Source organism: Streptomyces sp. NPDC006193 (assembly GCF_040613915.1).
Classification (GTDB): domain Bacteria; phylum Actinomycetota; class Actinomycetes; order Streptomycetales; family Streptomycetaceae; genus Streptomyces.
In genome coordinates this window covers 1-56,702 of the sequence record NZ_JBEXTB010000012.1, presented here as the reverse complement: position 1 = coordinate 56,702, position 56,702 = coordinate 1, and the positions used below count along the sequence as shown (strand labels likewise).

Here is a 56,702-nt window from a genome sequence, read left to right as displayed (position 1 = left end):
CGGCGGGCCCACCCCACGGTGAACGGGCGCATCCGGGCAGTATCAGGCCCGCAACAGACCTGGTCAGAGCCGCACACCCGCTGTAGAACTTCCCCCAGGGCCCGAACGGGCAGCTCCACAAGGAAGTGGGTGACACATGAGCACGAGAACGGCGGAAGAACGCCAGCGGGAGATCGTGAGGGCCGCACGCGCCGCCGGCTCGGTCGACGTCACCGCGCTCGCTTCCGCCCTGGGCGTGGCCAAGGAGACCATCCGGCGCGACCTGCGCGCGCTGGAGGACCACGGCCTGGTGCGCCGCACCCACGGCGGCGCCTACCCCGTGGAGAGCGCCGGCTTCGAGACGACGCTCGCCTTCCGCGCCACCAGCCATGTGCCCGAGAAGCGCCGGATCGCCGCCGCGGCGGCCGAACTGCTCGGGGACGCCGAGACGGTCTTCGTCGACGAGGGCTTCACCCCGCAGCTCATCGCCGGCGCCCTGCCCCGGGACCGGCCGCTGACCGTGGTCACCGCGTCCCTGCCGGTCGCGGGCGCGCTCGCGGAGGCCGACCAGGTCTCCGTGCTGCTGCTCGGCGGCCGGGTCCGCCCCGGCACGCTGGCCACCGTCGACCACTGGACGACGAAGATGCTGGCCGGATTCGTCATCGACCTCGCGTACATCGGGGCGAACGGCATCTCCCGCGAGCACGGCCTGACCACGCCCGACCCGTCGGTCAGCGAGGTGAAGGCGCAGGCGGTCCGCGCCGCCCGCCGCACGGTCTTCGCCGGCGTGCACACCAAGTTCGGGGCGGTCAGCTTCTGCCGGTTCGCCGACGTCGGCGCGCTGGAGGCGATCGTGACCAGCACCCTGCTCCCGGCCGCCGAGGCCCACCGCTACTCCCTGCTGGGCCCGCAGGTCATCCGGGTCTGATTCCACCTCCCACCTCCCCTCGGGGGCGCCCCTTCCCCACGAGCGCCCCTTATGTCCCGACATCCCCAGGAGTGATCCATGCGTACCCCGAGCCGACGGAGGCCGCGAGCCACGCTCGTCATGGCCGCCGCAGGGACGCTGCTCGCCCCGCTGCTCTCCGGCTGCTGGACCGGGGCGGGCGGAGCCGGCTCCGGCGGCGACTCGATCAACGTGCTGATGGTCAACAACCCGCAGATGGTGGAGCTGCAGAAGCTCACGGCCGCGCACTTCACCGAGGAGACCGGCATCAAGGTGAACTTCACCGTGCTGCCGGAGAACGACGTCCGCGACAAGATCAGCCAGGACTTCGCCAACCAGGCCGGTCAGTACGACGTGGCCACCCTCTCCAACTACGAGATACCGATCTACGCCCGCAACGGCTGGCTGCACGAGATGGACGGGTACGTCGCCGCGGACCGGTCCTACGACGAGCAGGACGTGCTCAAGCCCATGCGCCAGTCCCTCACCGGCGACGACGGCAAGCTCTACGGCCAGCCCTTCTACGGCGAGTCGTCCTTCCTCATGTACCGCAAGGACGTGTTCGCGCAGAAGGGCCTGAAGATGCCGGCCCGCCCGACCTGGCAGCAGGTCGCCGACCTCGCCGCGAAGGCCGACGGCGCCCGGCCCGGCATGAAGGGCATCTGCCTGCGCGGGCTGCCCGGCTGGGGCGAGGTGATGGCGCCGCTGACGACGGTCGTGAACACCTTCGGCGGCACCTGGTTCGACAAGGACTGGAAGGCCCGACTGGACTCCCCCGCCTTCGAGAAGGCGACCAAGTTCTACGTCGGCCTCGTCCGCGAGCACGGCGAGTCCGGCGCCGCCCAGTCCGGCTTCGCCGAGTGCCTGAACAACATGACCCAGGGCAAGGTCGCCATGTGGTACGACGCCACCTCCGCGGCCGGCCTGCTGGAGGCGGCCAAGTCCCCGGTCAAGGGCAAGCTCGGGTACGCCCCCGCGCCGGTGGAGCGGACCACGTCCTCCGGCTGGCTCTACACCTGGGCCTGGGGCATCCAGAAGGCCTCCCGCAACCCCGACAAGGCCTGGAAGTTCGTCTCCTGGGCGTCGGGCAAGGACTACGAGCAGCTGGTCGGCGACACCAGCGGCTGGTCGAACGTCCCGGCCGGCAAGCGCGCCTCGACCTACACCAACGCCGCCTACCGCAAGGAGGCCGCCGCCTTCCAGGAGATGACCAAGCAGGCCATCGAGAGCGCCCGGCCGAACGACCCCGGCGTCCAGCCGCGGCCCGCCCCCGGCATCCAGTTCGTCGGCATCCCCGAGTTCACCGACCTCGGCACGAAGGTCTCCCGGGAGATCAGCGCGGCCATCGCCGGACGCCAGTCCGTCGACGCGGCGCTGAGGAAGTCCCAGCAGCTCGCCGCGAAGATCTCCAAGGAGTACGAGGGACGATGACAGCGACCACGACCGCCCCGCTCACGGCCGGCGCCGCACGGACGGCGCGCCGGCCCTCGGCCCGGCTGCGCGCCTGGGCCACCCGCGCCCCGCTGCTGCCGGCCCTGATCTTCATGATCGCGGTGACCCAGCTGCCGTTCGTGGCCACGCTGGTGATCTCCTTCTTCGACTGGAACGCCCTCTATCCCAAGGCCCGCCGCTTCACCGGCCTGGACAACTACCGCCAGGTGCTGACCGACGCGGACCTGCGCCACTCGGTGTGGACGACCGTGCTGCTCACGGTGGCGGTGGTGCTGGCCAGCCTGGTCCTCGGGCTCGCGCTGGCCCTGCTGCTGGACCGGCGGTTCCGCGGCCGGGGCATCGTCCGCACCCTGCTCATCGCACCCTTCCTGGTGGTGCCGGTGGCCGCGGCGCTGCTCTGGAAGCATGTGCTCTACAACCCTGAATACGGCCTGTTCAACGGACTGCTGCACTATGTGGGCGGCCCCCAGCCGGACTGGATCTCCGACACTCCGCTGCTCGCGGTCGAGGCCTCCCTCGTCTGGCAGTGGACGCCGTTCATGATGCTGATCCTGCTGGCCGGACTGCAGAGCCGGGACCAGCAGCAGATCGAGGCCGCCCGGGTCGACGGCGCGAGCGACTGGCAGATCTTCCGCCACCTGACCCTCCCGCACCTGCGCCGCTACCTGGAGCTGGGCGCCCTGCTGGGCTCGATCTACATCGTCCAGAACTTCGACGCGGTCTTCACGATCACCTCCGGCGGCCTCGGCACCGCCAACCTGCCCTACACCGTGTACCAGAGCTTCTACCAGGCCCACGAGAACGGGCTCGCCTCCGCCGCGGGCGTCCTGGTGGTCATCGGCTCCATCGTCATCGCGACCTTCGCCCTGCGCGTGGTGTCGTCCCTGTTCCGCGAGGAGGTGTCCCGCGCATGAGCACCGTACGACGAGGCGGGCTGGGTCTGCTGGCCTGGCTGACCGGGATCCTGTTCTTCCTGCCGATCGCGTGGATGGCGCTGACGTCCTTCCACTCGGAGTCCGACGCGGCGACCAACCCGCCCTCCTTCGCGGCGTCGCTGACCCTCGACGGCTACCGCGAGTTCTTCGGCAGCGGCGGCGGAGCCAGCCCCTGGCCCGCGCTGGTCAACTCCACGGTGGCGTCGGTGGCCTCGACGCTGTTCGTCCTGCTGCTGGCCCTCCCGGCGGCCTACGCGCTGTCGATCCGGCCGGTCAGGAAGTGGACGGACGTGCTGTTCTTCTTCCTGTCCACCAAGATGCTGCCGGCCGTGGCGGGCCTGCTGCCGATCTACCTGTTCGCCAAGAACGCCGGGATGCTCGACAACATCTGGCTCCTGGTCGTCCTCTACACCTCCATGAACCTGCCGATCGCGGTGTGGATGATGCAGTCCTTCCTGGCCGAGGTGCCGGTCGCGGTCATCGAGGCGGCGCGGGTGGACGGCGCCCGTCTTCCGGTGATCCTCACCCGCGTGGTCGCCCCGATCGCCCTGCCCGGCATCGCGGCGACGGCACTGATCTGCTTCATCTTCAGCTGGAACGAGCTGTTGTTCGCCCGGGTCCTGACGGGCGTGGTCGCCGAGACCGCCCCCGTCTTCCTGACCGGCTTCATCACCAGCCAGGGCCTGTTCCTGGCCAAGGTGTGCGCCGCGTCGCTCGTCATCTCCCTGCCGGTGCTCGCCGCAGGGTTCGCCGCCCAGGACAAACTGGTCCAGGGCCTGTCGTTGGGAGCCGTCAAATGAAGGCCGCCGTCATCGAGTCCGTGGGACGCGCCGTCGTCACCGAGGTCCCGGACCCGACGCCAGGGCCGCGTGATGTCGTCGTCGAGGTCGCCGCGTGCGGCCTGTGCGGCACCGACCTGCACATCCTCCAGGGCGAGTTCGCGCCCAAGCTGCCCATCGTCCCCGGCCACGAGTTCGCGGGCGAGGTGGTCGGCGTCGGCTCCCAGGTCACCGAGGTCGCGATCGGCGACCGGGTGGCCGTGGACCCGTCCCTGTACTGCCACGAGTGCCGGTACTGCCGCACCGGGCACAGCAACCTGTGCGAGCGGTGGGCGGCGATCGGCGTGACCGTGGCCGGCGGCGCCGCCCGGTACGCGCTCGCCCCCGTCGCCAACTGCGTGAAGCTGCCCGAGCACGTGCGCACCGAGGACGCGGCCCTGGTCGAGCCCCTGTCGTGCGCGGTGCGCGGCTACGACGTGCTGCGCTCCCGGCTCGGCGCGCACGTCCTGATCTACGGCTCCGGGACCATGGGCCTGATGATGCTGGAGCTGGCCAAGCGGACCGGCGCGGCCAGCGTGGACGTGGTCGACGTCAACCCGGCCCGGCTGGAGACGGCCCGGCTGCTCGGCGTCTCGGGTGCCGCGGGCAGCGCGGACGAGCTGGACCGCCCGCAGGGCTGGGACGTGGTCGTGGACGCGACCGGCAACGCGGCGGCCATCCAGGACGGCCTGGACCGGGTGGCCAAGGCCGGCACGTTCCTGCAGTTCGGGGTGGCCGACTACGCGACCCGGGTGACCATCGACCCGTACCGCATCTACAACCAGGAGATCACCATCACCGGCTCCATGGCGGTGCTGCACAGCTTCGAACGGGCGGCCGAGCTGTTCGCGAACGGGGTCCTCGACCCGGGTGTGTTCATCAGCCACCGGCTGCCGCTGGAGGAGTACCCGCAGGCGCTGGAGCAGTTCGCGGCGGGCGTGGGACGGAAGATCGTGGTGGTGCCGTAGCCCGTCCGGCCGGTAAGGGAACGGTAAAGCGGTGTCGGTCGTTCACCTGGCATGACAGCTATGACCCCAGGTTCGAACATCCCGCTGGCGGCCGCGCGCGTGACGGTGGACGTCACCGCTCCGGTGCGGCTCGACGTGTCGGGCCTGCTGCTCACCGCCGACGGCAAGGTGCGTTCCGACGACGATTTCATCTTCTACAACCAGCCGACGGGCCCGGGGGTGACGTACCGCTCCGGCGGCGGTACGGCCCCGGACGCGGTCACGGTCGACACCGCGGCCGTCCCGCCGGACATCGAGAAGATCGTCGTCACGGCCAGCCCGGACGCGGCTGGCCAGACCTTCCAGGGCATCGAGCCGACGGCCACCATCCGGGACGCGGACGGCGGCGCCGTGCTGGCCACCTTCACGCCGCCGCAGCTCGGCGCCGAGACGGCGCTGGTGGTCGTGGAGGTCTACCGCCGGGGCGGCGGGTGGAAGGCCCGCGCGGTCGGCCAGGGGTACGCGAACGGGCTGGCCGGCATCGCGACGGACTTCGGGGTGACGGTGGAGGAGCCCGCCGCGGCTCCCGCCGCCCCCGCGGCCCCGCCGCAGCCGGCCGTCCCGCCGCAGCCCGTTCCTCCGCAGCCGGTGGCCGCCGCACCCGCCGCACCGCCGATGCCGGCCGCCCCGCCGCCCGCTCCCGCGCCGGGCGCCGGGAAGATCAACCTGGACAAGGGCCGGGTCAGCCTGCAGAAGAACCAGACCGTGTCCCTGGTCAAGGGCGGCCGGCCGCTGCTGTCGCAGGTGCGGATGGGGCTCGGCTGGGAGCCCGCGTACCGCGGCCGGGACATCGACCTGGACGCCTCGGTGATCGCCTACGGCCCGCAGCGCAACCCCATCGACAGCTGCTACTTCGGCAAGCTGACGATCCTGGGCGGCGCGATCCGGCACTCCGGGGACAACCTGACCGGCGAGGGCGGGGGCGACGACGAGGTCATCACGGTCGACCTGGGCCGCCTGCCCCAGGAGGTCACGGGCCTGGTGTTCACCGTGAACTCCTTCTCGGGCCAGAAGTTCACCCAGGTCGCCAAGGCGTACTGCCGCCTGGTGGACGCGGCCACGGGCGAGGAACTGGTCCGCTTCGACCTCACCCGGGCCGAGCCCCAGACGGGCGTCCTGATGGCCAAGCTCGTCCGGCAGTTCTCCGGCGAGTGGGACATGACGGCGCTGGGTGACTTCGTGAAGGCCCGGACGGTGCGGAACATGGTGGAGCCGGGCGCCAGGGCCCTGTAGCACCGGCAGCGCGGCTCCTTGCCGGCTCGACGCGGGCGCGGACGCGACCGTCAGCGGGGGCGCAGCCCCTCGGTCAGCAGCGTCAGACAGCGGCGGATCTCCCGCTCCTGCGCGCCCGCGAGCTCCGCCGCGGTGCCCAGGCCGTGCGCCAGCCGCAGCACCTCGACCGGCGTCACGTCCCCGCGCAGCGCGCCCGCGGCCTGCGCCGCCTCCACCAGCCGGGCCGCCGCCTCGCCGACCGCGGCCGAGCACACCGTCGGCGCCGCGCCGCCGTCCGTCACCGCCGAGCCGAGCAGGGCCTTCAGGCCCCGCACCTGCAGCGTGGCGACGCACAGCTCGTACAGCCACTGCGTGAGGGCCTCGCCCGGCGGCCGGGTGCCGGCCAGCTCGCCGGCCCGCGCCCCCAGCGCCTCCATCCGGCCGGTGCACGCCGCCTCCAGCAGCGCCCGCCGGGTCGGGAAGTGCCGGTAGAGCGTGCCGGAGCCGACGCCCGCGCCGGGCGATGTCGTCGAGCGACGCGTTCCCCCCGTGCTCGGCGAAGGCCGCCGCGGCCGCCTCCAGCAACCGCTCGTGATTGCGCCGGGCGTCCGCGCGCATCGGCCTGAGCTGCGTCATCGAGCGACTCCTCGGGAACCGGGGACCCCGTCCGCGTCGTAGCCGACACGGATGCGAGGGCCCCGTCCCCCGTCAGGCCGGCGGCCGGGCCCGGCGCCGCCTCACCCCGCCGCGGTCACCGCCGCTGCCGCTTCCACGGCCCGGTGACCGCGAGCATGATCCCGGGCGTCTGGATGTTGGCGAACAGGGTCCGGCCGTCGGGCGAGAAGGTGACGCCGGTGAACTCGCTGTACTCCGGCTCCTCCTCCGTGCCGATGTTCAGCTCGTTGCGCGCGATGGGGTACGTACGGCCGCTCTCCGTGGCGCCGAACAGATGCTGGACGCCCTCGCCGTCCTCGGCGACGACCAGGCCGCCGTACGGGGAGACGGTGATGTTGTCGGGGCCGTCGAAGGCGCCGTCCCGGGACGGGTCCGGGTTGACGCCCAGCAGCACCTTCAGGGTCAGGGTGCGGCGCTTGGGGTCGTAGAACCACACCTGGCCGTCGTGCCGGACCGGGCTCTCCTCACGGGCGTAGGAGGAGACCACGTAGACCCCGCCGTCGGCCCACCACATGCCCTCCAGCTTGCGGGCGCGGGTGACCTGGCCCTCGGTGAACTGCTTGCGCACCGAGACGGTCCTGGCGTCGCGGTCGGGGACGTCCACCCAGTCGACGCCGTACACGGTCCCGGTCCTGGTGGCGCGGGACAGGTCGTCCACGAACCTGCCGCCGGAGTCGAAGCACTTGAACGCCTGGAGCACGCCCGCGTCGTCGGCGAGGGTGCGCAGCCGGCCGCGGCCGTGGCGGAAGCCCTCCGGCGGGGTCCAGCGGTAGAACAGGCCGTTGGGGCCCGAGGCGTCCTCGGTGAGGTAGAGGTGGCCGCGCCGGGGATCGACGACGACGGCCTCGTGGGCGTAGCGGCCCAGGGCCTTGACGGGCTTCGGGTCGCGGTTGGCGCGGCGGTCCTCGGGGTCGACCTCGAAGACGTAGCCGTGGTCCTTGGTGAAGCCGTTCTTGCCGGCCTTGTCCTCGGTCTCCTCGCAGGTCAGCCAGGTGCCCCACGGGGTGCTGCCGCCCGCGCAGTTGGTGGCGGTGCCGGCGATGCCCACCCACTCGGCGACCTCGCCGCCGCGCCGGACCTCGACGACGGTGCAGCCGCCGGCCGCCGCCGGGTCGTAGACGAGGCCCTCGGCGAGCGGGACCGGGTGCGGCCACTGGGCGCGGGCGCCGGCCAGTTCGTGGTTGTTGACGAGGAGGGTGGTGCCGCGCGGGCCGTCGAAGGCGGCGGTGCCGTCGTGGTTGGACGGCGTGAACTCGCCGGACTCCAGCCTGGTCCGGCCGCTGTAGGTGATGATCCGGTACGAGAAGCCCTCGGGCAGGGCGAGGATGCCGTCCGGGTCGGGGAGCAGCGGGCCGTAGCCGACGCCGTGGCGGCCCCCGTGCGCGGACGCGTCCCCGGCGGTCTCGACGTCGGTGTCGGCGGCGGCCAGGGCGTTGGGCGCGGTGGCCAGGGCGCCGACGCTGCCCGCCAGGGCGATCCCGGCACCGGTGATCGCGGATTGTCTGGCGAAGTCCCTGCGGGTGAGCGGCATGGTGTCTCCTGTGACGACGGGTGCGGCGCGGTGGAGGGCGGCGTCCTCGGTTCGGCGCACACGCTCCCGCCCACGTGTGAACGCGGGTTGAACGCCGGACCACCTGTGCGGTCCCTGTACGGGAATCCGCACGCGCCGCCCCGGGGCGGCGCCCGCGCGGGCCCCGCCCGCCGTCACCGGCCGCGCCCGCCGCCACCGGTCCCGCCCGCCGTCATCGGTCCCGCTCGCCGTAGCCGGTCCCGCTCGCCGTCACCGGCCCGCCCGCCGTCACCGGTCCCGCCCGCCGTCACCGGCCCCGCCCGCCGTCACCGGCCCCGCCCGTCACGGCCGCGCTCGCTCAACCGCCCTGCTGGGAGCGGGCCTTGAACGCGGCCTTCCGGGCCTCCTTCGCCACCTTCTTGTCCGGGTGCAGCCGCCCCATCGCCTCCAGCACCTCCGGGGTGGCGGGATGGTCCACCCGCCAGGCGGCCGCGAAGAAGCCGCTGTGCTGGGCCGCCAGTCCCTCCACCAGGGCCCGCAGCTCCTCGGAGTTGCCCTCGGCCGCGAGCTGCGCGGCCAGCGTGTCGACGGTCAGCCAGAACACCATCTCCTGCGACGGCGCCGGCACCCCGTCGGCGCCCCGCTCGCTCAGCCACACGCGGGCCAGTCCGCCCAGCTCGGGGTCGTCCAGCACCTCCCGCAGCGCGGGCTCGGCCTCGGCGCCCACCAGCGACAGGGCCTGCTGGCAGCGCAGCCTGCGCAGCGGCGCCGCGCCGTCCGTGCCGCGCGCGGCCGCCAGCAACTCCCGTGCCGCGGCGAGCGGTTCGCGGCGGGCGAGCCACTGCTCGGTCTCCGCCCGGGCGGCGAACTGCCCGAACCGGGCGGTGCGGTCGAGCAGCACGTCCGCGCCCTTGTCCACCAGGTCGCCGACGGCCGGGGCCTCGAACCCGGCCTCCAGCAGCCGCGCCCGCAGCCCGTAGACGCCGAGCGGGGTGAGCCGGACCATCCCGTAGCGGGCGACGTCGGTGTCGTCCACGAGCGCCGACGGCTCCTCCTCGGCGTCCGCCAGCAGCGCCTCGTCCACCGGCCGGTACTCCACCAGCCCGACCGGCTCCAGCATCCGGAACTGGTCGTCCAGCCGCACCATCGCGTCGGAGACCCGCTCCAGGACGTCGTCGGTGGGTTCGCCCATGCCGCTGGGGACCAGCACGGAGGCGGCGAGGGCGGGCAGCGGGACGGGGCCGTGGCCGGGACCGTCCTCACCGACGGTGAGCAGGTAGAGGTTGCCGAGGACGCCGTCGAGGAACTCCGCCTCTGCCTGCGGGTTCCAGTCGAGTGACGAGAAATCGACTTCGCCGCCCTGGTCCAGCGCGTCCACCAGGCCGTCCAGGTCGGGCACGCTCGCGTCGGCGAGCACGGTCTCCAGCGCGGCGAGCCACACGGTGAGCACGTCGGCCGGGGAGCCGGCGGTGAGCAGTTTCAGCTCCTCGCCCGCCCGGACGGTGCCGGCCTCCTCGTCCACGATCTCGACCAGCCCCGCGTCCACGGCCACCCGCCAGGCCTCGCTCGCGCAGGCGGCGGCGTCGTCGCCGCTCAGGCCGAGCAGTTCGGCGGCAGCCGGGAGCTGCTCCTCGACCAGCCCGCCCCCGGCGTCCACGCGGGTGCCCGGACCGGCCCAGCGGGCCAGCCGGGCGGCCCGGGAGAGCAACGGCGTGGACAGCGCGGCACGCGCCAGCTCCGCTTCGGGATGCAGCCGTACGGGCGGCAGGGGGGAGCTGTCTGACATCGGCTGGTTCTCCTCGGACCGTGAACGGACTCAGCCGCTCAGCCTAGACGGATATCCACCCATGCCGCCCGGTTCATCTCCCCGCAGGCAACCGTACGTGGCCGAAACCTTGACAACTCGCGGGAGCAGGCAGGAGATTGACGCGCGTAGAAGTTGGGGGGACGACTGTTCACTCGGCTCTGCGCGTGTCACAGAGGGCCACGAGTCCCGCACGCTCCCGCACCACCCTCGTCCCGGCGCCCACGCACGTCCCCGGAGGGATTCCCTTGCCGAGCAGGTCTTCCGCGCGCCTCGCCGCGCTCACCGTCGCCGCCGTCTGTTCCGCCGCGGCGGCCGCCCAGACGATCGTCCTCCCCACGCCCGCGCACGCCGACTCGGTGCGCGTGCACGACATCCAGGGCACCACCCGGATCTCCCCGTTCGCCGGGCAGAAGGTGACGGACGTGCCGGGCGTCGTCACGGCCACGCGCGCCTACGGCTCCTCCAAGGGCTTCTGGATGCAGGACCCGGCCCCGGACGACGACCCCGCCACCAGCGAGGGCGTGTTCGTCTTCACCAACTCCGCCCCGAAGGTCGCGCCCGGCGACTCGGTGACGGTGACCGGCACGGTCTCCGAGTACGTGCCGGGCGGCACCGCGTCCGGCAACCAGTCCCTGACGGAGATCACCAAGCCGGTGGTCACCACGGTCTCCACCGGCAACCCGGTCCCGGCGCCGGCCGTCGTCGACGAGGACTCGGTGCCGGACGCGTACACCCCGGCCGGCGACGCCGCGGCGAACGGGTCCGTCAACGGGCTGCCCCTCGCGCCGTCGACGTACGCCCTGGACCGCTACGAGTCCCTCGAAGGCATGACCGTCCGGGTCGAGGACGCCCGCGTGGTCACCGCGACCGACCCGTACAGCGAGCTGTGGGTCACCGTGAAGCCCTCCGAGCACCCCAGCCGCCGCGGCGGCACGGTCTACGGCTCCTACGACTCCCAGAACACCGGCCGGCTGCAGATCCAGTCGCTGGGCGGCACCGCCGGCTTCCCGAAGGCCGACGTCGGCGACACCCTGGAGGGCGCCACCACCGGCCCGCTGGACTACACCCAGTTCGGCGGCTACACCCTCGTCGCGAGCGAGCTCGGCACGCTGCGCGGCGGCGGTCTGCAGCGCGAGACGACGCGGAAGCAGTCCGGCCGCGAACTGGCGGTGGCGACGTACAACGTCGAGAACCTCGACCCGTCGGACACGACCTTCGACCGGCACGCCTCCGCGATCGTGCACCACCTCCAGTCCCCGGACATCGTGTCCCTGGAGGAGATCCAGGACAACGACGGCGCCGAGGACGACGGCACGGTCGACGCGGACGCGACCGTGCGGAAGCTGATCGACGCGATCGCCGCCGCGGGCGGCCCGGCGTACGACTGGCGCTCGATCAACCCGGTCGACGGCCAGGACGGCGGCGAGCCCGGCGGCAACATCCGCCAGGTGTTCCTGTTCAACCCCGCGCGGGTCTCCTTCGTGGACCGCCCCGGCGGCGACGCGATCACCGCGGTCGGCGTCGTCAAGGAGCGCGGCAAGGCGCGGCTGACGCTCTCCCCGGGCCGCGTCGACCCGGCGAACGCGGCCTGGACCAACAGCCGCAAGCCGCTCGCGGGCGAGTTCTCCTTCCGCGGCGAGACCGTCCTCGTGATCGCCAACCACTTCAACTCCAAGGGCGGCGACCAGGGACTGACCTCGCAGTACCAGCCGCCGGTGCGCAGTTCGGAGATCCAGCGGCACGCCCAGGCGACCGCGGTGCACGCGTTCGTGAAGGACGTCCTGGCCGTCCAGAAGAACGCGAACGTCATCGCGCTCGGCGACATCAACGACTTCGAGTTCTCCGGGACCGCGAAGATCCTCGAGGGCGACGGCGAGCTGTGGTCGGCGATCAAGTCGCTGCCCAGGAGCGAGCGTTACACCTACGACTACCAGGGCAACCAGCAGGTCCTGGACCAGATCCTGGTCAGCCCGGCGATCCGGCGCGGCTGCCACGCCGAGTACGACAGCGTGCACATCAACGCGGAGTTCCACGACCAGATCAGCGACCACGACCCGCAGGTGCTGCGGTTCCGTCCGTGACCCGGCGGCGGGGCCTGCCGGACGACGGCCCGTCCGGCAGGCCCCGCCGTGCCGCCCTCACCGGTGGCGGCGTCCCCCGCGCCGGACCATGACCGCGGCCGTCAGGCGCTCACCGCCGGCATCGCCCCTGCGCCACATCACGGCCGCGGTCAGGACGGCGGCGACCGCCACGCCCACCGTCAGCGCGGGCCCCGGGTGCCGCCGCGCGGCGCCCGCGGCGGCCCGCACCGGTCGCGGCACCCGCGTGTCGTGCTCCAGGCCGCGGCCCGCCCGCACCGCCCGCTCCTGCGCCAGGTGACCGGCCCTGGCCATCCGCTCCTGTGCGCTGTGACCGGCCTGCACGGCCCGGTCCTGCACACCGTGTCCCGCCTGCGCGGCGCTCACGCGCAGCTGCACGGTCATGGCGCCGGCCTTGTCCTTGAGGTCCGCGGCCCGGGCCCGGGCCCGGCCCTTGACGTCGGCCCGCTCCACCAGCTGGGCCACGGTGTCGCCGAGTTCGCCGCGTGTCCGCTCGATCTGCCGGCGCAGCTCGTCCGGGCCCTTGGCCCCGGCGCCGTGCGCGTCCTTGTGCGTCATCGGTGTGTCCCTTCCCTGCTCGCGTCGGTGTCCGCCGTGCCGCCGCCGGGATCCTCCACGGGTGCGGCCGGGGCCGCGCCGCACCGCCGGGCACGTCCGGTCGCGGCCGGCGGCCCGGCCGCGCGGCGGGGACGGCCGGAGAGCCGGCCCGTCGGGGGCCGCCGGGTCGCGGGCCGTGCGTGGGGGATCACGGTGCCGCCTCCTTCCTGTGCGGACCCTCCGGGTACCCGGGCCCGCCCTCCTCAGCCGCGCTCGCCGCCGCCCGCGCCGCGTTCACCCAGGCGGGCGAGCTGGGACTGGAACCAGTCGAGGCGCGCCTGCAACAGGGCCGCCTCCGCGACCAGTTCGGGCACTCCCGGTTCGGTGCCGGACGCCGGCGCGGGCGGGGCGGGGCCCGTGCCGCCGCGGGTCACGACCCGCAGCCCCTGCCCGGCCAGGCGGGCGAAGACCGCCGGGGAGACGGACATGCGGGCGTGCACGCAGCCCGCGCAGGCGGGGGCCAGCGCCCGCCATCCGGGACGACCCCAGCCGGCGTCGGCCAGGGCGACCGCGGCGGCCCCGCAGGCGCACGGGCCGGCGACGGCCGTGCGCACCCGCTGCCGGGCGTAGCGGAAGCCGCGCTCGAAGCGGATGTAGGCGCCGAGCACACTGACCTCCAGCAGGACCGCCGCCCGATGCTCGGCGGTGCACAGCAGGGCCTCGGCCGCCGCCCGGTCGTGCACGCAGTGGAAGCCGCAGTCGCACAGGCGGGCGGGCGGGCGGTGCCGTCGGCCGTAGACGCAGGAGGCGTCGTCGAGCACCCCGTACGGCAGCGCGCCGCCCAGCGACACGCCGGTGAACCCGGCCCGGGCGCCGTCCTGGGACAGCACCGGGTACGCGATCTTGTAACCGGTCGGCGGCTCCGTCGGGCGTTCCGCCGGGAGCCGCAGCCTCATCGGGCGGCCGGGGCCTCGTCACGCACCGGACCGGCCGGTTCGGCCTCCTCGGGGCGGCCGGCCTCCTCGGGGAGCCGCGCTTCCTCGTCGTGGACGAGTGGCCGCTCCTCGGCGACCCCGGTGGCCACTGCCTTGCCGAGCTTCATGGCGCCTCCCATGAGATGACGTCGGTGCCCCTCCGGCCATAGTGACCCATGAGGGGCCGACTCGGACACCGGACGCCCGGCCACTCAGCGACCACTTAGCAACACTTACCTGGACCACGTAGAACCATTAAGTGGACCTTCACCGACGGGGAGCCGAGACTACTCCCATGACGACCTCACGCAAGCCCGCTCCGCCCTTCGGCCGCACCCTCTGCGCGATGATCACGCCGTTCACCGAGGCGGGCGCCCTCGACCTGGACGGCGCCCGGCGGCTGGCCGCGCGGCTGGTGGCGGAGGGCTGCGACGGGCTGGTCCTCAACGGCACCACCGGCGAGTCGCCCACCACCACGGACGAGGAGAAGACGCGGCTGGTCGCGGCCGTACGGGAGGCGGTCGGCGACCGCGCCGCGCTGATCGCGGGCGTGGGCACGTCTGACACCCGGCACACGGTGGAACTCGCCCTGGCGGCCGGGAAGGCGGGCGCCGACGGCGTCCTGGTCGTGACCCCGTACTACAGCCGGCCCCCGCAGGAGGCCGTGGCCGCCCACTTCCTGCAGGTCGCCGACGCGAGCGGACTGCCCCTGATGCTGTACGACATCCCGGGCCGCACCGGCACCCGCATCGAGCCCGACACCCTGATCCGCCTCGCGCGCCACCCGCGGATCGTGGCCGTCAAGGACTGCTCCTACGACTTCCTCGGCACTCAGAAGGTGCTGGCGCAGACGGAGTTGGCCTACTACGCGGGCTGCGACGAACACGTGCTGGCGCTGTACGCGGTCGGCGCGGCGGGCTGCGTCAGCACGGTCGCGAACGCCGTACCGGGCCACGTCGCCGCCGTCCTGGCCGCGTTCGACGCGGGCGACACCGCCCGCGCGGCCCGACTGCAGCTGGCGGCGACGCCGCTGATCGAGGCGATGACGGGCGCGGGCCTGCCCGGCACGGTCACCGCGAAGGCCCTGCTGTCCCGCCTCGGGCTCCCCGCGGGCCCGGTACGCGCCCCCCTGCTGCCCGCCGACCCCGAGACGGCGGACACCCTGCTGGCCCACTACGAAACACTGGCCCACCCCTGACCGACGGCGCCACGAGCCCGGCCGCTCACCCCCGCCGCCACGCGCAGCGCCCCTGCACCGGCACACGGCGAGGGGCGCTGCAAGGAGCAGCACTCCAGCCGCCCGTCGTCGGTCGACCGGAGCCGAGCGGCGCTCATCGCAGCGGGTCAGATCTCACGAAGGTACGCATCTCGATGGCAAGGCGGCGCATGTCCTCTCCAGGAGCATGGCTGGTCGTCATCTCGAAACGCCATTCACCATCAGGGAGCCGGTCGCGCAGCCCCCACCTCAACCGGACGTGTGATCCTGCGTGCTCGGCGGCCAGCGTCAGGTCGCCCTCAAGCGAGCGCCAGGTCCTGATGCCGTTCCATCCGCGGAAGTCTTCTGCCAGCTCGGCAAGGAAGACGTCGAGGCCGTCACCGTCCCAGGTCCTCACCTTGACCTGGATCCGCACCGACTCACCTCGAGCCGTCACGAGGAAGTCACGCATCACGTCATCACGCTCTTCCGGGAAGGAGCGTGTCAGCTGGTGGAAGCGCAGACCGATCGCTCGGTAGCGGTCACCTCCGACCCGCACAGCTGGGCCGTCCTCGTCTTCCTCCCTCACGAGTGCAGGTTACGGGCACGAGGATCACGGTGACCACGCCAGGAGCGCCCTCCCGGGCCGTCCGCGGGCCGTGGAAGGACGCTCAATGGTGACCGACGTAGACGGGTGCCGACAGCTCGGCAGCAGGTCAGCGCCCGCCCGAGGTCCCGGTAGGCGAGGAACTGAGCGTGCCTGTGGGGTGTCTCGCCCGGCTGCCGCTCCCATGGGTCGACGTCGGGGGCGAGGGGGAGAGGTGTCAGGTTCACCGGTGGCCGGCCTTTCTGGTGGAGGGGTGGCGGCCGCGCTCGGGTGGTCGCGGCCGCCGTGGTGTCGGGGCTGTGAGCGGTGTGCGGCCGGCGGGATACGGGACCGCTCGAACTCCTCGTCGCGGGCGTGGAGGTCGGCAGCCGCGGCCATCAGGACGCCCAGGGCGATCCTGCCGAACGGCTCGGAGGGCGGCGGCCCTTCCTGTACAGGGTCGTGAAGGAGCAGCCTGGAGCCCGGCCGCTCCTTCTCAGGCGCCGGCGCCGCCGTCGACCGGGACGATCGCACCGGTCACGTACGAGGCGCGGTCGCTGAGCAGCCAGGCGGCTGCCTCGGCGATCTCCCTGGGCTCACCCATCCGGCCCATCGGGATCCTTGCCCTCATCGCTTCGATAAGTCCGGGAGTCGCCGCTTCCCATTCGTCGATCATTTCGGTGGCGGTGCCGCCGGGCGTGATGCCGTTCACCCGGATGTTGGCGGGGGCCAGGTCGACCGCGGCGGTCTCGGTGAGGCTGTTGAGCGCGCGCTTCATGGCTCCATAGGCGGGCAGGCCGGGATTGGCGCGGCGGCTGCCGATGCTGGAGGTGTTGACGATGGACCCGCCGCCGCCCTGCCGCATGAGGGCGACCTCGGCGTTCATGGCGGTCCAGTGCGAGCGGAAGTTCACGGTGAACTGCTCGTCGATGTCCTCATCGGTGGTGACGTCGACCGGGCCGGGCTGCTGGATCACCGCGCCATTGTTGAATGCACCATCCAGCTGTCCGTGCAGCTCCTCGACACGGTCGACGGCGGCGCGGATGCTCGCACGGTCGGCCAGGTCCAGGGTGACGGCGTCGGCGACACCGCCGTCGGCGCGGATCTCCTTCACGATGCGGTCCAGGGCGTCGGTGCTGCGGGCGGCGAGCACGACAGCGGCGCCCTCGGAGGCGAAGAGCCGAGCCGAGGCCGCCCCGATGCCGCGGCTGGCGCCGGTGATGAAGATGACCTTGCCAGTGAGCAGGCCGATGGGTGCGCTGTCGGTGGCGTTCGTGTCGTTCGTCATGGCCATAGCGTCCGGCCGGCCGCCGGCCGGATACAGGCACAGGCTGTACCAGGATCCGCCACCGCGCCGCGCGCACACTGGGCGTATGGACAAACGGGAATTCGGGGCGTTCCTCCGCAGCCGCCGCGAGCGGCTCCGCCCGCAGGACGTCGGCCTCCCCTCCGGCCCGCGACGCCGCACACCAGGTCTTCGCCGCGAGGAAGCAGCGGTCCTCGCGCATGTCTCCACGGAGTACTACATCCGGCTCGAGCAGGGCCGGGCGCCACGCCCCTCGGGCGACGTCCTGGCCGCCATCGCGGGAGCGCTGCGGCTCACCGACGCAGAGTCCGACCACCTCCACGTCCTCGCGGGCACCGCGCCGAACCGCACCCGACAGCACCGGCGCGATGTTCGCCCCAGCATCCTCGCGCTCCTGGAGCGGCTGCCCCAGACGGCCGGCTTCGTGATGTCCGCCGCATGCGAGGTCCTCGCCTGGAACGACCTCGCGGCCGCGCTCATGGAGGACTTCACCCCGCTCGCCCGTAAGGACCGCAACCTCGCCCGCAGGGCCTTCCCCGGGCCGCAGCGCGCCGATGCGCCGCTGTACGGGATCTCCGACGCCGCCGACTTCCGCCTCAGCGTCGTGATGCAGCTCCACACCACCCTCGCCCGCTACCCCACCGATCCCGCGGTGAGCGGCCTCGTCGACGAACTCCGCGATGCCAGCCCCGACTTCGCCCGGCTCTGGGAACGGCGCGACGTACAGGCCGCGCCGATGCTCACGAAGACCTTCCACCACCCGACCGTCGGCGAGGTCACCGTCGACTGCGACACCCTCACCCTCACCGACCGCGACCAGTACCTCGTGCTCTACAGCGCGCCGCCGGGATCCCCCGGCGCCGAAGCCTTGGCCCTGCTGAACGTCCTTGGAGCGCAAGCAAGTCACCACCCGCGGTAGCGCCACACCCAGCCGCCGCGAGCATCATCGCGGCAGGAGGCGTACCGGGCCCGCCGGCGGTCGGCCGAGCGGGTGCGCGAAGCCGTAACGGCCCCGGCCGGTGTGACGGCTCCCGGATCCCTCTCCGGGCTGGCTCTGGCCGGCGTGGACGCCCATGTTGCTCGTCGGCGCACATGGGCCTCTCGGCCCATGTGCTAGCGAATGGCCCAACGAGTCGAACACCCGAGGCGCAGGCAATCCCCTGAACGCCGCCCGCGTCGCCGCCCGCTACATGCATTCCACAGGCTGGCCGCAGCCTCATCCCACAGGGCATGCATATAGTGCGGAGGGCACATATAACTGGACGTCAGCGCATTTGCTGGACAGAGCGGTGCGCCTGACCACTAGAATTCGATGCCCTTGCAAAAGGGCGCCGGGGGCCAACATTCCATCGACGTCGGTGAGGATACGCCCCCCGGCGACCCCACACGGTGAAGCGCGACGACGCTCCCTCACTCAGGGAACGAAAAGTACAGCTCACGCAGGCAGGGCAAACGCGCTGCGAGGCATTGCTCCACCGACGCGGCATCGGTTCGCACAAGGACGTCCTCACGCAGCGGGGCCCCGCTGGCTACGAAGGTCCACGGCTTACGTCTCTCTGCCATCCGCTCGGCGTCAGCCCTGATCAGCACCGTTATGCCCTGTTCGGCCAACACTTCCATGTCGCGGCAACGTTCACCGGCGCCCCCCCTTTAGAGGGCGGTTCGTAAGTTGATGTCCGTTTCTGTGTGCGGCAGGGACGGGGCCGCTCATGTGGTGGGAGAGAGCTGTGCACGCACCCATCCGGGATCGGGGTTGACGTGCGGCTGGCCCGCCACCATGACGGTCGGTACGGTCTCGTCGCCGTCGTTGACTGCCCTCACCGCCGCCGCCCCAGCCGGGTCGCGCCAGATGTCGACCCAGTGCAGCTGGTTGGCGCTGCGGCCCAACCGGATCCGCAGGCGCAGGCAGTACTTGCAGCCGGCCCTCCAGTAGACGATCGGTCGGCCGTCGACCGCGCTGCGGCGCTGAGCCTCCATCGCGCTGATCGACCGGGGGAACGCCAGCGGTGAGTTCAGTCCCGCGAGCAGGACAAACATGAGCAGTAGCAGGGGAACGGCGGCGCCGGGAAACGCCCTGACCGCCCATACGGTCGCAACGAGCGAGCCGCAGACCAGGAAGAGTATCGGCAAGATCCATGCGCGCGTCATGATGACGCAGGCTATCGGTGGCGCGTATAAGGGAAGCGTGCGCTGGTGTCCATTTCCAGCTGGTCAAGAGCAGGGCCGCTGGCCGCGGTGCTCGGCCGCTCCTGCTTCCTGGTGAAGCTGCCGACGTCTACCTGGGTGTTCGCGGCGAGGACGACGACCGCGATGACAGGCCGAGAACGTCCACGGCAAGGCCGCGCTTGCGGCCGGACACCCGTTTGGCCGGATCGTGGCCGCTCGTGGAGGCGGGGACCCCGGCGGCCACATGGACACTCTGGGTGTCCAGGACTCTCTTGAATCCCAACTGGGAGCTCCGTGAGATCATCGCGGTCAGTCGGCCAGACAACAAGAGAACGCCTCCCCTGCTCGGACCTGACGAATTTCATGCGGATTCGATTTCAGGTCCGGAAACGTCACCCAGCGCCTCACGCCCCTCGAACACGACAATGGTGTTGTCTGCATCCACGGATTCACGAAGATCCTGCGCGACATTTGCATCACGGGGATTCGGCGAGTTGAGACGTGCTGGCGAAAGAAGCCGACCGTGTCAAGGAAAGTGGGCTTCCCTGCCCCGGGCGTGCCTCGGAGGATCATAAGCGATCCACGATCGACGGCGCGCATGTCCATGAAACGCTCGTCCAGTTCTTCAAGCATCGGTTCCTCAGGAACGATGATCGATGTCAGCGTCTCATCACCAAGATCACAAAGTCGCTCAAATACGGGCCGTGTGTCTCCAGTTCACGGCTGCGCCTCTCGGTCGCAGCGACCTGAGTGGAAGCCCGACAAGTGCCCGGTGCCTAGAGCTAGATCACACGTTGGCATCCAACGCACGAACGCCCTTCCGGGCCGTGGAAGGGCGCTCAGTGATGACCAACGTCGACAACTGCCGACAGCTCGGCAGCAGGTCAGGGCGTTGATCGGTTCGGCGGCCGCAGGTCACGGCCGCCCGTGGTCAGTTATGGCTGTTCTGATCGCGATGCAGGCCAGGGGGTCAGCCTGCCCCAGGGGCCGTCTCGGGGCCGTCCTCGGCGCTCCCCGGGGCCTGGAAGACGCGGTCCACGGCGGCCCGGGTGCGCGCCTCGCTGTTCGGCATCAGGTGCGTGTACGTGCGCAGGGTGAAGCTCGGGTCGTGGTGGCCCAGGTACTCGCTCAGGGCCTTGATGCTCTCCCCTGCGTCCAGGAGCACCGAGGCGTAGAAGTGGCGGAGGGCGTGCATGCCGTTTTCGCGTCCCAGGGGGATGCCGGCGGATGCGAGAGCCGGTCGCCACACGTACTGGTTGAAGCGGTTCCGGTGCAGAGCCAGAGCCTTATTCCGAGCGTTGGCGAACAGCAGGGAGGCCGAGACGGGCGGGCCGTCCAGAGTCTTCCAGGGCAGCGTGACCTCTACCGGCTCGTGCCTCGTGATGTGATCGGCCAACGCGCGGGCAGGTCCACAGACTGCCCGACGCGCCGGAAGCTTACGGGGCCATGATCACTCGCGCTAAAGCAGCTCCCGGCCAAAGTCGCTACGCCGACCTCGTGACCACGCAGCAGGACTCGTCAACCACGATCCTTGTCGAATCGGAGCGCTTCAAGCACAGCGGGAACGTCGTCCCTCTTGCACTTCGCCAAAGCCCTCCTGCCAAGGTCCCAACGGCTTACTTCACGCATCAGCGGGGTGAAGCGAAGCTTGAGGGCCATGATCAGATAAGCCCAGAATGTCATCAGGTGGCCTCCGCGCAGGCCAAGAGGGCCCGCAGTTCAGTCACCACCTGAGATCAAGAGAAGCTCATGCACGCCTACAGCGGCGTGCTCCCGAAGCTGGGCGCACCAAGTGGTTAAGCGATTGGGGCACCAACGATACACGAGACACACGGCCGCCCGTGCCCCTCGTGTGCCAGTTCGCAAGGCACGTCAGGGGGAGCCACGGGGAACAAGCGGCAAGCGCGCCAGGAACACGCAGATCAACACAGCCCTAGGTGAGCGGCGCCCCACGTACGCGATCTTCCAAACTGGTGCTCCAAAGGCCCGGGCAAGGGTGACCGGGTTATTGAGACTCCACCGCCCGGCGTACGCAGCCAGGCGATCACCATCGGCTTGGAAACTTACCGTTAAACAGAAGGTTAAGCGCGGTGAATGCGTCCGCGTGTTTCTCGTTCTTGTAAGCCTCAAGGGCACGCCGAGCACGGTTCGCTGCACTACTTACTTTGCTCAGCGATATTCCTTTAGAGTAATCCGAGCTGCACGGATTGATTCGCCCAGAGACTCTTTTTGGGTCATTCATGGCGGCGAGACCATGCGACCGCAATTCCTCGAACAGATAACACATGTCGTACACCCAGACGACGGCAGATTGCCGCGAAATGTATTCGGCAGCCCTCATCTCAAGGTAAAACGACGACACGGGAACGTCATTGAAATACTTCCACCCCTTCAATAGACGGGCCATGTGCTTGGCGGAGCCCGAGATGCCCGGCCTGGTATTAACCTCCGTCACATACTTATTGTGAGCATCAGGGGAAGAAATGATCCAGTCGCCACCTGGCGCCGGGATCCAGTAGGAAAAATCTCCGTCCGCCGATCTGATATAGGCAGGGGTGACCTCAATATCTCCGTTCCAGAACTTGCAAACAACGGCAGGCCTAGAGACTCTTATCGAGGTCAGAGGATACCGAGCAGACAGGGCCGATTTAACTCGTGCTAGCGCGGTGTCCGACGATGGGCGATCTCCCTTCAGGCTAACCATGAAGTCCGAATCGCTATGGTTCCGAACCCCAGTGCCATGTCTCAATGATCCGGTCTCGAAGAGGCGGAAAATACCCAGCCTGTTGTCCAAGCAAGACTCGATTTCCTGACGGTGCTTACTAGCGGCCTCGAACTGCATGGGTGTAGGAGTGAGTTTGGAGATCAGCTCGGAGAATGCCTGATCCACGGTCTTTGCCATGCAGAATCACCTCTCAGATTGTCCAGAGTTAGCCCTAGGCCAGGCCAGCCTCGGTGACTTCGTGCACAAAGTCATCGACGGACATGTCCATGGTCTTCTGACTCCTCTTCTTGCGCCTCCTGTAAAACCAGTCAGGAATCGGCGCGTTACTTTGCCTGCTTATCAAAATGCAGTCTTGAAGCTGTCGACAGTCATTTTCGCTTGGCTGCTCGCCTTGCTCTATGGCACGACGCCACATGGCAAGGGCCTTGCCCTCAGCCTTTTGTTTTGTCTGCAGACTATCCACATTGGCTCGCCAAATCTCCACCGCTTCCTTCACCGAGGGCAGAAGAGGAAGATAGAAGCCAACAATCGCACCCGCAAGCGATGCATTTAGCAGCAGAGAAAGTGCCGTCGTGCAGCAGATGAGGAGGAGCGTGAAACCAGCGATTGTCGCCGCCCAAGCACGATGGGCAGAAATTGACCAGCCCAGGTTACTGCGCTGACATATCAGCACATCGAGCGGGCGCGGGACGGATTGAGTATCCGTATACCAGTCATGAAGATCATTCTTGGGATATCTTAGTGCGGCCTCATTGATGAGGGAGTTAGATGGACGCTCCGCAAGAATATCGTTCCACGGCAGCCCGAAAACTGTAACGTCGAACAACTCCTGCACCGATGAGGCTTCACGCGCCTTTCTCTTCTCCCTGGCCGACCCGAGGAGACTGACCCCAAATCCGACAAAAGCTGACCCGGCACCTATATACAGTCGAGCACCAGGGAATGTCGATGCGGCCAAAACACTGAGAATACTTGAGGTGAAAACGAGGGTTACCCTAAGATTGTATATATTCTTCGCATCGGAATAGAGTCGCCTTTGGGCGCCCAAAAGCTTTATGCAGGTTGCAGAGTTCTGTGTCTCAAATATGCGTGTCACAACACCTTGCCTCGAACGCCCCGGTCTGACCCCTTGTCAAGGCCTGATGGTAGCCCAGCAGTTCGACCACCGACGACCAAATCCGACAACCATCGGTGCGTCTCGTGCATCAAAGCCGCCGCAAGTAGGTGCGCTACCGACCTGCGTCCCGCGAGCGCAGTGACATGCGCTGCTCCGCCCTCCCGCACTCATCAGCGTGTCCTTAACGCACCAGCGCCCTCCCGGGCCGTCCTCGGGCCGTGGAAGGGCGCTCAGTGATGACCAACGTCGACAACTGCCGACAGCTCGGCAGCAGGTCAGGGCGTTGATCGGTTCGGCGGCCGCAGGTCACGGCCGCCCGTGGTCAGTTGTGGCTGTGCAGGATGTCGTTCAGGCCGCCCCAGACCGCGTTGTTGGGGCGGGCCTCCACCGTGCCGGTGACCGAGTTGCGGCGGAAGAGGATGTTGGAGGCGCCGCTGAGCTCGCGGGCCTTGACGATCTGGCCGTCGGGCATGGTGACGCGGGTGCCCGCGGTGATGTACAGGCCCGCCTCGACCACGCACTCGTCGCCGAGCGCGATGCCGACGCCCGCCTCGGCGCCGATCAGGCAGCGCTCGCCGATGGAGATGACGACGTTGCCGCCGCCGGACAGGGTGCCCATCGTGGAGGCGCCGCCGCCGATGTCCGAGCCGTCGCCGACCACGACGCCCGCGGAGATCCGGCCCTCGACCATGGACGTGCCGAGCGTGCCGGCGTTGAAGTTGACGAAGCCCTCGTGCATGACCGTCGTGCCCGACGCGAGGTGCGCGCCGAGACGGACCCGGTCGGCGTCGGCGATGCGGACGCCCTTCGGGACGACGTAGTCGGTCATGCGCGGGAACTTGTCGATCGAGGTCACCTGCAGGTGCAGGCCCTCGGCGCGGGCGTTCAGCCGGACCTTCTCGACGTCGTCCACGGCGACCGGGCCGAGCGAGGTCCAGGCGACGTTGGCCAGGTGGCCGAAGACGCCGTCCAGGTTCTGCCCGTGCGGCTTGACCAGGCGGTGCGAGAGCAGGTGCAGGCGCAGGTAGACGTCGTGCGCGTCGATCGGCTTCTCGTCCAGGGAGGCGATGACCGTGCGGACCGCGACCACCTCGACGCCCCGGCGGGTGTCCGGGCCGGTCGCCGCGGTCGCTCCGCCGCCCAGCAGCTCCGCCGCCTGCTCGGCGGTCAGCCGCTCGGTGCCGGCGGGGCCCGGCTCCTCGACCAGCTCGGGGGCCGGGAACCAGGTGTCGAGGACGGTGCCGTCGGAGGCGATCGTGGCGAGGCCGGCGGCGACGGCGCCGGTGGTACGGGTAGCAGAGTCGGTCATGGGAGAAAACCTAACGCGGGCGGGGCGGTGAGGGCTAACCGCGTCCCCTGTGCCGGGCGCGTGGTCCGGGGATCACCCGGGCGAGCCGGCCGGCCGCACCGGCCGCCCGCCGCGCCGCCGGTTCTCCGGGCGCGGTGACGGCCGTCCGCCCTGCGCCGCCGGGCGGGCGGCCCGGGCATGCGACAGGGGCCGTGGCACGCGGCCACGGCCCCTGTCGCGGGCTTCGTCCCGGGCGCCGTCAGACGTTGAACCCGAGCGCGCGCAGCTGCTCGCGGCCGTCGTCCGTGATCTTGTCCGGGCCCCACGGCGGCATCCAGACCCAGTTGATGCGCAGCTCGTTGACCAGGCCGTCCGTGGCGGACCTGGCCTGGTCCTCGATGACGTCCGTCAGCGGGCAGGCCGCCGAGGTCAGGGTCATGTCGACCGTGGCCACGTTGGAGTCGTCGATGTGGATGCCGTAGATCAGGCCGAGGTTGACCACGTCGATGCCCAGTTCGGGGTCGACGACGTCCATCAGGGCCTCGCGGAGTTCCTCCTCGGAGGCCGGCTTCATCTCGACGGTGTCGCTCATGCGGTCTTCCTTTCGGCGTCGGCGCCGTCCAGCGCCTGGGCCGTCGCGTCCTTCCACGCCATCCAGCTCAGGAGGGCGCACTTGACCCGCGCCGGGTACTTGGAGACACCGGCGAACGCGACCGCGTCCTCCAGCACCTCCTCCATCGCGTCGTCCGGCTCGATCCGGCCCTTGGACTGCATCAGCTCCAGGAAGGTCTCCTGGATCCGCCGCGCCTCGGACAGGTCCTTGCCGACCAGCAGTTCGTTGAGGACGGAGGCGCTGGCCTGGCTGATCGAGCAGCCCTGGCCCTCGTAGGAGACGTCCTCGACCCTGGTGCCGTCGTACTTCACGCGGAGGGTGATCTCGTCGCCGCACGTCGGGTTCACATGGTGCACCTCGGCGTCGCCGTCCCGCAGACCACGCCCGTGCGGGTTCTTGTAGTGGTCCAGGATGACGTCCTGGTACATCGAGTCCAGCTTCACGGTGTCAGCTCACGCCCCTCAGCCGAAGAAGTTCCGTACGTGCTCCAGCCCCTCGACCAGTGCGTCGATCTCGGCCGGCGTGGAGTACAGATAGAACGACGCTCGCGTGGTCGCGGGAATTCCGTAGCGGAGGCAGACCGGGCGTGCGCAGTGGTGGCCGACGCGGACCGCGATGCCCTGCTCGTCGAGGACCTGGCCGACGTCGTGCGGGTGGATGTCGCCCAGGGTGAAGGAGATCGCCGCACCCCGGTCCTCGGCCGTGGTCGGGCCGATGATCCGCAGGTCCGGAACCTCCGCCAGGCGCTCCACCGCGTACTTGGTGAGCGCGTGCTCATGGGCGAGGATCCGGTCCATGCCGATCGACCGGAGGTAGTCGATCGCCGCGCCGAGGCCGACCGCCTGGGCGATCGGGGGCGTGCCCGCCTCGAACTTGTGCGGGGCGGGGGCGTAGGTGGACGAGTGCATCGAGACGGTCTCGATCATCTCGCCGCCGCCGAGGAACGGAGGGAGGTCCTCCAGCAGTTCCTGGCGGCCCCACAGGACGCCGATGCCGGTCGGGCCGCACATCTTGTGGCCGGTGAAGGCGACGAAGTCGGCCTGCAGTGCCTGCACGTCCAGCGGCATGTGCGGGGCGGCCTGGGAGGCGTCGATGCAGACGAGCGCACCGACCTCCTGGGCGCGGCGGATTATCGTCTCGACCGGGTTGACCGTGCCCAGGATGTTCGACACCAGCACGAAGGAGACGATCTTCGTCTTCTCGGTGATGATCTCGTCGATGTCGGACAGGTCGAGGCGGCCGTCGTCGGTGAGGCCGAACCACTTCAGCTTCGCGCCCGTGCGCTGCGCGAGCAGCTGCCACGGCACGATGTTGGAGTGGTGCTCCATCTCCGTGATGACGATCTCGGTCTCGTGGTCCACCCGGTAGGGCTCGTCGGCCCAGCCCAGCATGTTCGCCACGAGGTTCAGCGACTCGGAGGCGTTCTTGGTGAAGATCACCTCGTCGCGGCTCGGCGCGTTGATGAACTCGGCGACCTTGTCGCGCGCGCCCTCGTACAGCGCCGTGGCCTCCTCGGCGAGCACGTGCACGCCCCGGTGGACGTTGGCGTTGTGCTGCTCGTAGTACTCGGCGAGCACGTCGAGCACCTGGCGCGGCGTCTGCGAGGTCGCCGCGTTGTCCAGGTACACGAGCTTCCTGCCGTCGTGGAGCACGCGGTCCAGGATCGGGAAGTCCTTGCGGAGCGCCTCGGTGTCGAGGAGGCCCGGCAGCTGTGTCACGCGGATGCGCCACCCTTCACGTAAGCCTCGTAGCCCTCGTTCTCCAGCTTGTCCGCGAGCTCGGGGCCGCCGGACTCGACGATGCGGCCGCCGGCGAACACGTGGACGTGGTCGGGCTTGATGTAGCGCAGGATGCGCGTGTAGTGCGTGATCAGCAGGGTGCCGACCTCGCCGGTCTCGCGGACGCGGTTGACGCCCTCGGAGACGATGCGCAGCGCGTCGACGTCCAGGCCGGAGTCGGTCTCGTCGAGGACCGCGACCTTCGGCTTGAGCAGTTCGAGCTGGAGGATCTCGTGGCGCTTCTTCTCACCGCCGGAGAAGCCCTCGTTGACGTTGCGCTCGGCGAAGGAGGGGTCGATGTGGAGGCGCTCCATGGCCTCCTTGACCTCCTTCACCCAGGTGCGCAGCTTGGGGGCCTCGCCGCGGATGGCGGTGGCGGAGGTGCGCAGGAAGTTGGAGACCGAGACGCCGGGGACCTCGACCGGGTACTGCATCGCCAGGAACAGGCCCGCGCGGGCGCGCTCGTCGACGGACATCTCCAGGACGTCCTCGCCGTCGAGGGTGACGGTGCCGCCGGTGACGGTGTACTTGGGGTGCCCCGCGAGCGAGTAGGCGAGGGTCGACTTGCCGGAGCCGTTGGGGCCCATGATGGCGTGCGTCTCGCCCTGCTTCACGGTGAGGTCGACGCCCTTGAGGATCTCCTTCGTGGCGTTGTCGGCCTCGACGGTGACGTGCAGGTCTCGGATTTCAAGCGTTGCCATGGGTGCCTCAGGACTCCTGGGTGAGGGAGACGAGAACGTCGTCCCCTTCGATCTTTACGGGGTATACGGGGACGGGGCGCGTGGCCGGGAGGCCGGACGGCTTGCCGGTGCGCAGGTCGAACGCGGAGCCGTGCAGCCAGCACTCGATCTGGCAGTCCTCCACCTCGCCCTCGGAGAGGGAGACGTTCGCGTGGGAGCAGATGTCGTGGATGGCGAACACCTCGCCCTCGGTCTTCACGACCGAGACGGGGGTGCCGTCGAGCTCCACCCGCTTCGGGGTGTCGTCCTCCAGCTCGCTCAGCCCGCAGGCGCGTACGAAGGTCATGCGACCGACGCCTCCAGCTCCTGCGCGATCTTGGCGAGCAGACGCTCCTCGATGTCGGCGACGCCGATCTGCTGGACCAGCTCGGCGAAGAAGCCGCGGACCACCAGGCGGCGCGCCTCGTGCTCCGGGATGCCGCGGGCCATCAGGTAGAACAGCTGCTCGTCGTCGAAGCGGCCGGTGGCGGAGGCGTGGCCGGCGCCGACGATCTCGCCGGTCTCGATCTCCAGGTTCGGCACCGAGTCGACGCGCGCCCCGTCGGTGAGGACCAGGTTGCGGTTCATCTCGTAGGTGTCCGTGCCCTCGGCCTCGGCCTCGATGAGCACGTCGCCGATCCACACCGCGTGCGCGTCCTCGCCCTGCAGCGCGCCCTTGTAGACGACGTTCGACTTGCAGTGCGGGGTGTTGTGGGTGACCAGCAGGCGGTGCTCCTGGTGCTGGCCGGCGTCGGTGAAGTACAGGCCGAACAGCTCGGCCTCGCCGCCGGTGCCGGCGTACGACACGCGCGGGTGCAGGCGTACCACGTCGCCGCCGAAGGTGACGACCACGGACTTGAAGGAGGCGTCCCGGCCGACCAGCGCGTTGTGCTGGGCGACGTGGACGGCCTTGTCGTCCCAGTCCTGGACGGAGACGACGGTCAGCTTGGCGCCGTCGCCCAGGAGGTAGTCGACGTTGGCGGCGAGCACCGCGTCGCCGGTGTGGTCGATGACCACGACGGCCTCGGCGAAGGCGCCCAGCTCGATCACCTGGTGGCCGAAGGCGGTGCCGCCCTGGCCGTGCACCGCGATGCGGATCGGCTCGGTGAGGACGGTGTCCTTCGGGACGGTCACGACCGAGGCCTTCTCGAAGGCGGAGTAGGCCTGGGCGGCGACGCGGTCCACCGGGGTGCCGGCCCTGCCGAGCCGTGCGTCGTCCCGGCCGACGGTCTCCACGACGACGCCTTCGGGGGCCTGGACGTCGACCTTCACGCCGTCGCCGTTCGCCACGGCGGTGCCGTCGTGCAGGCCGCGCAGCCGCTCCAGCGGGGTGAAGCGCCATTCCTCCTCGCGGCCGTGCGGGACGGGGAAGTCCGCCACGTCGAAGGAGGGGGGCGCGCTCATGCGCGAGACGACGGTCGACTCCGCGGCGACCGCGATCGAGCCCGCGGTGGTGGATCCCACGGGTGGCGGGCTCCCCGCTCGAGCGGAGCCGAGAGTGGGGGAGTTCTGGGCCTCAGCCATGGCTGTCGGTCTGCTCTCTTTCCTGCGTTGCGTTCCTCGGCCCGCCCCGAAGGCGGGCCGCTGGCTACGGTGACGGGTGGCGGGTCAGCCGACCGCGCCCTCCATCTGCAGCTCGATCAGCCTGTTGAGCTCCAGCGCGTACTCCATGGGCAGCTCCTTGGCGATCGGCTCGACGAAGCCGCGCACGATCATCGCCATGGCCTCGTCCTCGGAGAGGCCGCGGCTCATCAGGTAGAAGAGCTGGTCCTCGGAGACCTTGGAGACGGTGGCCTCGTGGCCCATGGACACGTCGTCCTCGCGGACGTCGACGTACGGGTAGGTGTCCGACCGGGAGATCGTGTCGACGAGCAGCGCGTCGCACAGCACGTTGGACTTCGATCCGGCGGCGCCCTCGCCGATCTCGATCAGACCGCGGTACGAGGTGCGGCCGCCGCCGCGCGCCACGGACTTCGAGACGATGTTGGACGACGTGTTCGGCGCCATGTGCACCATCTTGGCGCCCGCGTCCTGGTGCTGGCCCTCGCCCGCGAAGGCGATGGACAGGGTCTCGCCCTTGGCGTGCTCGCCCATCAGGTAGACGGCCGGGTACTTCATCGTCACCTTGGAGCCGATGTTGCCGTCGATCCACTCCATGGTCGCGCCCTCGTAGGCCACGGCGCGCTTGGTGACCAGGTTGTAGACGTTGTTCGACCAGTTCTGGATGGTCGTGTAGCGGCAGCGGGCGTTCTTCTTGACGATGATCTCGACGACCGCGGAGTGCAGGGAGTCCGACTTGTAGATCGGGGCCGTGCAGCCCTCGACGTAGTGCACGTAGGCGCCCTCGTCGACGATGATCAGGGTCCGCTCGAACTGGCCCATGTTCTCGGTGTTGATCCGGAAGTAGGCCTGGAGCGGGATCTCGACGTGCACGCCCTTCGGCACGTAGATGAAGGAGCCGCCGGACCACACGGCGGTGTTCAGCGCCGCGAACTTGTTGTCACCGGCCGGGATGACCGTGCCGAAGTACTCCTTGAAGAGCTCCGGGTGCTCCTTCAGGGCGGTGTCGGTGTCGAGGAAGATGACGCCCTGCTCCTCCAGGTCCTCGCGGATCTGGTGGTAGACGACCTCCGACTCGTACTGGGCGGCGACACCGGCGACGAGACGCTGCTTCTCGGCCTCCGGGATGCCCAGCTTGTCGTAGGTGTTCTTGATGTCCTCGGGCAGGTCCTCCCAGGACTCCGCCTGCTTCTCCGTGGAGCGCACGAAGTACTTGATGTTGTCGAAGTCGATGCCCGACAGGTCCGATCCCCAGTTCGGCATCGGCTTCTTCTCGAAGAGCTTCAGGCCCTTCAGGCGCAGCTTGGTCATCCACTCCGGCTCGGACTTCTTCGCCGAGATGTCGCGGACGACCTCCTCGTCGAGGCCGCGCCTGGCGGAGGCACCGGCCACGTCGGAGTCGGCCCAGCCGTATTCGTACTTGCCCAGGCCCTCGAGTTCGGGGTGGGCAGTCTCCGTGGGGAGAGTCATGCGGGGTTCCTCCCGGCCGTGCTTGCAGGTGCGTCAGTGGAAATCTTGGGAATGAACGTCGTGCAGACGCCGTCGCCGTGCGCGATGGTCGCCAGTCGCTGGACGTGGGTACCCAGCAGCTCCGCGAAGACTTCCGTCTCCGCCTCGCACAGCTGCGGGAACTGTTCGGCGACGTGGGCGACCGGGCAGTGGTGCTGGCAGAGCTGCTCGCCGACCGGGGCGCTGCGTGCCGTAGCAGCGTACCCGTCGGCGCTCAGGGCCTTGGCCAGCGCTTCGGCGCGTTTGTCGGGGCTCGCGGCCTCGACGGCCTCGCGGTACGCGCTCGCCTGCGCGGTGATCCGGGCGCGGGCGAAGGCGGCGACCGCCTGGGGGCCGCCCCCCTGCTCGGCGATCCAGCGGAGCGCGTCCGCGGCGAGCTTGTCGTACGACTGGTCGAAGGCGTCCCGGCCGCAGTCGGTGAGCGCGAAGACCTTGGCGGGCCGGCCGCGTGTGCGCGTGCCGTACACCCGCTGTTCGCGTGCCTCCACGACGTCGTCGGCGACCAGCGCGTCCAGGTGACGCCGGACGGCCGCCTGGGTCAGTCCCAGCCGGCCGGCGAGTTCGGCGACGGTCGACGGCCCATGGTCCAGGATGGACCGCGCGACCCGGTTGCGCGTGGAGCGCTCACCGGTCGCGAGTTCCTCCTGCGGGGTTCCCACCGGGGTCTCCCGAGCCTCGCCGACGTTTTTCACAACGCCATTGTTGCGTAATTCCGCGAAGCCTGACAAGCGACGTCCGGATCACCCGGCGGTGCCCTGCGTCACTTAGGCACACCTAATCCGACCTGCGGCAACGATCTTCCGGCCGGCCGGTCCGGCGCCCCGCGCGGGCGGGCGGTGGGGCCGCGCGCACCCGTCGGAGCGACTCCCGAAGGGCGTCCACACCCCCTCCGACCGGCCCTCTTGTCGCTCAGGACACCACGGCCCAGCGGCTGCGCCGGCTCGGTGCCGAAAGGGGCGGGATCCTCCGCGTGCACTCCTCGCTCCGCTCCCCGGCCGGGTCGGCGCAGGGCCCGTCGCCGCGGTCGGGGAAATCGTCGCCCCACTGGGCCCTTCGGGGACGCCGGCATCCGGGCCACCCGGCCCCCGCACGGCCCGCTGATCACCCCGTCGCGCGGGGCCGCCTGATCCCCGGGGCGATGCGGTCCCGGCCGGGCGCCCTGCGCAACGCCCCTCCGCAGCTGCCCCTCCCGCCTCGGCCCGCACGCCGCGAAGAGCACCGGCGGCCACCGGCTCCGCGAGGAGTGCTTTCCCCACCCGCCCGCCTGAGGACCACGCGCTCTCCCTAGACTCTGGGCCATGCGAAGTGAGCCCGTGGTCCAGGTCCAGGCCCTGGTGAAGCGGTACGGCACGAAGACCGCGGTGGACGGCCTCGACCTGGTGGCCGGGCCGGGCGTGACCGCCGTGCTCGGCCCCAACGGGGCGGGGAAGACGACCACGGTCGAGACCTGCGAGGGGTACCGCACGCCGGACTCCGGCACGGTGCGCGTCCTGGGTCTCGACCCGGTGCGGCAGTCCGCCGAGCTGCGGCCCCGCATCGGCGTGATGCTCCAGTCCGGCGGCGTCTACTCGGGCGCCCGCGCGGAGGAGATGCTGCGGCACGTGGCGAGACTGCACGCGCATCCGCTGGACGTGGACGCCCTGATCGAGCGCCTGGGCCTGGGCTCGTGCGGCCGGACCGCCTACCGCCGGCTGTCCGGCGGCCAGCAGCAGCGGCTCGCGCTCGCCATGGCCGTCGTGGGCCGCCCGGAGCTGGTGTTCCTCGACGAGCCGACCGCCGGCCTGGACCCGCAGGCCCGCCGGGCCGCCTGGGACCTGGTGCGGGACCTGCGCGCCGACGGCGTCTCGGTGATCCTCACCACGCACCACATGGAGGAGGCCGAGCAGCTCGCCGACGACGTGGCGATCATCGACGGCGGCCGGGTCGTCGCCCAGGGCTCCCCGGAGGAGCTGTGCCGGGGCGGCGCCGAGAACACGCTGCGCTTCACCGGCCGCCCCGGCCTCGACGTCGGCTCCCTGCTCAAGGCGCTCCCGGCCGACTGCACGGCCGCCGAGCTGACCCCGGGCTCCTACCGGGTCGTCGGCAAGGTCGACCCGCAGCTGCTGGCCACCGTGACGTCCTGGTGCGCCCAGCACGGGGTGATGCCGGACCGGATCTCGGTGGAGCGGCACACGCTGGAGGACGTCTTCCTGGAACTGACCGGCAAGGAGCTGCGTTCATGACCACCGCGCCGGGCGCCTACACCCCGAAGCCGGGTGCGGCGCCCCTTCCCCGCATGATCGCGGCGCAGGCGGCGCTGGAGACGAAGATGCTGCTGCGCAACGGCGAGCAGCTGCTGCTGACCGTCGTCATCCCGACCCTGCTGCTGGTCCTCTTCAGCTCGGTCGACATCGTGGACACCGGCAAGGGCAGGGCGGTCGACTTCCTCGCCCCCGGCGTCCTGGCGCTCGCCGTGATGTCGACGGCCTTCACCGGCCAGGCCATCGCCACGGGCTTCGAGCGCCGCTACGGCGTCCTGAAGCGGCTCGCCGCCTCTCCGCTGCCGCGCTGGGCCCTGATGGCCGCGAAGACGGCGTCGGTGCTGGTCACCGAGGTCCTCCAGGTCGTCCTGCTGACCGTCATCGCCTTCGCGCTGGGCTGGTCCCCGCACGGCAGCCCGGCGGCCGTCCTGCTGCTGCTGGTCCTCGGCACGGCCGCCTTCTCCGGGCTCGGTCTGCTGATGGCGGGCACCCTAAAGGCGGAGGCGACGCTGGCCGCCGCCAACCTGGTCTTCCTGCTGCTGCTCGTCGGCGGTGGGGTCGTCGTCCCGCTGGAGAAGTTCGGCCCGGCGGGACAGCAGGTGCTGGGGCTGCTGCCCATCTCCGCGCTCTCCGACGGCCTTCGGGACGTCCTCCAGCACGGCTCCGGCATGCCCTGGGGCGACCTGGGGATCCTCGCCGTCTGGGCGGCGGCGGGACTGGCCGCGGCCGGGGCGTTCTTCCGCTGGGAATGACCCCGGGCCGGGTGCGGGCGGCGACGGAGCGTGGGTGAGGGCGGCCCGGACGCGGCTGCGCGCCCCGGCGGGAGCCACCCTCGTGAACGTGTGCACAAGCCGCGCCCTACGATGGTGGGCGTGCCAAAGCTGAACCGCGCCGACGCCGAGGCGGCCCTGCGCAACCCGCTCGCCTTCATCGCCGACCGCTGGACCCCGGACCCCCGGACCGTCCGGCGGGCGGCGCTCGCCGCGCTCGTGATGTCGGTGGTCATCGTCGTGACCGGCGGCGCCGTCCGGCTGACCGGCTCGGGTCTGGGCTGCCCCACCTGGCCCACCTGCACCGACGACTCGCTGACCACCACCCGGGCGATGGGCGTCCACGGGGTCATCGAGTTCGGCAACCGCATGCTGACCTACGTGCTGTGCGCGGCCGTCGGCTGGGCCATCGTCGCCGCCCGTGCCGAGAAGCCCTGGCGGCGCAGCCTCACCCGGCTGGGCTGGGCGCAGTTCTGGGTGGTCATGGGCAACGCGGTGCTGGGCGGCATCGTGGTCCTGGTCGGCCTCAACCCGTACACGGTCGCCGCCCACTTCCTGCTCTCCTCGGCGCTGATCGCGGTCGCCACGGTGATGTGGCAGCGGGCCCGGGAGGGCGACGGGGCGCCGCGTCCGCTGGTCGGCGCGGCCGTGCAGCAGCTGGTGTGGGTGCTGGTGCTGGCGTCCGTGCTGCTCATCGCGGTCGGCACGGTGGTGACCGGCGCCGGGCCGCACGCCGGGGACTCCAGCGAGGTCGACCGCATCCCGATCGACTGGGAGACGGTCGCCAAGCTGCACGCGGTGCTCGCCTGGATCGTGGTCACGCTGACGTTCGCCCTGTGGTTCGTGCTGAAGGCGGTGGACGCGCCGCAGGCACCGCGGGCGCGGACGCGTGAGCTGTTCGTCGTGCTGCTGTGCCAGGGGACGCTGGGGTACGTCCAGTACTTCACCCACCTGCCGGAGGCCCTCGTCGCCGCCCACATGCTGGGCTCCGCGGTGATGTGGATCTGGGTGCTGCGCGTCCAGCTGTCCCTGCGGGAGCGCCCGGCGCTCACCGCGGACCTGCCGGGCGCCTCGGCCGAAGCACCGGCCGGCGCCCGCGTGTGACGCACCCGCACGCCTGACCGGGGCGTCGATCGCCGGGCCGAGGCAGGCTCGGCGTGCCGTCCCGTCCTCGCCGGGCGGAGCGGGGCGCGGCTCGGCGGGCCGGGGGACGCCGGTGCGCTCCCGAGGGCCGCGCGGACCCGTCCGGGCGCCCTGCGCGAGGCGCACCCGCGGCCCTCGCCCCACGGCCCTCGCCCCGCGGCGGAGGGAGAGCAGCGGGGGCGAGGCGGGCACACCCGACCGGCCCCGGTGGACGAGCCGGGCTGCCCGGATCCTGTTTCTCGGCGGGGGCCACGACTCCTCCCCGACCATCCGCCTCACCGGGCACCGGACACCGGCGCCCCCCCACCGAGGTCGGCGGCCCGCTCCCCGGGCGGTCCCGCACGTCCAGCCGCCGCCTGCGCGATCCGCCGCGGCCGAACGGTCCGAAGGGCGGGCCGCCGCGGGCGCAGCAGCCGGGCCGACGCCCGGCCGCACCGGTCCGCGGCCCGGTCGCAGTCCCCCGGCTCCCGGTGGCACCGCCCGCGCACAGCGTCGCGCGGCCGGTCGCGTGGCGCGGGCTCGAACGGGGCCCCCGCCACCCTCGTCACGGCCGGTACGACGGCGACCGAGCCGGGTTTCCGGACTGCCGGACCGCCGTCACCGGTTCTCGCGCCAGTCCTTGCACCCGCCTGCACCCGCCGCGCGCCCTCGACGGCTCAGCCCCCCTCAGGACGCGGGACGGCGGCTCACGGACGAGCGCTGTGCCCGCCGGGCCACGTGGACGCCGTGGGACCCGTGGGACCGGCCCGCGGGGCACGGCGTTCCGGTCATCCCGACGGCGCCTTCCCGCACGCGGGCCCGCGCCCCCGCGGTCCGGCTGTTCAGCCGCCCACCTGGATACCGGCCATCCGCTTCCACTCGTACGGTCCCGTCGTCACCTTCGCCGCGAACTCGCCGTCGAAGGACTCGTGGACCGTGATGCCGGCCTTCCGGACAGCCTGCTCGGCGATGGCGTGGCTGGGGGCCACGAGGTCGCCCCAGCCGCCGTCCTGGCCGACGAGGACGATGCGGGCGCCGCGCTCGCCGAGGTAGGACACCTGGCCCTCGGCGCCGCCGTGCGACTTGGCGAAGGCGCTGATCTGGTGGGCGAGCCGGGCCGCCTTGCGCTCGGCCTTCGGGTCAACCTGCTGCGTGTCTGCCATGCCAGGATGCTACTCATGGGTAGATCGACTGGCGAGGGCAGAGCCCTGTGAGATACGCCCGGCGCGCTCCTGCGGGCGCCCGGCGCGCGTCAGCGCAGGAACGGGTCGACCGCGACCGCCACGAAGAGCAGCGACACATAGGTGATCGACCAGTGAAACAGCCGCATCTCCTTCAGCTTCGCGCCCGTCACCTCGGCCTTGGCCCGGTTCTGCAGCGCGTGCGCCTCCCACAGCCACCAGCCGCCCGAGGCCAGCGCGACCGCCGTGTAGAACCAGCCCGTGTACCCGAGCGGGGTGAGCAGCAGGGAGACCGCGACCATCACCCAGCTGTAGACGACGATCTGCCGGGCGACGACCTTGTTGGAGGCGATGACCGGAAGCATCGGCACGCCCACGCGCGCGTAGTCGTCCTTGACCTTCATGGACAGCGGCCAGTAGTGCGGCGGCGTCCAGAAGAAGATCACCAGGAAGAGGACGACCGGCGCCCAGGAGATCGAGTTCGTCACGGCCGACCAGCCGATCAGCACCGGCATGCAGCCCGCGATGCCGCCCCACACGATGTTCTGCGAGGTACGCCGCTTGAGGATCATCGTGTAGACGACGACGTAGAAGAGGAGCGCCCCGAGTGACAGCCATGCGCTCAGCCAGTTGACGGTGAGCCCGAACAGCAGCGTCGAGACGACGGCGAGGGTGATGCCGAAGACCAGGCACTCGCGGGGGCTGACCATGCCGGTCACCAGCGGGCGCTGGGAGGTCCGGTCCATCAGGGCGTCGATGTCCCGGTCGATGTACATGTTCAGCGCGTTGGCGCCGCCCGCCGAGAGGTAGCCGCCGACACAGGTCAGCAGCACCAGCCGCAGGTCGGGCACGCCCTGCTGCGCCAGGAACATCACCGGCACGGTCGTGATGAGCAGCAGCTCGATGATCCGCGGCTTGGTCAGCGCCACGAACGCCTTGACACGGGCCCCGAACGGCCGGTGGACCGGGTTCTGGCTCGCTCCGAGCGCACCCTCCCCCAGACCCTCAAGGGCCCGGGAGGTGCCCCCAGGACGGGATTCGACGGCCGTCACGCACACCCCTGACAGAGACATCCCAGCAAGCCCCCCGAGTGACGTGTGGGTGAAGGCTCGCGCGTACCACGCCACTGTAGACGTTGCCCATACCCCGGCCTGTCGCGGGGGTGGGGTCGTGTTCGCCGGGCCGGTCCGGCGTGCGCACACAGGCTCGATTGAGCAGTCAGATGAGCGGCTCCGTATTCATGTGCCACATGCCTTCCCGGCCGGTCGGGAAGGCATGTGGCATCGAGTCCCGGCAGTCTGGAAACGCTCGAAAAGGCGCACGTCCCCACGGGGGTAGGCTCGACAGCGCCGGCGGGCGACAAGCCCGTCGGCGGCCGGGTGGGGGCATGCCCCGAAGACCGGCGACCGACATGTGGAGAGGAGCCCTGACCCAGGGTGAGCACCAAGCCGACCACCACAGCCCTCGAGTGGACCGAACTGGACCAGCGGGCCGTGGACACCGCCCGTGTCCTGGCCGCAGACGCCGTACAGAAGGTCGGCAACGGCCATCCCGGTACGGCGATGAGCCTGGCCCCGGCCGCCTACACCCTCTTCCAGAAGGTGATGCGGCACGACCCGGCCGACCCGGAGTGGGTCGGGCGCGACCGCTTCGTGCTGTCCGCCGGCCACTCGTCCCTGACCCTCTACACCCAGCTCTACCTGGCCGGCTTCGGCCTGGAGCTGGACGATCTGAAGGCGTTCCGGACGTGGGGCTCCAAGACCCCCGGCCACCCGGAGTACGGGCACACCAAGGGCGTGGAGACCACCACCGGTCCGCTGGGCCAGGGTGTCGCCAACGCGGTGGGCATGGCGATGGCCGCCCGCTACGAGCGCGGTCTGTTCGACCCGGACGCGCCCGCCGGCGAGTCCCCCTTCGACCACTACGTCTACTGCATCGCCGGTGACGGCTGCCTCCAGGAGGGCATCTCCGCCGAGGCGTCCTCGCTGGCCGGCCACCAGAAGCTCGGCAACCTGATCCTGCTGTGGGACGACAACCACATCTCGATCGAGGGCGACACCGAGACGGCCGTCTCCGAGGACACCGTCAAGCGGTACGAGGCCTACGGCTGGCACGTGCAGCGCGTCGAGCCGAAGGAGAACGGCGACCTGGACCCGCAGGCGATCTACGCCGCGATCCAGGAGGCGAAGAAGGTCACGGACCGGCCGTCGTTCATCGCGATGCGGTCGATCATCGCCTGGCCGGCGCCGAACGCGCAGAACACCGAGGCCGCGCACGGCTCGGCGCTCGGCGAGGAGGAGGTCGCGGCCACCAAGCGCGTCCTCGGCTTCGACCCGGAGAAGACCTTCGAGGTCGCCGACGAGGTCATCGCCCACACCCGCAAGGCGCTGGAGCGCGGCGCCGAGGCGAAGGCGCAGTGGGAGAAGTCCCTCCAGGTGTGGCGGGACGGCAACCCCGAGCGTGCCGCCGAGTTCGACCGGATCAGCAGGGGCGAGCTGCCCGCCGGCTGGGAGGACAAGATCCCGGTCTTCGAGCCCGGCAAGGGCGTCGCGACGCGTGCCGCGTCCGGCAAGGTGCTGCAGGCGCTCGGCGCGGTGATCCCCGAGCTGTGGGGCGGCTCCGCCGACCTCGCCGGGTCGAACAACACGACGATCGACAAGAACAGCTCCTTCCTGCCCGAGGGCAACCCGCTGCCGGAGGCCGACCCGTACGGCCGCACCGTCCACTTCGGCATCCGCGAGCACTCCATGGCCGCGGAGCTGAACGGCATCACGCTGCACGGCAACACCCGTGTCTACGGCGGCACCTTCCTGGTCTTCTCCGACTACATGCGCAACGCGGTGCGCCTGTCGGCCCTGATGCACCTGCCGGTGACGTACGTGTGGACGCACGACTCCATCGGTCTGGGCGAGGACGGCCCGACCCACCAGCCGGTGGAGCACCTGGCCTCGCTGCGCGCGATCCCGGGCCTGAACGTCGTGCGCCCGGCGGACGCCAACGAGACCGCGATCGCCTGGCGGGAGATCCTCAAGCGCTGGACCAAGGAGTTCGGCAAGGGCCAGCCGCACGGCCTCGCGCTCACCCGGCAGGGCGTGCCGACCTACGAGCCGAACGAGGACGCCGCGCGTGGCGGTTACGTCCTGTTCGAGGCCGAGGGCGGCGAGCCGCAGGTCGTCCTGATCGCCACCGGTTCCGAGGTGCATGTGGCGGTCGAGGCGCGTGAGCGGCTGCAGGCCGAGGGCGTGCCCACCCGCGTGGTGTCGATGCCGTGCGTGGAGTGGTTCGAGCAGCAGGACCAGGGGTACCGGGAAGCCGTGCTGCCGCCGTCCGTGAAGGCCCGTGTCGCCGTGGAGGCCGGCATCGGCCTCACCTGGCACAAGTACGTGGGGGACGCCGGCCGCATCGTCTCGCTGGAGCACTTCGGTGCTTCCGCCGACGGCAAGGTGCTCTTCCGGGAGTTCGGTTTCACCGCCGAGGACGTGGCCGCGAAGGCGCGGGAATCCCTCGCCGACGCTCAGCGCTGACGCTCACATACGACACGTAGGAGATGTAATTCCATGACAGACGCACTCAAGCGCCTCTCCGAGGAAGGCGTCGCGATCTGGCTGGACGACCTGTCGCGCAAGCGGATCACGTCCGGCAACCTCGCGGAGCTGATCGACCAGCAGCACGTCGTGGGCGTCACCACCAATCCGACGATCTTCCAGAAGGCGATCTCCCAGGGCGACGGCTACGACCGGCAGCTGTCGGACCTCGCGGCCCGCAAGGTCACCGTCGAAGAGGCCATCCGCATGATCACCACGGCGGACGTCCGCGACGCCGCCGACATCCTGCGCCCGGTCTACGACGCCACGGACGGCCGGGACGGCCGGGTCTCCATCGAGGTGGACCCGCGCCTCGCGCACGACGAGCACGCGACCGTCGCCGAGGCCAAGCAGCTGGCCTGGTTGGTGGACCGCCCGAACACCCTGATCAAGATCCCGGCCACGATGGCGGGCATCCCGGCGATCACCGAGGTCATCGGCCTCGGCATCAGCGTCAACGTCACGCTGATCTTCTCGCTGGAGCGCTACCGCGCGGTCATGGACGCCTACCTCTCCGGCCTGGAGAAGGCCAAGGAGCGCGGCCTGGACCTGTCCGGGATCCACTCCGTGGCGTCCTTCTTCGTGTCCCGGGTGGACACCGAGATCGACAAGCGGCTGGACGCCCTGGGCACCGACGAGGCCAAGGCGCTGCGCGGCAAGGCCGCCCTCGCCAACGCCCGCCTCGCCTACCAGGCGTACGAGGAGGTCTTCTCCTCCGACCGCTGGCACGCGCTGGAGCAGGCGGGCGCCAACAAGCAGCGTCCGCTGTGGGCGTCGACCGGCGTGAAGGACCCGGCCTACCCGGACACCCTCTACGTCACCGAGCTGGTCGCGCCGAACACGGTCAACACCATGCCGGAGGCCACGCTGGAGGCCACCGAGGACCACGGCGAGATCACCGGCAACACCATCGCCGGCACCTACGAGCAGGCGCGCGCCGACCTGGACGCGCTGGAGAAGCTCGGCATCTCCTACGACGACGTCGTGCAGGTGCTGGAGACCGAGGGCGTCGAAAAGTTCGAGGCGTCCTGGAACGACCTGCTGAAGTCGACCCAGGCGGAGCTCGAGCGCCTCGCCCCTTCGGAGGGCTGAGTTGTCACCCGTTTCCGGTTCCGGAGCGAACCCGCTTCGTGACCCGGCCGACCGGCGGCTCCCGCGCATCGCGGGGCCGTCGGGCCTGGTCATCTTCGGCGTCACGGGCGACCTGTCCCGCAAGAAGCTGATGCCGGCCGTGTACGACCTCGCCAACCGGGGCCTGCTGCCGCCGGGCTTCTCGCTGGTGGGCTTCGCCCGTCGCGAGTGGGAGCACGAGGACTTCGCCGCCGAGGTCCACGACGCCGTCAAGGCGCACGCCCGCACGCCGTTCAGGGAGGAGGTCTGGCAGCAGCTCATCCAGGGGATGCGCTTCGTCCAGGGCACCTTCGACGACGACGAGGCGTTCGAGCGGCTGCGCGCCACCATCGAGGAGCTGGACCGGGCGCAGGGCACGGGCGGCAACTTCGCCTTCTACCTGTCGGTGCCGCCGCGTTCCTTCCCGGTGGTCATCCAGCAGCTGAAGAAGCACGGCCTGGCCGAGCAGAGCGGCGGCTCCTGGCGGCGCGCGGTCATCGAGAAGCCGTTCGGCCACGACCTGAAGTCGGCCGAGGAGCTGAACAAGGTCGTGCACGAGGTGTTCACCCCGGACCAGGTGTTCCGGATCGACCACTACCTCGGCAAGGAGACCGTCCAGAACATCCTGGCGCTGCGCTTCGCCAACACGATGTTCGAGCCGATCTGGAACCGGTCCTTCGTGGACCATGTGCAGATCACGATGGCCGAGGACATCGGCATCGGCGGCCGGGCCGGCTACTACGACGGCATCGGCGCCGCCCGCGACGTCATCCAGAACCACCTGCTGCAGCTGCTCGCGCTGACCGCGATGGAGGAGCCCGCCTCCTTCGACGCGGACGCGCTGGCCGCGGAGAAGACCAAGGTGCTCGGCGCCGTGCGGCTGCCGAAGGACCTGGGCCGCGACACGGTCCGCGGGCAGTACGCGGCCGGCTGGCAGGGCGGCGAGAAGGTCATCGGCTACCTCGAGGAGGAGGGCATCGACCCGAACTCGAAGACCGACACCTTCGCGGCGGTCAAGCTGGAGATCGACAACCGCCGCTGGGCGGGTGTCCCCTTCTACCTGCGCACCGGCAAGCGCCTCGGCCGGCGCGTCACCGAGATCGCGGTCGTCTTCCAGCGGGCCCCGCACTCCCCCTTCGACCACACGGCGACGGAGGAGCTGGGCTCGAACGCGATCGTCATCCGCGTCCAGCCCGACGAGGGCATCACGGTCCGGTTCGGCTCGAAGGTGCCGGGCACCTCGATGGAGATCCGGGACGTGTCCATGGACTTCGCCTACGGCGAGTCGTTCACGGAGTCCAGCCCGGAGGCGTACGAGCGGCTGATCCTGGACGTGCTGCTCGGCGACGCCAACCTCTTCCCGCGCACGGAGGAGGTCGAGCTGTCCTGGAAGATCCTCGACCCGATCGAGGAGTACTGGGACCGGAACGGCAGGCCCGCCCAGTACCCGTCGGGCACCTGGGGCCCCGCCGAGGCGGACGAGATGCTCGCACGAGACGGACGGAGCTGGCGCCGGCCATGAAGATAGACCTGACCGGCACCACCGCCGGAGAGATCAACAAGGCGCTCGTCCGGGGCCGCCGCGCCATCGGCACGCCCGCCGTCGGCATGGTGCTCACCCTCGTGATCGTCACCGACGAGGAGAACGCCTACGACTCGCTGAAGGCCGCCAACGACGCCTCGCGCGAGCACCCCTCGCGCACGCTCGTGGTGATCAAGCGGGTCTCCCGCTCCCCGCGCGACCGCACGACCTCGCGGCTGGACGCCGAGGTGCGGGTGGGTGCGGAGGCGGGCACCGGCGAGACGGTCGTGCTGCGGCTGTACGGCGAGGTCGTCGACCACGCCGACTCGGTCGTGCTGCCGCTGCTGCTGCCGGACGCCCCGGTGGTCGTCTGGTGGCCGGTGAACGCCCCGCTGGACCCGGCGAAGGACCCGCTGGGCGCGCTGGCCCAGCGCCGGGTCACCGACACCTATGCCGCTGAGCAGCCGGTGCGGGAGCTGTCCGCCCGCGCCGCGGCCTACACGCCCGGCGACACCGACCTGGCCTGGACCCGGATCACGCCGTGGCGCTCGATGCTGGCGGCGGCCCTGGACCAGGTCGGCTGCGAGGTGAAGGCCGTCGAGGTGGAGGGCGAGGAGTTCAACCCGAGCTGCGAGCTGCTGGCGATGTGGCTCGCGGACCGGCTGGACGTGCCGGTGAAGCGCGCGCTGTCGTCCGGTCCCGGTCTGACGGCGGTCCGCATGGACACCAGCCGCGGCCCGATCGTCCTGGACCGGGCGGACGGCTCGCTGGCCACGCTGTCCATCGAGGGGCAGCCGGCCCGCGCGGTGGCGCTGAAGCGGCGGGACACCGCCGAGCTGATCGCGGAGGAGCTGCGCCGGCTGGACCCGGACGACACCTACGCGTCGGCGCTGCGCTACGGGGTGGAGCGGCTGAAGACGGCCGCGCGGCAGCCCGCCGCGGACGAGACCACCGCGGACGAGACCACCGCGGACGGGGCCGCAGCGGACGGGCGCGGGACGGACGAACCGGCGGCCGAGCCGGAGCCGGTGGAGGAGGCCGCGAAGGCGCCCGCGAAGAAGGCGGCGGCCAAGACCGCGAAGAAGGCCCCGGCGAGGAAGGCGACGGCGAAGTGAGCACCCCGCAGCTGGTCGTCCACCGCGACAAGGAGCTGATGGCGCAGGCCGCCGCTGCCCGCCTGATCACCAGGATCGTGGACGCGCAGGCCTCCCGGGGCACCGCGTCGGTGGTCCTCACCGGCGGCCGCAACGGCAACGGCCTGCTGGCCGCGCTGGCGGCGGCTCCGGCCCGGGACGCCGTCGACTGGGGCCGCCTCGACCTGTGGTGGGGCGACGAGCGCTACCTCCCCGAGGGCGACCCCGAGCGCAACGTCACGCAGGCCCGCGAGGCCCTGCTGGACTCCGTGCCCCTGGACCCGGAGCGCGTGCACGCCATGCCCGCCTCCGACGGCCCGTACGGCACGGACGTCGACGCGGCGGCGGAGGCGTACGCGGCGGAGCTGGCCAAGGCGGCCGGTCCGGAGAACCACGGCCCGGTCCCGGCCTTCGACGTGCTGATGCTGGGCGTCGGCCCGGACACCCATGTGGCCTCGCTCTTCCCGGAGCTGCCGGCCGTCCGGGAGACCGAGCGCACGGTGGTCGGCGTGCGCGGGGCGCCCAAGCCCCCGCCGACCCGGATCTCCCTCACCCTCCCGGCGATCCGCGCGGCCCGCGAGGTGTGGCTCCTCGCGGCCGGCGAGGACAAGGCGCAGGCCGCGGCGATCGCCCTGTCCGGGGCGGGCGAGATCCAGGCCCCGGCGGCGGGCGCCCGCGGCCGGTCCCGCACCCTGTGGCTGCTGGACGCGGCGGCGGCCTCGCGGCTGCCGCGCTCGCTGTATCCGCCGGCTTCGCCGTGAGACCGTGAGACACGGGGGCGGCCGCGGACCTTCCGCGCCGCCCCCATAGCAGTTGACTCCCCCTCAGGGGCGGCTTCACGTTTTCTGCACCGTACTTTCATGTACTGGTCATCTTATGTGTAAGCTCCTGGCCCACTGATCGCATCACCGAGGGGGGACCTCACTCATGCGCATACGCTTCGCGCTGCCCGCCGCCGTCGCCGCGGGAACGCTCGCCGTCGTCGTCGCGACCCCGGCCCACGCCGCCGAATACTCCTCCGCCCTGAAGATCAAGGGCGCCCAGTACGACGCGCCCGGGCGGGACTCCAACAGCTGCAGCACGGGCAACAGCACCGGCGAGTACGTGACGATCAAGAACTACTCGCGCACCGCGACCGTCAACCTCAAGGGTTACGTCGTCAAGGACACCACCAGCACCAACCGGTTCACCTTCTCCTCGAACCACTACCTCCAGCCGGGCGACTACGTGAAGCTGCGCGGCGGCCACGGCACCGACTCGGACGCGGACAACGTCGTCTACCGCCAGAACTGCAACTTCCTCTGGAACAACGACAAGGACACCGTCTACCTGTACAAGCCGTCCGGCGCCCACGCGGACACCCACGCCTACACCAGGTCGCGCGACGACGGGGACGGCAACGGCTACATCTCCTTCCACGGCTGAGCCGGCCTCCCGGACGAGTGACCGTGCATCCGTACGACACCCCGCGGCGGCCGGCCGACACCCGGCCGCTGCGCCGGCGCAAGCGCGTGTGGGCCGCCGCCGTCGCCCTGTTCGCGGCGGGCGCGATCGGCGGAGGCCGGTCCGCCCACGACGAGGCGGCCGCGGCTTCGGCGCCGGCGCCCCGGCCGACGGTGACGACGACCGTCACCGCGACGGCCACCGAGACCGCCCGGCCGGTGCCCGCGCCGACGGTCACCAGGACCCGGACCGTGCGGACACCCGGGCCGACCGTCACCGTCACCAGGACCGCCGCCACCGTGCGCAGCGCCGGCACCACCGGCGGCGGCAGCACCACCGGCGGCGGCAGCAGCGGCACCGGCGGCGGCAGCGGCACCGGTGCCGGCACGTGCTCCATCGTCTCCGGCTCCGGCAACTGCTACCGGGCGGGCCAGTTCTGCCGCAACAGCGACCACGGAGCGCTCACCACCACCGCGGGTGGCGCGCGGATCCGTTGCGCCTACAGCGGCAGCGCCTGGCGCTGGACCTACGCGTGAGGGGAGGCGGCCGGTGCGCCGGCCGCCTCCCCCCAGGTCCTCACGGGCGGGGCGGTCACTTGACCGACCCCGCCATCACCCCCTGCACGAAGTGCCGCTGGAAGGCGAAGAACACCGCGACCGGCACGATGAGCGACAGGAAGGCGCCCGGCGCCAGGACGTCGATGTTGCTGCCGAACTGCCGGATCTGCGACTGCAGTTCCACGGTGAGCGGCTGTGCGGAGCTGTCGGCGAAGAGCAGGGCGACCAGCATGTCGTTCCAGACCCACAGGAACTGGAAGATGGCCAGCGAGGCGATCGCGGGGCGGCCCACCGGCAGCACCAGCCGGGTGAAGATGCGCCACTCGCCGCCGCCGTCCATCCGCGCCGCCTCCAGCATCTCCTTCGGCATCTCCGCGAAGTAGTTGCGCAGCAGGAACACGGCGAAGGGCAGGCCGTAGGCGACGTGGAAGAGGATCACTCCCGGGATCGTGCCGAACAGGCCCAGCGCGCCGAAGAGTTTCGCCACCGGCAGCAGGCCGATCTGCACCGGCACCACCAGCAGGGCCACGACCAGCAGGAAGAGGGGCTCGCGGAGCGGGAAGTCCAGCCAGGCGAAGGCGTATCCGGCGAGGGCCGCGATGACGACCACCAGCGTGGTGGCCGGCACCGAGATGAGCACCGTGTTCCAGAAGGCTCGGGTCATGCCCGCGTCCTTCAGCAGCGCCGCGTAGTTGTCGAAGGACAGCCGGCCGGGACCGGTGAGGGCCGTCCACCAGCCGCCCTTGGCCGTGTCCTGGGCCGAGCGGAGCGAGGAGACGAACAGGCCCGCCAGCGGGGTCAGCCAGACCAGGCCGACGACCACCAGGAAGGCCTGCACCAGGCCGTTGCCCAGACCGCGCCGGATCGCGTTCATCGCTGACTCCTTCGGAAACGGCGGACGTTGAAGACCATCGCGGGGACCACCAGGAGCAGGAGCAGGACGCCGAGGGCGCTGCCGAGGCCCTGGTCGTTGCCGCCGCCGAAGGACACCAGCCACATCTGGGTGGCGAGGACGGTGGCGTCCTCCTGCACCGGGCCGGGCGCGATGATGTAGACGAGGTCGAAGACCTTCATCACGTTGATCACGAGGGTCACGAAGACGACGGTGAGGACCGGGGCCAGCAGCGGGACCGTGATCCTGCGGAAGATCTGCCATTCGTTCGCGCCGTCCATCCGGGCCGCCTCCAGCGCGTCGCGGGGCAGCGTGGACAGGCCCGCGCCGATCAGCACCATCGCGAACCCGGTCCAGATCCACAGGTAGGCGCCGATGATGGCCGGTGTGACGAGGGCGGGACCGAGCCAGGAGACGCCCTGGTACGGCGGGGCGAAGTTGGACGCCGGCAGCTTCACCGTGTACGGGCCGCCGTGCAGCCCGGCGAAGCGGAAGGAGCCGTCGGCGGCGGTCTTCGTGCTCGCGACCGTCTTCCCGTCGCGCACCGCCTCGACCTTCATGCCGGGCAGGCCGCTCTCCCGCCGGTCGACCTCGCCCTGCCTGCCGCCGCCACCCGGGGTGAAGTCGAGGTAGACGACGCCGCGCAGCTCGCCGGGCCCGGCTTTGCCCGCGGTCGCCGGGCGGGCGGGGCGGGCCGTCCCGGGCAGGTCCTTCGGCAGGACGCCGACCATCGGGAGCGTCACCGGCGCGCCGGGGGCGGCGGTCGTGCGGTAGGAGCCGTCCCGGTCCCTGGTGAGCAGACCGGTGCGCCCGCGGGCCGTCGGGTACGTCGACGTGTCCTCGAACAGGTCGTGGACGGAGACGACGGCCGCGTTCAGCACGCCCTTGTCCGGGTCCTCGTCGTAGGCGAGCCGGAAGATGATGCCGGCGGCGAGGAAGGAGACGGCCATCGGCATGAAGAGGAGCAGCTTGAAGGCGGTGGCCCAGCGGACCTTCTCCACCAGGACCGCCAGGATCAGGCCCAGGCCGGTCAGCAGGGCGGGGGCGACGACCACCCAGACGGCGGTGTTGCGGATGGCCTTCACGGTGGCCGGGTCGCGGAACATCTCGGCGTAGTTGCCGCCGCCGACGAACCGGGTGCCGGACGCGTCGAAGAAGCTGCGGCCGACGGAGAAGAGCACCGGGTAGACGACGAGCGCACCGAGCAGCAGCAGCGCGGGCAGGACGAAGAGCAGGGCGATGAGCCGGGCGCGCCCCCGGCCGCGGCGCACGCGCGCCGGGCCGGCGGCGGCCCGCGGGCCCGCCTGCTGCTTCTCGACAGTGGTGGCGGTCATGGCGGCGTCGCTCAGTCCTGGTAGGTCTTGGCCGCCGCGGACTCCAGCTTCGCCGCGGTCGCCTTGGCGTCGGACGGGTCGCGCAGGAAGTCCTGCAGGAGCTTCCACTCGCCGGTCCCCTTGGTGCCGCCGAAGGCCGCCGGGGCCTGGTCGGACATGTCGAAGCGGACCGAGTCGCCCGCGCCCACCAGGGACTTCGCGGTCGCGCGGGTGACGTCGTCGCCGTAGGCGGACAGGCTCAGCTTCTTGTTGGGGGACAGGAAGCCGCCCGCCTTCGCCCACACGGCGGCGGCCTCGGGGGTGGCCAGGTACTCCAGCAGCTTCATGCCGGCCTCGGCGTTCTTGCCGTCCTTGAGGACGACGGCCGCGTCGCCGCCGCTGACGACCGGCGCCGTGCCGCCGTCGACCGCCGGGAAGGGGAAGAAGTCGGCGTCCTTGCCGATGGCCTTGCCGTACTGGTCGTGGGCGACGCCGGCGACGAAGTCGCCCTCGTAGACCATGCCGGCCTCGGGCTCGGGTCCGAACACCTTCTCCACCGAGCCGGGGAAGTCGGTGTTGAGGGCCGTCTTCCGGCCGCCCGCGATGAGCTGCTTGTCCTTGAACAGCTTGCCGAGGGTGGTGAGCGCCCTGACCACGCTGGGGTCGGTCCACTTGATCTCGTGGGCGGCGAGGGCGTCGTACTTCTCGGGGCCGGCCTGGGAGAGGTAGACGTTCTCGAACCAGTCGGTGAGGGTCCAGCCGTCCTGTCCGGCGACCGCGAAGGCGGCGAGGCCGGAGTCGGAGACGGTGTGCCCGGCCTCGAGGAGCTCGGCGTACGTCTTCGGCGGCTCGACCCCGGCCTGGGCGAGCGCGTCGGGGCTGTACCAGACGGTGGACTTGTGGGCGGCCTTGAAGTAGAGGCCGTACAGGGTGCCGTCGACGCTGCCGTACTTCTTCCACACGGGGGCGTAGCCGGCGTCGATGCTCTGCCGGGCGGTGGCGGACAGCGGCTTGAGCCAGCCCTTCTCGGCGAACTGCTTCAGCACGCCGACCTGGGGGACCATCACGACGTCGGGCGCGTTGCCGCCCTCGATCTTGCTGCCGACGACGGTGGAGACGTTGTCGCCGGTGGACACGAACTGGGTCTTGGCGCCGGTCTTCGCGGTGAAGGCGTCCAGCACCTTCTGGAAGTTCTTCTGCTCGCTGCCGGACCAGACGCCGGCCACGGTGACCGTCTGGCCGTCGAGTGCCTTGTCGCCGCCTGACGCGGAGACCGGTTCACCTCCGCAGGCGGTGGCGCCGAGGGCGACCGCGAGGGCGGTGCAGCCGGTGAGCAGGGTCGTGCGTCGTCGCATCATCGTTGACGGACCTTTCCGGTGGAGGATTCGGCTCTGGATCACAGGTCGCTCAGCCACCAGGCGGCCGTGGAGCCGGGCAGGACGCCGGGCGGGCACGGGCCGCTGGAGAGCAGGGGGGTGCCGGGGACCGGCGCGGGCGTGGAGGACGTGCCGAAGTTGACGGCGCAGACCAGGCCGTCGCCGCGGACGAAGGCGAGCACGCCGGGCGGGGTGTCCAGCCAGCGCAGCGCGCCCTCGCCCAGCTGCGGCAGGCTCTTGCGCAGTTGCAGGCCGTCCCGGTACAGGTGCCAGAAGGAGCGGGTGTCGGCGAGAGCCCGGTCGGTGGCGTACTCGGCGAAGTACGGCGGCTGCGGCAGCCAGGGCTTGGCGCCCTCCGCGCCGGAGGTGAAGCCGAACGGGGAGGCCTGCCCCGACCAGGGCAGCGGCACCCGGCAGCCGTCGCGGATGCGGGCGCGGCTCCCGGTGCGCCGGAAGATCGGGTCGGTGAGCACGTCGTCGGGCAGGTCGACGACCTCGGGCAGGCCGAGCTCCTCGCCCTGGTAGATGTACGCCGCTCCGGGCAGCGCCAGCATGAGCAGCGCGGCTGCCCGGGCGCGGGCGGCGCCGAGGCCGCTGCCCTCGGTCGCGGGTTCGCCGTAGCGGGTGACGGTGCGGACCTGGTCGTGGTTGTTGAGGACCCAGGTGACCGTGGAGCCGGTGCCGGCGATGTCCTGCATGGCCTCGGAGATGACCTTGCGGAAGGCGTCGGCGTCCCAGGGGGCGCTGAGCAGGTCGAAGAAGAAGGCCTGGTGCAGTTCGTCCGGGCGGACGTACAGGGCGTGCTCGCGGGCGGTGGGGACCGAGACCTCGCCGACGAGGAGGCGGTCCCGGCCGTCGCGTCCGGTGTACTCCTCGCAGACCGCGCGCCAGCGCCGCCACACCTCGTGCACCTCGGGCTGGTTCCAGGCGAGCGGGTTGACCGAGTCGCGGGTGCGGGCGTCGGCCTCCGGGTCGTCGGAGTCGGGCAGGCCGGGGTGCTTGTACAGTCCGGCGGCGACGTCGATGCGGAAGCCGTCGACGCCCCGGTCAAGCCAGAAGCGCAGGATCCGCTCGAACTCGGCGGGGACCTCGGGGTCGCGCCAGTTCCAGTCGGGCTGTTCGGGCGTGAACATGTGCAGGTACCACTGGCCCGGGCGGCCGTCGGCCTCGGTGACCCGGGTCCAGGCGGGGCCGCCGAACATGGCGTGCCAGTTGTTGGGCGGCTCGCTGCCGTCGGGGCCGCGTCCGTCGGCGAAGTGGAAGCGGGCGCGGGCCGGGCTGCCGGGCGCGCTGCGCAGCGCCTCGCGGAACCAGGGGTGCTCGCTGGAGCAGTGGTTGGGGACGATGTCGAGCAGCACCTTGATGCCGAGCCGCCGGGCGGCCGCCACCAGCAGGTCGAACTCGGCGAGGTCGCCGAAGACCGGGTCGACGTCGCAGTAGTCGGCCACGTCGTAGCCGTGGTCGTGCTGCGGCGAGGGGTAGAACGGGCTGAGCCAGATCCCGTCGACGCCGAGTTTCTTCAGGTACGGCAGCCCGGCCCGGACGCCGGCCAGATCACCGATGCCGTCGCCGGTGCTGTCCAGGAAGCTGCGGACGTACACCTGGTAGATGACCGCGTCCCGCCACCACTGATGCCTGTTCAACCCTGTGGAACCTGTCTCTGAAGAGGGGGTCGTTATGCATGCATGTTAGGTAGCGGCAAAGCGCGAGTGTCAACGAAGTGGACAGAAATTACCGGCCAGTCGACCGGGCAAAAGGGGACACGTCACCGCAAGAAGAACGCAGTCGTGATGGTCGCGTTACCTAACAAGTAACTAGCGACGGGCGATGGCGTCGAGTTCGCGCGCCAGCCGGCGCACGGCCTGGCCCGGCGTCTGCCGGCCGGTGAGCGCGTCCTGCACGACCGCCTGCACGGCCAGGCTGACCTGGTCGTAGTGCGGGCTCTTGGGGCGCGGCCGGGCGGTGAGCACGGCGGTGCGCAGGGTCGGCAGATAGGGGAACCGCCGTACGAGCGCCGGGTCCTCGTACAGCGCGGCCCGCACGGGCGGCAGCGCCCCCCGCGTGAGCACCAGCCGCTGGACGGGCGCGCTGGTGAGGTAGGAGATCAGGCGCGCGGCGGAGTCGGGGTGCCGGGCATGGGTGTTGACCGCGAGGTTGGAGCCGCCGAGGACGCTCGTCCCCGGCCCGTCGGGCCCCGGCAGCGGCACGGCGCCGATCTTCCCGGCGACCCGGGAGCCGGCCGCGGACGCCACGGCGTAGACGTAGGGCCAGTTGCGCAGGAACAGCAGTCTGCCGTCCTGGAAGGCCCGCTTGGACTCCTCCTCCTTGTACGTCAGCGCCCGCTTCGGTATCCAGCCGTCGCGGATGCCTCGGGCGAGGAAGCCGATGCCCTCGCGGGCGGCGGCGGAGTCGACGGTGACACGGGTGCCCTCACCGCCGAGGATCGTGCCGCCCGCCGAGTAGACGGCCTCGGCCGCGTTCACCGTCAGACCCTCGTAGGGCAGGAACTGGCCCGCGTAGCCGTCCAGCCCGTACCTCGGCGCGATGGTCCGCGCGTCCCGTTCCAGCTCGGCCCAGGTCCGCGGCGGCGGGACGCCCTCCCTGGCGAGGACGTCCTTGCGGTACAGCAGGAGTCCGGCGTTCGTGACGTACGGGACCGCGTACAGCCGCCCCTCGTACGTCGCCGTGTCCACCACCGGCGGCAGGAAGCTGTCCAGCGGGAACCGGTCGCGGGGCAGCGGGCGGATCCAGCCGGCCGCGGCGAACTCCGGGGTCCAGTCGACGTCGATGTTCAGGACGTCGAACCGGCCGCGGTCGCCGCCGCGCAGGTCGGTCGTCATCTGCGCGTGCGTCTCGTCCGCGGAGTCCGGCAGCTCGACGAGCGTGACCTTCTCGCCGGGGTGGGTGCGGTTCCATCCCTCGAGCAGCGGGCCGAGGTAACCCGTGAGGTCGCCCGCGGTGGCCAGGGTCAGCGGGCCTCGGCCGCGGTGGGCGGCCTGGTCGGCGCGGGTCCCCGCGGTGAAGTAACCCGCCATGACCACGACCAGAACGAGAAGGCCCCTACCGGCGGTGTGCATCCACCGCATAGGTTCCTCCCTGTACAACGGCACCACGGGCGCCGTCGCCCGGGACAGAGGCCATGTATACCGGTTAGGTATGCGCGATACTAGGGCCTGGAGCACATGAAGCGGACAGGAGGACAGCACGAGTGCGCCTGCCCCTCCTGGCACTCCTGGCCCGCGGCCCCGCCCACGGCTACGAGCTGAAACAGGACCTTGAGCAACTGCTGGGCTCCGCGTACCCTCAGCCCAACGTCGGCCAGATCTACGTCACCCTCGGCCGCCTGGAGAAGTCCGGGCTGATCGAGGGCGAGGACGTCGAGCAGTCCAGCCGGCCCAACAAGAAGGTCTACCACCTCACCGAGGCCGGGCGTGAGGCGCTGCGCGTCTGGTTCGAGGAGACCGAGGACGAGCCGCGGGTGCGGGACGAGTTCTTCATGAAGCTCGCCCTCGCCCCGCAGACCGGTCTCGCCGACCAGATCGCCCTGATCAACCGGCAGCGGCGCCAGTACCTCACCACCATGCGCACCCTGTCGAGACTGGCCGCGGCCGAGGACCGGGACAACCGAATCGCCCATCTGCTGATCGAGGGCGCGATGCTGCACCTGCAGGCCGACCTGGACTGGCTGGAGCGGTGCCAGGAGGAACTGGAATGAGCGAGCACGCCGCTCCGGTGCTGCGGGCCGAGGGCCTGGTGAAGACCCACTACGGCGAGGGCGCGCCCGCGCGCGCCGTGCGCGGGGTCGACCTCGTCGTGGCCCGCGGCGAGTTCGTGGCGATCACCGGCCCCTCCGGCGCGGGCAAGTCGACGCTGCTGCACCTGCTCGGCGGGCTGCAGCGGCCGGACGAGGGCAGCATCTGGCTCGACGGCCTGTGCACGGACTCCTTCAGCGAGGCCCGCTGGGCGGTGGAGCGCAGGAAGGCCATCGGGATCGTCTTCCAGTTCTTCAACCTGGTGTCGAACCTCTCGGTCGCCGACAACGTCGAACTGCCCGCGCTGCTGGCCGGCGTCCCGCCGAAGAAGGCCCGCGCCGAGCGCGCGGAACTCCTGGCCGAGCTGGGCCTCGCGGGCAAGGAGCGCAGCATGCCGGGCGAACTGTCCGGCGGCGAACAGCAGCGGGTGGCCCTCGCGCGGGCCCTGGTCAACCATCCGCCGCTGCTGCTCGCGGACGAGCCGGCCGGCAGCCTCGACAGCAAGGGCACCCGCGAGGTGATGCGGCTGCTGTCCCGCTTCCACGCGCGCGGGCAGAGCATCGTCCTCGTCACCCACGACGCGCGGCTGGCCAGCGCGGCGGACCGGGTGATCAGCTTCTTCGACGGCCGCATAGCCGACGACGCCACCCTGGACGCCGCGCCGCCGTCCCGGCACCCGGGCATCTCCGGGGTACTGGAGCTGAGGGACTGATGGCACGCCCGGCGAACCGCGCGGAAGCGCACCGGCGACCGGCCGCGGAACCGGCGACGCGGCCTGCGGCCGCGGGCATGGCGCGCATTCCGGCGGCGCGCACGGCGGTGAGCGCGACCCGGCGCCGGGCCGAAGGCGCCGGCCCGGCGGGACGGACGGCGGGAGACGCCAGGCGGCGCACGGCCGAGCGCGCCGCAGGATGCCCGGCCGCGGGCCCGGCGGGACGAACCGAGTCAGCCGCCAGGCGGCGCACGGCCGGGGGGTGCGTGGGCGGTCCGGCCGGGGCTGTGTCGACGCGTTGCCCGGCGGGGCGCGGCCGGGGGCGTGCGGCGGCGCGGTACGGGACGGGGGGCTGAGGGGCGTGCGGGCCACCCTGCGCTGGGCGCATTCCGATCTGCGCACGCACCGCGGCGAGGCGCTGTTCCTGGTGCTGGCGACCGCCGGCATCGTCGTCTCGCTGCTGCTCGCCTCCGCCCTGTTCGGCTACGCAACCAACCCCTGGCAGCGCACGTTCGCCGAGGCGCGCGGGGCGCACGTGTGGCTGCACACCACGCCGTCCGCCGATGCGCGCGCCCTGGCCCGGCTGGACGGTGTCACGTCGGTCGCCGGCCCCTACCCCGCCGAGTCCGCCGCCGTAGCCGCCCGCGGCACCCGGGCCTCCGTGGAACTGCGCGGCACCGCCCACCGGCCCTCGGTGGGCCGGCCGTTGCTCACCGCCGGGCACTGGCTGGACCCCGGCGTGCCGGACGGCGTCGTGCTGGAGAGCAGCCTGGCCCGGGCTCTGCTGGCCGAGCCCGGGGACACCCTCACGCTGCCGGGCACGGCCCGCAGGCTCAGCGTCGTCGGCATCGCCGACAACGCCGAGCCCCGGTACCGGCCGGGCGAGCAGCCGGGGCTGGTGTGGGCGCTCCCGTCCGCGGTGCGCGCCCCCGGCAGCCAGGTCATCGGGCTGCGGCTCGGCGATCCGGGCGACACGGACTACGCCGTCCAGCGTGCCGTCACCGTGCTGGGCGCGGGCGCCGTCGGCGAGGTCTCCACCTGGCAGCAGGCGCGCGCCGAGGCGCAGGGCGACGACCGGCTGCTCGGCCAGGTGCTGGGACTGTTCGGCCTGGGCGCCCTGATCGCCGCGGGGCTCGCGGTGCACGGGGCGATCGCCACCCGCATCCGCGGACATCTGCGGGACCTCTCGGTGCTGAAGGCGATCGGCTTCACCCCCGGCCAGGTCGTGCGGACGTTCCTGCTCCAGCACCTGGCGTACGCGCTGCTCGGCGCCGTGGCCGCGGCGGCGCTCACCGAGGCGCTGGGCAGCCGGGTCCCGGGGCGGCTCGGGGACGCCGTGGGCGTGTGGCAGGGCCTGCCCGGGCACACCCTGGCGGTGTGCGCGGTGCCGGCGGGCGCGGTGCTGTTCATCGGCCTGACCACGGGGCTCGCGGCCTGGCGGGCGGGGCGGGTGCCCCCGGTCCCGGTGCCGCGCCCGGCCGCGCCCGCGGGCGGCGGGCTGACCGGACTGGCCCGGCGGGCACTGGGGCTGCGGCTGCCGCCCGCGCTGGTCCTCGGCTGCCACAAGGCGTTCGCCGGGCGCGGCCGGTCGCTGGCCACCGTGGCCCGGCTGACGCTGCCGCTGCTGCTGATCGTGGTGGCGCTGAGCGCGTGGACGACGATCGACCGCTTCCACCGCAGCCCCGAGCGGGTGGGCCTGCCGACGGCGCTCACCGTCCGTTCGGACGGCGTGCCGGCGGCGTCCGCCGTACGGGGGCTGCTGACCGGCGACCGGCGGGTCGCCGCCGCCTATCCGGGGGTCGAGGTGGCCGCGCTGGTCCCGGGACAGACCGGCACGATCGCGCTGCGCGGCATCGGCACCCGCGCCGAGCCCTACCCCTACCCGCTCGCCGAGGGCCGTGCCGCCCGCGGCCCGGACGAGGCGGTGGCCGGTCAGGGCCTGCTCGACCTGCTGCACGCGAAGGTCGGCGACTGGGTGCGGATGACGGTGGGCGACCGGCCGCAGATCCTGCACATCGTCGGCCGCAGCATCGAGCCGCGCAACGCCGGCCGGGTCGTGACGACCTCCCTGGACACCCTGCGCCAGAACGATCCCGGCATCTCCCCGGCCTTCTACGAGGTGCGGCTGCGCCCCGGCGCCGACCCGCGCCGCGTGGCCGGCGCCCTCGCCGCGGCCGGCCAGGGCCACCTGGACGTGCATCCGGTGACGAACCCCGCCGACGGGCTGTCCCCGCTCCGCGGGGTGGTCGCCGGGCTGATCGCCGTCCTGGCCCTCATCGGGCTCGTCGAGCTGCTCACCGCGATCGGCGGCAGTGTCCGCGAGGGCGAGCGGGACGTGCTGGCGCTGCGGGCGATCGGCATGTCCCCCCGGCAGATCACCGCGATCACCGTGACCGCGGCGAGCTGCACGGCACTGGCGGCGGCCGTCGCCGGCACCGCCCTGGGGCTGCCGCTGGCGCACCGGCTGATCGACGCCCAGGGCGGCTCCAGCGGCATCGGCGCCGGGATCGCCCAGTCCCCCTCCTGGGGGCCGCTGCTCCTGCTGGTCTCGGCCGCCGTGCTGGGCGCCGCGGCGCTCGCCGCGCTCCCCGCGGCCCGCGCGGCACGCCGGCGCCTCGCGGACACGCTGAGCGCGGTGGCCTGAGCGCGCCGGCAACGGCCGGCGCGGCGGCCCCGGCCGCGGCTCAGCCGCGTCCGCGCAGTTCCCGGTACCGGGCGACCAGTGCCTTGGTGGAGGGGTCGAGGCCGGGGACGTCGGCGCCTTCGGTGAGGGCGGGTTCGACGCGTTGGGCGAGGACCTTGCCGAGTTCCACGCCCCACTGGTCGAAGGAGTCGATGTTCCACACCGCGCCCTGCACGAACACCTTGTGCTCGTAGAGGGCGACGAGCTGGCCGAGGACGGACGGGGTCAGCTCGGGGGCGAGGATCGTCGTGGTGGGATGGTTGCCGTGGAAGGTGCGGTGCGCGACCTGCTCCTCCGGCACGCCCTCCGCGCGGACCTCCTGCGCGCTCTTGCCGAACGCCAGCGCCTGGGTCTGGGCGAAGAAGTTGGCCATCAGCAGATCGTGCTGCGCGGCGAGGTCCCCGCTCAGCCCGGCGACCGGACGGGCGAAGCCGATGAAGTCCGCCGGGATCAGCCGGGTGCCCTGGTGGATCAGCTGGAAGTAGGCGTGCTGCCCGTTGGTGCCCGGGGTGCCCCACACCACCGGCCCGGTCTGCCACCCCACCGGTGCGCCGTCGCGCTGCACCGACTTGCCGTTGGACTCCATGTCCAGCTGCTGCAGATACGCGGTGAACCGGGACAGGTAGTGGCTGTAGGGGAGCACCGCGTGGGACTGCGCGTCGTGGAAGTTGCCGTACCAGATACCCAGCAGACCCAGCAGCAGCGGGGCGTTGGACTCCGCGGGCGCGGTGCGGAAGTGGTCGTCGACGATCCGGAACCCGTCCAGCATCTGACGGAACCGCTCCGGACCGATCGCGAT

Annotated in this window: 49 protein-coding genes and 4 pseudogenes; 22 read left to right on the top strand and 31 right to left on the bottom strand. The window is 71.5% G+C overall.

Going from position 1 to position 56,702, the window contains the following annotated elements; translation table 11 throughout:
• Nucleotides 1-136 precede the first annotated feature (136 nt).
• The 6 genes from ABZ261_RS14235 (at nt 137) to ABZ261_RS14210 (ending at nt 6,370) form a co-directional block, all read left to right on the top strand.
• A complete protein-coding gene (locus ABZ261_RS14235) occupies nt 137-907 on the top strand; it encodes a DeoR/GlpR family DNA-binding transcription regulator (protein WP_356858835.1) in 771 nt (256 codons plus the stop codon).
• 78 nt (nt 908-985) lie between these two features.
• The gene (locus ABZ261_RS14230) at nt 986-2,356 is read left to right on the top strand and encodes a sugar ABC transporter substrate-binding protein (protein ID WP_356858833.1); all 1,371 of its coding nucleotides are present in this window, start codon (nt 986-988) and stop codon (nt 2,354-2,356) included.
• On the top strand, nt 2,353-3,291 hold the full coding sequence (locus ABZ261_RS14225; RefSeq protein ID WP_356858831.1) for a sugar ABC transporter permease: 939 nt from the start codon (nt 2,353-2,355) through the stop codon (nt 3,289-3,291). Before ABZ261_RS14230 ends, ABZ261_RS14225 begins: the two co-directional genes overlap by 4 nt.
• On the top strand, nt 3,288-4,112 hold the full coding sequence (locus ABZ261_RS14220) for a carbohydrate ABC transporter permease (protein WP_356858829.1): 825 nt from the start codon (nt 3,288-3,290) through the stop codon (nt 4,110-4,112). The genes ABZ261_RS14225 and ABZ261_RS14220 overlap by 4 nt, the downstream gene beginning before the upstream one ends.
• Nucleotides 4,109-5,098 carry a zinc-dependent alcohol dehydrogenase family protein gene (locus ABZ261_RS14215; RefSeq protein WP_356858827.1) on the top strand — a complete coding sequence of 330 codons (990 nt, stop codon included), beginning with the start codon at nt 4,109-4,111 and terminating at the stop codon, nt 5,096-5,098. The genes ABZ261_RS14220 and ABZ261_RS14215 overlap by 4 nt, the downstream gene beginning before the upstream one ends.
• A 60-nt stretch (nt 5,099-5,158) precedes the next feature.
• Nucleotides 5,159-6,370 carry a TerD family protein gene (locus tag ABZ261_RS14210; RefSeq protein WP_356858825.1) on the top strand — a complete coding sequence of 404 codons (1,212 nt, stop codon included), beginning with the start codon at nt 5,159-5,161 and terminating at the stop codon, nt 6,368-6,370.
• Between the two features lie 50 nt (nt 6,371-6,420).
• On the opposite strand, the pseudogene ABZ261_RS14205 reads toward ABZ261_RS14210, so the two are convergent.
• The 3 genes and pseudogenes from ABZ261_RS14205 to ABZ261_RS14195 all read right to left on the bottom strand — a co-directional run bounded on the left by ABZ261_RS14205 (nt 6,421) and on the right by ABZ261_RS14195 (nt 10,320).
• Nucleotides 6,421-6,985 (bottom strand): annotated as a pseudogene (locus ABZ261_RS14205) (TetR/AcrR family transcriptional regulator).
• Nucleotides 6,986-7,100: 115 nt separating this feature from the next.
• Nucleotides 7,101-8,555, bottom strand: coding sequence for an alkaline phosphatase PhoX (locus ABZ261_RS14200; RefSeq protein ID WP_356858823.1), 1,455 nt, complete (start codon nt 8,553-8,555; stop codon nt 7,101-7,103).
• 337 nt (nt 8,556-8,892) lie between these two features.
• Nucleotides 8,893-10,320 carry a hypothetical protein gene (locus ABZ261_RS14195; RefSeq protein WP_356858821.1) on the bottom strand — a complete coding sequence of 476 codons (1,428 nt, stop codon included), beginning with the start codon at nt 10,318-10,320 and terminating at the stop codon, nt 8,893-8,895.
• 266 nt (nt 10,321-10,586) lie between these two features.
• On the opposite strand from ABZ261_RS14195, the gene ABZ261_RS14190 reads away from it, so the two are divergent.
• Entirely contained in the window at nt 10,587-12,422 is a 1,836-nt protein-coding gene (locus ABZ261_RS14190; RefSeq protein WP_356858819.1) for an endonuclease/exonuclease/phosphatase family protein, read from the top strand.
• A 57-nt stretch (nt 12,423-12,479) separates the two neighbouring features.
• Here the strand turns inward: ABZ261_RS14190 and ABZ261_RS14185 are convergent, their stop codons facing one another.
• From ABZ261_RS14185 to ABZ261_RS14175, 3 genes are all read right to left on the bottom strand, one after another.
• Nucleotides 12,480-12,998 carry a DUF3618 domain-containing protein gene (locus ABZ261_RS14185; RefSeq protein WP_356858817.1) on the bottom strand — a complete coding sequence of 173 codons (519 nt, stop codon included), beginning with the start codon at nt 12,996-12,998 and terminating at the stop codon, nt 12,480-12,482.
• Between the two features lie 242 nt (nt 12,999-13,240).
• Entirely contained in the window at nt 13,241-13,933 is a 693-nt protein-coding gene (locus tag ABZ261_RS14180) for a hypothetical protein (protein ID WP_356858815.1), read from the bottom strand.
• On the bottom strand, nt 13,930-14,079 hold the full coding sequence (locus ABZ261_RS14175) for a hypothetical protein (protein ID WP_356858813.1): 150 nt from the start codon (nt 14,077-14,079) through the stop codon (nt 13,930-13,932). The genes ABZ261_RS14180 and ABZ261_RS14175 overlap by 4 nt, the downstream gene beginning before the upstream one ends.
• A 167-nt stretch (nt 14,080-14,246) precedes the next feature.
• On the opposite strand from ABZ261_RS14175, the gene dapA reads away from it, so the two are divergent.
• Nucleotides 14,247-15,149 (top strand): 4-hydroxy-tetrahydrodipicolinate synthase, encoded by a 903-nt coding sequence (dapA, locus tag ABZ261_RS14170; protein WP_356858811.1) that lies wholly within the window; start codon nt 14,247-14,249, stop codon nt 15,147-15,149.
• 133 nt (nt 15,150-15,282) lie between these two features.
• Here the strand turns inward: dapA and ABZ261_RS14165 are convergent, their stop codons facing one another.
• Entirely contained in the window at nt 15,283-15,735 is a 453-nt protein-coding gene (locus tag ABZ261_RS14165; RefSeq protein WP_356858809.1) for a DUF6228 family protein, read from the bottom strand.
• Nucleotides 15,736-16,228: 493 nt separating this feature from the next.
• A complete protein-coding gene (locus ABZ261_RS14160; protein ID WP_356858807.1) occupies nt 16,229-17,020 on the bottom strand; it encodes an SDR family oxidoreductase in 792 nt (263 codons plus the stop codon).
• An 85-nt stretch (nt 17,021-17,105) separates the two neighbouring features.
• On the opposite strand from ABZ261_RS14160, the gene ABZ261_RS14155 reads away from it, so the two are divergent.
• Nucleotides 17,106-17,957, top strand: coding sequence for a helix-turn-helix transcriptional regulator (locus tag ABZ261_RS14155; protein WP_356858805.1), 852 nt, complete (start codon nt 17,106-17,108; stop codon nt 17,955-17,957).
• Between the two features lie 788 nt (nt 17,958-18,745).
• Here the strand turns inward: ABZ261_RS14155 and ABZ261_RS14150 are convergent.
• The 15 genes and pseudogenes from ABZ261_RS14150 to ABZ261_RS14080 form a co-directional block, all read right to left on the bottom strand.
• Entirely contained in the window at nt 18,746-19,186 is a 441-nt protein-coding gene (locus ABZ261_RS14150; RefSeq protein WP_356858803.1) for a glutaredoxin domain-containing protein, read from the bottom strand.
• A 137-nt stretch (nt 19,187-19,323) separates the two neighbouring features.
• A pseudogene (locus ABZ261_RS14145) lies at nt 19,324-19,472 on the bottom strand (IS5/IS1182 family transposase); the annotation flags it as partial.
• A 41-nt stretch (nt 19,473-19,513) separates the two neighbouring features.
• Nucleotides 19,514-19,837 carry a hypothetical protein gene (locus tag ABZ261_RS14140; RefSeq protein ID WP_356858801.1) on the bottom strand — a complete coding sequence of 108 codons (324 nt, stop codon included), beginning with the start codon at nt 19,835-19,837 and terminating at the stop codon, nt 19,514-19,516.
• A 337-nt stretch (nt 19,838-20,174) separates the two neighbouring features.
• Nucleotides 20,175-20,600: pseudogene (locus tag ABZ261_RS14135) on the bottom strand (tyrosine-type recombinase/integrase); the annotation flags it as partial.
• Nucleotides 20,601-21,248: 648 nt separating this feature from the next.
• The gene (locus tag ABZ261_RS14130) at nt 21,249-22,106 is read right to left on the bottom strand and encodes a nucleotidyltransferase (protein ID WP_356858799.1); all 858 of its coding nucleotides are present in this window, start codon (nt 22,104-22,106) and stop codon (nt 21,249-21,251) included.
• Nucleotides 22,107-22,140: 34 nt separating this feature from the next.
• Nucleotides 22,141-23,025, bottom strand: a complete 885-nt coding sequence (locus ABZ261_RS14125; RefSeq protein ID WP_356858797.1) for an S-4TM family putative pore-forming effector — start codon at nt 23,023-23,025, stop codon at nt 22,141-22,143.
• A gap of 343 nt (nt 23,026-23,368) precedes the next feature.
• Complete coding sequence (dapD, locus tag ABZ261_RS14120; protein WP_356858795.1) at nt 23,369-24,355, bottom strand: 2,3,4,5-tetrahydropyridine-2,6-dicarboxylate N-succinyltransferase; 987 nt, start codon at nt 24,353-24,355, stop codon at nt 23,369-23,371.
• 238 nt (nt 24,356-24,593) lie between these two features.
• Nucleotides 24,594-24,926, bottom strand: coding sequence for a metal-sulfur cluster assembly factor (locus ABZ261_RS14115; protein ID WP_356858793.1), 333 nt, complete (start codon nt 24,924-24,926; stop codon nt 24,594-24,596).
• Nucleotides 24,923-25,390 carry a Fe-S cluster assembly sulfur transfer protein SufU gene (sufU, locus tag ABZ261_RS14110; RefSeq protein WP_356858791.1) on the bottom strand — a complete coding sequence of 156 codons (468 nt, stop codon included), beginning with the start codon at nt 25,388-25,390 and terminating at the stop codon, nt 24,923-24,925. The genes ABZ261_RS14115 and sufU overlap by 4 nt, the downstream gene beginning before the upstream one ends.
• Nucleotides 25,391-25,408: 18 nt before the next feature.
• A complete protein-coding gene (locus tag ABZ261_RS14105) occupies nt 25,409-26,665 on the bottom strand; it encodes a cysteine desulfurase (protein ID WP_356858789.1) in 1,257 nt (418 codons plus the stop codon).
• A complete protein-coding gene (sufC, locus tag ABZ261_RS14100) occupies nt 26,662-27,426 on the bottom strand; it encodes a Fe-S cluster assembly ATPase SufC (RefSeq protein WP_356858787.1) in 765 nt (254 codons plus the stop codon). The genes ABZ261_RS14105 and sufC overlap by 4 nt, the downstream gene beginning before the upstream one ends.
• Nucleotides 27,427-27,433: 7 nt before the next feature.
• Complete coding sequence (locus ABZ261_RS14095; RefSeq protein ID WP_356858785.1) at nt 27,434-27,751, bottom strand: non-heme iron oxygenase ferredoxin subunit; 318 nt, start codon at nt 27,749-27,751, stop codon at nt 27,434-27,436.
• Entirely contained in the window at nt 27,748-28,968 is a 1,221-nt protein-coding gene (sufD, locus tag ABZ261_RS14090) for a Fe-S cluster assembly protein SufD (RefSeq protein WP_356858783.1), read from the bottom strand. The genes ABZ261_RS14095 and sufD overlap by 4 nt, the downstream gene beginning before the upstream one ends.
• Nucleotides 28,969-29,052: 84 nt before the next feature.
• A complete protein-coding gene (sufB, locus tag ABZ261_RS14085) occupies nt 29,053-30,474 on the bottom strand; it encodes a Fe-S cluster assembly protein SufB (protein WP_356858781.1) in 1,422 nt (473 codons plus the stop codon).
• Nucleotides 30,471-31,205, bottom strand: a complete 735-nt coding sequence (locus tag ABZ261_RS14080; RefSeq protein WP_356858779.1) for a metalloregulator ArsR/SmtB family transcription factor — start codon at nt 31,203-31,205, stop codon at nt 30,471-30,473. Before ABZ261_RS14080 ends, sufB begins: the two co-directional genes overlap by 4 nt.
• Nucleotides 31,206-31,811: 606 nt before the next feature.
• Here ABZ261_RS14080 and ABZ261_RS14075 point away from each other — a divergent pair.
• From ABZ261_RS14075 to ABZ261_RS14065, 3 genes are all read left to right on the top strand, one after another.
• Entirely contained in the window at nt 31,812-32,735 is a 924-nt protein-coding gene (locus ABZ261_RS14075; protein ID WP_356858778.1) for an ABC transporter ATP-binding protein, read from the top strand.
• Nucleotides 32,732-33,505 (top strand): ABC transporter permease, encoded by a 774-nt coding sequence (locus tag ABZ261_RS14070; protein ID WP_356858776.1) that lies wholly within the window; start codon nt 32,732-32,734, stop codon nt 33,503-33,505. The genes ABZ261_RS14075 and ABZ261_RS14070 overlap by 4 nt, the downstream gene beginning before the upstream one ends.
• Nucleotides 33,506-33,616: 111 nt before the next feature.
• A complete protein-coding gene (locus ABZ261_RS14065) occupies nt 33,617-34,627 on the top strand; it encodes a COX15/CtaA family protein (protein ID WP_356858774.1) in 1,011 nt (336 codons plus the stop codon).
• 860 nt (nt 34,628-35,487) lie between these two features.
• Here the strand turns inward: ABZ261_RS14065 and ABZ261_RS14060 are convergent.
• Both ABZ261_RS14060 and ABZ261_RS14055 read right to left on the bottom strand, forming a co-directional pair.
• Nucleotides 35,488-35,808 (bottom strand): hypothetical protein, encoded by a 321-nt coding sequence (locus ABZ261_RS14060; RefSeq protein WP_356858772.1) that lies wholly within the window; start codon nt 35,806-35,808, stop codon nt 35,488-35,490.
• Between the two features lie 89 nt (nt 35,809-35,897).
• The gene (locus ABZ261_RS14055; protein ID WP_356858770.1) at nt 35,898-36,899 is read right to left on the bottom strand and encodes a heme o synthase; all 1,002 of its coding nucleotides are present in this window, start codon (nt 36,897-36,899) and stop codon (nt 35,898-35,900) included.
• A gap of 363 nt (nt 36,900-37,262) precedes the next feature.
• On the opposite strand from ABZ261_RS14055, the gene tkt reads away from it, so the two are divergent.
• The 7 genes from tkt to ABZ261_RS14020 all read left to right on the top strand — a co-directional run bounded on the left by tkt (nt 37,263) and on the right by ABZ261_RS14020 (nt 45,154).
• A complete protein-coding gene (gene tkt / locus ABZ261_RS14050) occupies nt 37,263-39,350 on the top strand; it encodes a transketolase (RefSeq protein WP_356858768.1) in 2,088 nt (695 codons plus the stop codon).
• A 33-nt stretch (nt 39,351-39,383) separates the two neighbouring features.
• Nucleotides 39,384-40,502 (top strand): transaldolase, encoded by a 1,119-nt coding sequence (gene tal / locus ABZ261_RS14045; protein ID WP_356858766.1) that lies wholly within the window; start codon nt 39,384-39,386, stop codon nt 40,500-40,502.
• A gap of 1 nt (nt 40,503) precedes the next feature.
• The gene (gene zwf, locus ABZ261_RS14040) at nt 40,504-42,042 is read left to right on the top strand and encodes a glucose-6-phosphate dehydrogenase (protein ID WP_356858764.1); all 1,539 of its coding nucleotides are present in this window, start codon (nt 40,504-40,506) and stop codon (nt 42,040-42,042) included.
• The gene (gene opcA / locus ABZ261_RS14035) at nt 42,039-43,157 is read left to right on the top strand and encodes a glucose-6-phosphate dehydrogenase assembly protein OpcA (protein WP_356858762.1); all 1,119 of its coding nucleotides are present in this window, start codon (nt 42,039-42,041) and stop codon (nt 43,155-43,157) included. Before zwf ends, opcA begins: the two co-directional genes overlap by 4 nt.
• Nucleotides 43,154-43,936: a 6-phosphogluconolactonase gene (gene pgl, locus ABZ261_RS14030; RefSeq protein ID WP_356858760.1), complete on the top strand. Its 783-nt coding sequence runs from the start codon at nt 43,154-43,156 to the stop codon at nt 43,934-43,936. Before opcA ends, pgl begins: the two co-directional genes overlap by 4 nt.
• 166 nt (nt 43,937-44,102) lie before the next feature.
• Nucleotides 44,103-44,600, top strand: a complete 498-nt coding sequence (locus ABZ261_RS14025) for a lamin tail domain-containing protein (RefSeq protein WP_356858758.1) — start codon at nt 44,103-44,105, stop codon at nt 44,598-44,600.
• Between the two features lie 23 nt (nt 44,601-44,623).
• Nucleotides 44,624-45,154, top strand: coding sequence for a hypothetical protein (locus ABZ261_RS14020; protein ID WP_356858756.1), 531 nt, complete (start codon nt 44,624-44,626; stop codon nt 45,152-45,154).
• Between the two features lie 55 nt (nt 45,155-45,209).
• On the opposite strand, the gene ABZ261_RS14015 is transcribed toward ABZ261_RS14020, so the two are convergent.
• The 5 genes from ABZ261_RS14015 to ABZ261_RS13995 all read right to left on the bottom strand — a co-directional run bounded on the left by ABZ261_RS14015 (nt 45,210) and on the right by ABZ261_RS13995 (nt 51,842).
• Nucleotides 45,210-46,049 (bottom strand): carbohydrate ABC transporter permease, encoded by an 840-nt coding sequence (locus ABZ261_RS14015; protein ID WP_356858754.1) that lies wholly within the window; start codon nt 46,047-46,049, stop codon nt 45,210-45,212.
• Nucleotides 46,046-47,401 (bottom strand): ABC transporter permease subunit, encoded by a 1,356-nt coding sequence (locus ABZ261_RS14010; RefSeq protein WP_356858752.1) that lies wholly within the window; start codon nt 47,399-47,401, stop codon nt 46,046-46,048. The genes ABZ261_RS14015 and ABZ261_RS14010 overlap by 4 nt, the downstream gene beginning before the upstream one ends.
• An 11-nt stretch (nt 47,402-47,412) precedes the next feature.
• A complete protein-coding gene (locus ABZ261_RS14005) occupies nt 47,413-48,738 on the bottom strand; it encodes an ABC transporter substrate-binding protein (RefSeq protein ID WP_356858750.1) in 1,326 nt (441 codons plus the stop codon).
• Nucleotides 48,739-48,776: 38 nt separating this feature from the next.
• Nucleotides 48,777-50,399: a glycoside hydrolase family 13 protein gene (locus tag ABZ261_RS14000; RefSeq protein ID WP_356858748.1), complete on the bottom strand. Its 1,623-nt coding sequence runs from the start codon at nt 50,397-50,399 to the stop codon at nt 48,777-48,779.
• A gap of 171 nt (nt 50,400-50,570) precedes the next feature.
• Nucleotides 50,571-51,842, bottom strand: a complete 1,272-nt coding sequence (locus ABZ261_RS13995) for an ABC transporter substrate-binding protein (RefSeq protein WP_356858746.1) — start codon at nt 51,840-51,842, stop codon at nt 50,571-50,573.
• A 122-nt stretch (nt 51,843-51,964) separates the two neighbouring features.
• On the opposite strand from ABZ261_RS13995, the gene ABZ261_RS13990 reads away from it, so the two are divergent.
• From ABZ261_RS13990 to ABZ261_RS13980, 3 genes are all read left to right on the top strand, one after another.
• On the top strand, nt 51,965-52,471 hold the full coding sequence (locus tag ABZ261_RS13990; RefSeq protein ID WP_356858744.1) for a PadR family transcriptional regulator: 507 nt from the start codon (nt 51,965-51,967) through the stop codon (nt 52,469-52,471).
• Nucleotides 52,468-53,220, top strand: coding sequence for an ABC transporter ATP-binding protein (locus ABZ261_RS13985; protein ID WP_356858742.1), 753 nt, complete (start codon nt 52,468-52,470; stop codon nt 53,218-53,220). Before ABZ261_RS13990 ends, ABZ261_RS13985 begins: the two co-directional genes overlap by 4 nt.
• A 361-nt stretch (nt 53,221-53,581) precedes the next feature.
• On the top strand, nt 53,582-55,864 hold the full coding sequence (locus ABZ261_RS13980) for an FtsX-like permease family protein (protein ID WP_356858740.1): 2,283 nt from the start codon (nt 53,582-53,584) through the stop codon (nt 55,862-55,864).
• A gap of 40 nt (nt 55,865-55,904) precedes the next feature.
• Here ABZ261_RS13980 and ABZ261_RS13975 read toward each other — a convergent pair.
• Nucleotides 55,905-56,702: pseudogene (locus tag ABZ261_RS13975) on the bottom strand (glucose-6-phosphate isomerase); the annotation flags it as partial.

Excerpts from the sequence above, each read along its gene's own strand:
- ABZ261_RS14235 (WP_356858835.1), top strand. The coding sequence starts at position 137 with ATGAGCACGAGAACGGCGGAAGAACGCCAGCGGGAGATCGTGAGGGCC.
- ABZ261_RS14230 (WP_356858833.1), top strand. The coding sequence starts at position 986 with ATGCGTACCCCGAGCCGACGGAGGCCGCGAGCCACGCTCGTCATGGCC.
- ABZ261_RS14225 (WP_356858831.1), top strand. The coding sequence starts at position 2,353 with ATGACAGCGACCACGACCGCCCCGCTCACGGCCGGCGCCGCACGGACG.
- ABZ261_RS14220 (WP_356858829.1), top strand. The coding sequence starts at position 3,288 with ATGAGCACCGTACGACGAGGCGGGCTGGGTCTGCTGGCCTGGCTGACC.
- ABZ261_RS14215 (WP_356858827.1), top strand. The coding sequence starts at position 4,109 with ATGAAGGCCGCCGTCATCGAGTCCGTGGGACGCGCCGTCGTCACCGAG.
- ABZ261_RS14210 (WP_356858825.1), top strand. The coding sequence starts at position 5,159 with ATGACCCCAGGTTCGAACATCCCGCTGGCGGCCGCGCGCGTGACGGTG.
- ABZ261_RS14200 (WP_356858823.1), bottom strand. The coding sequence starts at position 8,555 with ATGCCGCTCACCCGCAGGGACTTCGCCAGACAATCCGCGATCACCGGT.
- ABZ261_RS14195 (WP_356858821.1), bottom strand. The coding sequence starts at position 10,320 with ATGTCAGACAGCTCCCCCCTGCCGCCCGTACGGCTGCATCCCGAAGCG.
- ABZ261_RS14185 (WP_356858817.1), bottom strand. The coding sequence starts at position 12,998 with ATGACGCACAAGGACGCGCACGGCGCCGGGGCCAAGGGCCCGGACGAG.
- ABZ261_RS14180 (WP_356858815.1), bottom strand. The coding sequence starts at position 13,933 with ATGAGGCTGCGGCTCCCGGCGGAACGCCCGACGGAGCCGCCGACCGGT.
- ABZ261_RS14175 (WP_356858813.1), bottom strand. The coding sequence starts at position 14,079 with ATGAAGCTCGGCAAGGCAGTGGCCACCGGGGTCGCCGAGGAGCGGCCA.
- dapA (WP_356858811.1), top strand. The coding sequence starts at position 14,247 with ATGACGACCTCACGCAAGCCCGCTCCGCCCTTCGGCCGCACCCTCTGC.
- ABZ261_RS14160 (WP_356858807.1), bottom strand. The coding sequence starts at position 17,020 with ATGACGAACGACACGAACGCCACCGACAGCGCACCCATCGGCCTGCTC.
- ABZ261_RS14155 (WP_356858805.1), top strand. The coding sequence starts at position 17,106 with ATGGACAAACGGGAATTCGGGGCGTTCCTCCGCAGCCGCCGCGAGCGG.
- ABZ261_RS14150 (WP_356858803.1), bottom strand. The coding sequence starts at position 19,186 with ATGACGCGCGCATGGATCTTGCCGATACTCTTCCTGGTCTGCGGCTCG.
- ABZ261_RS14140 (WP_356858801.1), bottom strand. The coding sequence starts at position 19,837 with ATGCTTGAAGAACTGGACGAGCGTTTCATGGACATGCGCGCCGTCGAT.
- ABZ261_RS14130 (WP_356858799.1), bottom strand. The coding sequence starts at position 22,106 with ATGGCAAAGACCGTGGATCAGGCATTCTCCGAGCTGATCTCCAAACTC.
- dapD (WP_356858795.1), bottom strand. The coding sequence starts at position 24,355 with ATGACCGACTCTGCTACCCGTACCACCGGCGCCGTCGCCGCCGGCCTC.
- ABZ261_RS14115 (WP_356858793.1), bottom strand. The coding sequence starts at position 24,926 with ATGAGCGACACCGTCGAGATGAAGCCGGCCTCCGAGGAGGAACTCCGC.
- sufC (WP_356858787.1), bottom strand. The coding sequence starts at position 27,426 with ATGGCAACGCTTGAAATCCGAGACCTGCACGTCACCGTCGAGGCCGAC.
- ABZ261_RS14095 (WP_356858785.1), bottom strand. The coding sequence starts at position 27,751 with ATGACCTTCGTACGCGCCTGCGGGCTGAGCGAGCTGGAGGACGACACC.
- sufD (WP_356858783.1), bottom strand. The coding sequence starts at position 28,968 with ATGGCTGAGGCCCAGAACTCCCCCACTCTCGGCTCCGCTCGAGCGGGG.
- sufB (WP_356858781.1), bottom strand. The coding sequence starts at position 30,474 with ATGACTCTCCCCACGGAGACTGCCCACCCCGAACTCGAGGGCCTGGGC.
- ABZ261_RS14075 (WP_356858778.1), top strand. The coding sequence starts at position 31,812 with ATGCGAAGTGAGCCCGTGGTCCAGGTCCAGGCCCTGGTGAAGCGGTAC.
- ABZ261_RS14070 (WP_356858776.1), top strand. The coding sequence starts at position 32,732 with ATGACCACCGCGCCGGGCGCCTACACCCCGAAGCCGGGTGCGGCGCCC.
- ABZ261_RS14065 (WP_356858774.1), top strand. The coding sequence starts at position 33,617 with ATGGTGGGCGTGCCAAAGCTGAACCGCGCCGACGCCGAGGCGGCCCTG.
- ABZ261_RS14060 (WP_356858772.1), bottom strand. The coding sequence starts at position 35,808 with ATGGCAGACACGCAGCAGGTTGACCCGAAGGCCGAGCGCAAGGCGGCC.
- ABZ261_RS14055 (WP_356858770.1), bottom strand. The coding sequence starts at position 36,899 with ATGTCTCTGTCAGGGGTGTGCGTGACGGCCGTCGAATCCCGTCCTGGG.
- tal (WP_356858766.1), top strand. The coding sequence starts at position 39,384 with ATGACAGACGCACTCAAGCGCCTCTCCGAGGAAGGCGTCGCGATCTGG.
- opcA (WP_356858762.1), top strand. The coding sequence starts at position 42,039 with ATGAAGATAGACCTGACCGGCACCACCGCCGGAGAGATCAACAAGGCG.
- ABZ261_RS14025 (WP_356858758.1), top strand. The coding sequence starts at position 44,103 with ATGCGCATACGCTTCGCGCTGCCCGCCGCCGTCGCCGCGGGAACGCTC.
- ABZ261_RS14015 (WP_356858754.1), bottom strand. The coding sequence starts at position 46,049 with ATGAACGCGATCCGGCGCGGTCTGGGCAACGGCCTGGTGCAGGCCTTC.
- ABZ261_RS14010 (WP_356858752.1), bottom strand. The coding sequence starts at position 47,401 with ATGACCGCCACCACTGTCGAGAAGCAGCAGGCGGGCCCGCGGGCCGCC.
- ABZ261_RS14005 (WP_356858750.1), bottom strand. The coding sequence starts at position 48,738 with ATGATGCGACGACGCACGACCCTGCTCACCGGCTGCACCGCCCTCGCG.
- ABZ261_RS13995 (WP_356858746.1), bottom strand. The coding sequence starts at position 51,842 with ATGCGGTGGATGCACACCGCCGGTAGGGGCCTTCTCGTTCTGGTCGTG.
- ABZ261_RS13985 (WP_356858742.1), top strand. The coding sequence starts at position 52,468 with ATGAGCGAGCACGCCGCTCCGGTGCTGCGGGCCGAGGGCCTGGTGAAG.